General features: G+C 69.5%; 54 protein-coding genes (1 of these 54 running past the window's edge). 15 read left to right on the forward strand and 39 right to left on the reverse strand.

The window, feature by feature from the left end:
* Nucleotides 1–196 precede the first annotated feature (196 nt).
* Nucleotides 197–1237 carry an Rpn family recombination-promoting nuclease/putative transposase gene (locus BM272_RS08795; protein WP_093428422.1) on the forward strand — a complete coding sequence of 347 codons (1041 nt, stop codon included), beginning with the start codon at nucleotides 197–199 and terminating at the stop codon, nucleotides 1235–1237.
* Nucleotides 1238–1330: 93 nt separating this feature from the next.
* Here BM272_RS08795 and BM272_RS08800 read toward each other — a convergent pair whose 3' ends face one another.
* The 6 genes from BM272_RS08800 to BM272_RS08825 all read right to left on the reverse strand — a co-directional run bounded on the left by BM272_RS08800 (nucleotide 1331) and on the right by BM272_RS08825 (nucleotide 4986).
* Entirely contained in the window at nucleotides 1331–1669 is a 339-nt protein-coding gene (locus BM272_RS08800; RefSeq protein ID WP_093428423.1) for a thioredoxin family protein, read from the reverse strand.
* Complete coding sequence (locus BM272_RS08805) at nucleotides 1666–2553, reverse strand: cobalamin-binding protein (protein WP_205407786.1); 888 nt, start codon at nucleotides 2551–2553, stop codon at nucleotides 1666–1668. Before BM272_RS08805 ends, BM272_RS08800 begins: the two co-directional genes overlap by 4 nt.
* The gene (cobD, locus tag BM272_RS08810; protein ID WP_205407787.1) at nucleotides 2550–3551 is read right to left on the reverse strand and encodes a threonine-phosphate decarboxylase CobD; all 1002 of its coding nucleotides are present in this window, start codon (nucleotides 3549–3551) and stop codon (nucleotides 2550–2552) included. The genes BM272_RS08805 and cobD overlap by 4 nt, the downstream gene beginning before the upstream one ends.
* Nucleotides 3548–4462: an adenosylcobinamide-phosphate synthase CbiB gene (cbiB, locus tag BM272_RS08815; RefSeq protein ID WP_399349380.1), complete on the reverse strand. Its 915-nt coding sequence runs from the start codon at nucleotides 4460–4462 to the stop codon at nucleotides 3548–3550. Before cbiB ends, cobD begins: the two co-directional genes overlap by 4 nt.
* A 61-nt stretch (nucleotides 4463–4523) precedes the next feature.
* Nucleotides 4524–4787, reverse strand: coding sequence for a DUF2442 domain-containing protein (locus BM272_RS08820; protein WP_093428424.1), 264 nt, complete (start codon nucleotides 4785–4787; stop codon nucleotides 4524–4526).
* On the reverse strand, nucleotides 4747–4986 hold the full coding sequence (locus tag BM272_RS08825) for a DUF4160 domain-containing protein (RefSeq protein ID WP_093428619.1): 240 nt from the start codon (nucleotides 4984–4986) through the stop codon (nucleotides 4747–4749). The genes BM272_RS08820 and BM272_RS08825 overlap by 41 nt, the downstream gene beginning before the upstream one ends.
* A gap of 100 nt (nucleotides 4987–5086) precedes the next feature.
* On the opposite strand from BM272_RS08825, the gene BM272_RS08830 reads away from it, so the two are divergent.
* The 3 genes from BM272_RS08830 (at nucleotide 5087) to BM272_RS08840 (ending at nucleotide 7169) form a co-directional block, all read left to right on the forward strand.
* Nucleotides 5087–6535, forward strand: coding sequence for a cobyric acid synthase (locus tag BM272_RS08830; protein WP_093428425.1), 1449 nt, complete (start codon nucleotides 5087–5089; stop codon nucleotides 6533–6535).
* Nucleotides 6536–6611: 76 nt separating this feature from the next.
* Entirely contained in the window at nucleotides 6612–6893 is a 282-nt protein-coding gene (locus BM272_RS08835; protein ID WP_093428426.1) for a type II toxin-antitoxin system RelE/ParE family toxin, read from the forward strand.
* A gap of 12 nt (nucleotides 6894–6905) precedes the next feature.
* On the forward strand, nucleotides 6906–7169 hold the full coding sequence (locus BM272_RS08840) for a HigA family addiction module antitoxin (protein WP_093428427.1): 264 nt from the start codon (nucleotides 6906–6908) through the stop codon (nucleotides 7167–7169).
* Between the two features lie 150 nt (nucleotides 7170–7319).
* Here BM272_RS08840 and BM272_RS08845 read toward each other — a convergent pair whose 3' ends face one another.
* The 19 genes from BM272_RS08845 to BM272_RS08935 form a co-directional block, all read right to left on the reverse strand.
* Entirely contained in the window at nucleotides 7320–11177 is a 3858-nt protein-coding gene (locus tag BM272_RS08845; RefSeq protein ID WP_093428428.1) for a DUF3683 domain-containing protein, read from the reverse strand.
* 217 nt (nucleotides 11178–11394) lie between these two features.
* A complete protein-coding gene (locus BM272_RS08850) occupies nucleotides 11395–12567 on the reverse strand; it encodes a porin (protein ID WP_159433053.1) in 1173 nt (390 codons plus the stop codon).
* 78 nt (nucleotides 12568–12645) lie between these two features.
* Nucleotides 12646–13104, reverse strand: coding sequence for a signal peptidase II (lspA, locus tag BM272_RS08855; protein ID WP_093428620.1), 459 nt, complete (start codon nucleotides 13102–13104; stop codon nucleotides 12646–12648).
* A 26-nt stretch (nucleotides 13105–13130) separates the two neighbouring features.
* A complete protein-coding gene (ileS, locus tag BM272_RS08860; RefSeq protein ID WP_093428430.1) occupies nucleotides 13131–15980 on the reverse strand; it encodes an isoleucine--tRNA ligase in 2850 nt (949 codons plus the stop codon).
* 34 nt (nucleotides 15981–16014) lie between these two features.
* Complete coding sequence (gene ribF / locus BM272_RS08865) at nucleotides 16015–16944, reverse strand: bifunctional riboflavin kinase/FAD synthetase (RefSeq protein WP_093428431.1); 930 nt, start codon at nucleotides 16942–16944, stop codon at nucleotides 16015–16017.
* A gap of 108 nt (nucleotides 16945–17052) precedes the next feature.
* Nucleotides 17053–17316 carry a cbb3-type cytochrome oxidase assembly protein CcoS gene (gene ccoS / locus BM272_RS08870; RefSeq protein WP_093428432.1) on the reverse strand — a complete coding sequence of 88 codons (264 nt, stop codon included), beginning with the start codon at nucleotides 17314–17316 and terminating at the stop codon, nucleotides 17053–17055.
* Nucleotides 17317–17399: 83 nt separating this feature from the next.
* The gene (locus BM272_RS08875; RefSeq protein WP_093428433.1) at nucleotides 17400–19886 is read right to left on the reverse strand and encodes a heavy metal translocating P-type ATPase; all 2487 of its coding nucleotides are present in this window, start codon (nucleotides 19884–19886) and stop codon (nucleotides 17400–17402) included.
* Nucleotides 19855–20652 (reverse strand): FixH family protein, encoded by a 798-nt coding sequence (locus BM272_RS08880; protein ID WP_093428434.1) that lies wholly within the window; start codon nucleotides 20650–20652, stop codon nucleotides 19855–19857. The genes BM272_RS08875 and BM272_RS08880 overlap by 32 nt, the downstream gene beginning before the upstream one ends.
* Before the next feature lie 12 nt (nucleotides 20653–20664).
* Complete coding sequence (ccoG, locus tag BM272_RS08885; RefSeq protein WP_093428435.1) at nucleotides 20665–22077, reverse strand: cytochrome c oxidase accessory protein CcoG; 1413 nt, start codon at nucleotides 22075–22077, stop codon at nucleotides 20665–20667.
* 213 nt (nucleotides 22078–22290) lie between these two features.
* A complete protein-coding gene (gene ccoP, locus BM272_RS08890; protein WP_093428436.1) occupies nucleotides 22291–23220 on the reverse strand; it encodes a cytochrome-c oxidase, cbb3-type subunit III in 930 nt (309 codons plus the stop codon).
* Entirely contained in the window at nucleotides 23213–23416 is a 204-nt protein-coding gene (locus BM272_RS08895) for a CcoQ/FixQ family Cbb3-type cytochrome c oxidase assembly chaperone (protein ID WP_093428437.1), read from the reverse strand. The genes ccoP and BM272_RS08895 overlap by 8 nt, the downstream gene beginning before the upstream one ends.
* A 27-nt stretch (nucleotides 23417–23443) precedes the next feature.
* Nucleotides 23444–24178, reverse strand: coding sequence for a cytochrome-c oxidase, cbb3-type subunit II (gene ccoO, locus BM272_RS08900; protein ID WP_093428438.1), 735 nt, complete (start codon nucleotides 24176–24178; stop codon nucleotides 23444–23446).
* Between the two features lie 25 nt (nucleotides 24179–24203).
* Nucleotides 24204–25685, reverse strand: a complete 1482-nt coding sequence (ccoN, locus tag BM272_RS08905; RefSeq protein WP_093428439.1) for a cytochrome-c oxidase, cbb3-type subunit I — start codon at nucleotides 25683–25685, stop codon at nucleotides 24204–24206.
* A 171-nt stretch (nucleotides 25686–25856) separates the two neighbouring features.
* Nucleotides 25857–26552, reverse strand: a complete 696-nt coding sequence (bioD, locus tag BM272_RS08910; protein WP_093428440.1) for a dethiobiotin synthase — start codon at nucleotides 26550–26552, stop codon at nucleotides 25857–25859.
* Nucleotides 26549–27478 carry a malonyl-ACP O-methyltransferase BioC gene (bioC, locus tag BM272_RS08915; protein ID WP_093428441.1) on the reverse strand — a complete coding sequence of 310 codons (930 nt, stop codon included), beginning with the start codon at nucleotides 27476–27478 and terminating at the stop codon, nucleotides 26549–26551. The genes bioD and bioC overlap by 4 nt, the downstream gene beginning before the upstream one ends.
* Complete coding sequence (bioH, locus tag BM272_RS08920) at nucleotides 27471–28226, reverse strand: pimeloyl-ACP methyl ester esterase BioH (protein WP_093428442.1); 756 nt, start codon at nucleotides 28224–28226, stop codon at nucleotides 27471–27473. The genes bioC and bioH overlap by 8 nt, the downstream gene beginning before the upstream one ends.
* Nucleotides 28223–29392, reverse strand: a complete 1170-nt coding sequence (gene bioF / locus BM272_RS08925) for an 8-amino-7-oxononanoate synthase (protein WP_093428443.1) — start codon at nucleotides 29390–29392, stop codon at nucleotides 28223–28225. Before bioF ends, bioH begins: the two co-directional genes overlap by 4 nt.
* Nucleotides 29392–30393 (reverse strand): biotin synthase BioB, encoded by a 1002-nt coding sequence (bioB, locus tag BM272_RS08930; protein ID WP_093428444.1) that lies wholly within the window; start codon nucleotides 30391–30393, stop codon nucleotides 29392–29394. The genes bioF and bioB overlap by 1 nt, the downstream gene beginning before the upstream one ends.
* Before the next feature lie 12 nt (nucleotides 30394–30405).
* A complete protein-coding gene (locus BM272_RS08935) occupies nucleotides 30406–30813 on the reverse strand; it encodes a hypothetical protein (protein WP_093428445.1) in 408 nt (135 codons plus the stop codon).
* 72 nt (nucleotides 30814–30885) lie between these two features.
* Between BM272_RS08935 and BM272_RS08940 the strand changes: the two genes are divergently transcribed.
* Nucleotides 30886–31590, forward strand: a complete 705-nt coding sequence (locus BM272_RS08940) for a ComF family protein (protein WP_093428446.1) — start codon at nucleotides 30886–30888, stop codon at nucleotides 31588–31590.
* On the opposite strand, the gene BM272_RS08945 is transcribed toward BM272_RS08940, so the two are convergent.
* The gene (locus BM272_RS08945) at nucleotides 31587–32345 is read right to left on the reverse strand and encodes a TIGR04219 family outer membrane beta-barrel protein (RefSeq protein ID WP_093428447.1); all 759 of its coding nucleotides are present in this window, start codon (nucleotides 32343–32345) and stop codon (nucleotides 31587–31589) included. The two genes, BM272_RS08940 and BM272_RS08945, sit on opposite strands and share 4 nt — an antisense overlap.
* A 99-nt stretch (nucleotides 32346–32444) precedes the next feature.
* Nucleotides 32445–33011 carry a nucleoside deaminase gene (locus BM272_RS08950; RefSeq protein WP_093428448.1) on the reverse strand — a complete coding sequence of 189 codons (567 nt, stop codon included), beginning with the start codon at nucleotides 33009–33011 and terminating at the stop codon, nucleotides 32445–32447.
* A 121-nt stretch (nucleotides 33012–33132) separates the two neighbouring features.
* Here BM272_RS08950 and BM272_RS08955 point away from each other — a divergent pair, with 121 nt between their 5' ends.
* Complete coding sequence (locus BM272_RS08955; protein WP_093428449.1) at nucleotides 33133–34050, forward strand: mechanosensitive ion channel family protein; 918 nt, start codon at nucleotides 33133–33135, stop codon at nucleotides 34048–34050.
* On the opposite strand, the gene BM272_RS13845 is transcribed toward BM272_RS08955, so the two are convergent.
* Nucleotides 34037–34183, reverse strand: coding sequence for a hypothetical protein (locus BM272_RS13845; protein ID WP_162841050.1), 147 nt, complete (start codon nucleotides 34181–34183; stop codon nucleotides 34037–34039). The genes BM272_RS08955 and BM272_RS13845 overlap by 14 nt on opposite strands.
* 76 nt (nucleotides 34184–34259) lie before the next feature.
* Between BM272_RS13845 and BM272_RS08960 the strand changes: the two genes are divergently transcribed.
* On the forward strand, nucleotides 34260–35954 hold the full coding sequence (locus tag BM272_RS08960) for a potassium/proton antiporter (protein WP_093428450.1): 1695 nt from the start codon (nucleotides 34260–34262) through the stop codon (nucleotides 35952–35954).
* Here the strand turns inward: BM272_RS08960 and BM272_RS08965 are convergent.
* A complete protein-coding gene (locus BM272_RS08965; RefSeq protein WP_093428451.1) occupies nucleotides 35951–37075 on the reverse strand; it encodes a tRNA-queuosine alpha-mannosyltransferase domain-containing protein in 1125 nt (374 codons plus the stop codon). The two genes, BM272_RS08960 and BM272_RS08965, sit on opposite strands and share 4 nt — an antisense overlap.
* Before the next feature lie 118 nt (nucleotides 37076–37193).
* Between BM272_RS08965 and BM272_RS08970 the strand changes: the two genes are divergently transcribed.
* Together BM272_RS08970 and BM272_RS08975 are read left to right on the forward strand one after the other, a co-directional pair.
* The gene (locus tag BM272_RS08970) at nucleotides 37194–37421 is read left to right on the forward strand and encodes a hypothetical protein (protein ID WP_093428452.1); all 228 of its coding nucleotides are present in this window, start codon (nucleotides 37194–37196) and stop codon (nucleotides 37419–37421) included.
* The gene (locus BM272_RS08975; RefSeq protein ID WP_093428453.1) at nucleotides 37418–38368 is read left to right on the forward strand and encodes an L-lactate dehydrogenase; all 951 of its coding nucleotides are present in this window, start codon (nucleotides 37418–37420) and stop codon (nucleotides 38366–38368) included. The genes BM272_RS08970 and BM272_RS08975 overlap by 4 nt, the downstream gene beginning before the upstream one ends.
* On the opposite strand, the gene BM272_RS08980 is transcribed toward BM272_RS08975, so the two are convergent.
* Nucleotides 38358–39362 (reverse strand): TIGR00341 family protein, encoded by a 1005-nt coding sequence (locus BM272_RS08980; RefSeq protein WP_093428454.1) that lies wholly within the window; start codon nucleotides 39360–39362, stop codon nucleotides 38358–38360. The two genes, BM272_RS08975 and BM272_RS08980, sit on opposite strands and share 11 nt — an antisense overlap.
* Nucleotides 39363–39494: 132 nt before the next feature.
* Between BM272_RS08980 and BM272_RS08985 the strand changes: the two genes are divergently transcribed.
* Nucleotides 39495–40361, forward strand: a complete 867-nt coding sequence (locus BM272_RS08985; protein WP_093428455.1) for a Wzz/FepE/Etk N-terminal domain-containing protein — start codon at nucleotides 39495–39497, stop codon at nucleotides 40359–40361.
* Between the two features lie 4 nt (nucleotides 40362–40365).
* Here the strand turns inward: BM272_RS08985 and BM272_RS08990 are convergent, their stop codons facing one another.
* Nucleotides 40366–41337 carry a calcium/sodium antiporter gene (locus tag BM272_RS08990; protein WP_093428456.1) on the reverse strand — a complete coding sequence of 324 codons (972 nt, stop codon included), beginning with the start codon at nucleotides 41335–41337 and terminating at the stop codon, nucleotides 40366–40368.
* A gap of 130 nt (nucleotides 41338–41467) precedes the next feature.
* Between BM272_RS08990 and pdxH the strand changes: the two genes are divergently transcribed.
* Entirely contained in the window at nucleotides 41468–42055 is a 588-nt protein-coding gene (gene pdxH / locus BM272_RS08995; protein WP_093428457.1) for a pyridoxamine 5'-phosphate oxidase, read from the forward strand.
* A 42-nt stretch (nucleotides 42056–42097) separates the two neighbouring features.
* Here pdxH and wrbA read toward each other — a convergent pair whose 3' ends face one another.
* The 4 genes from wrbA to BM272_RS09015 all read right to left on the reverse strand — a co-directional run bounded on the left by wrbA (nucleotide 42098) and on the right by BM272_RS09015 (nucleotide 46158).
* A complete protein-coding gene (gene wrbA, locus BM272_RS09000) occupies nucleotides 42098–42700 on the reverse strand; it encodes an NAD(P)H:quinone oxidoreductase (RefSeq protein ID WP_093428458.1) in 603 nt (200 codons plus the stop codon).
* A 116-nt stretch (nucleotides 42701–42816) separates the two neighbouring features.
* The gene (locus BM272_RS09005; protein ID WP_093428459.1) at nucleotides 42817–43011 is read right to left on the reverse strand and encodes a cysteine-rich CWC family protein; all 195 of its coding nucleotides are present in this window, start codon (nucleotides 43009–43011) and stop codon (nucleotides 42817–42819) included.
* A gap of 49 nt (nucleotides 43012–43060) precedes the next feature.
* A complete protein-coding gene (locus tag BM272_RS09010; protein WP_093428460.1) occupies nucleotides 43061–43783 on the reverse strand; it encodes a TSCPD domain-containing protein in 723 nt (240 codons plus the stop codon).
* A gap of 224 nt (nucleotides 43784–44007) precedes the next feature.
* On the reverse strand, nucleotides 44008–46158 hold the full coding sequence (locus BM272_RS09015; protein WP_093428621.1) for an adenosylcobalamin-dependent ribonucleoside-diphosphate reductase: 2151 nt from the start codon (nucleotides 46156–46158) through the stop codon (nucleotides 44008–44010).
* Nucleotides 46159–46562: 404 nt separating this feature from the next.
* Between BM272_RS09015 and BM272_RS09020 the strand changes: the two genes are divergently transcribed.
* The 4 genes from BM272_RS09020 (at nucleotide 46563) to BM272_RS09035 (ending at nucleotide 49142) form a co-directional block, all read left to right on the forward strand.
* The gene (locus BM272_RS09020; RefSeq protein ID WP_093428461.1) at nucleotides 46563–47003 is read left to right on the forward strand and encodes an Hsp20/alpha crystallin family protein; all 441 of its coding nucleotides are present in this window, start codon (nucleotides 46563–46565) and stop codon (nucleotides 47001–47003) included.
* Nucleotides 47004–47083: 80 nt separating this feature from the next.
* A complete protein-coding gene (locus BM272_RS09025) occupies nucleotides 47084–48046 on the forward strand; it encodes a DnaJ C-terminal domain-containing protein (RefSeq protein ID WP_093428462.1) in 963 nt (320 codons plus the stop codon).
* Nucleotides 48047–48058: 12 nt separating this feature from the next.
* On the forward strand, nucleotides 48059–48559 hold the full coding sequence (locus BM272_RS09030; protein ID WP_093428463.1) for an Hsp20/alpha crystallin family protein: 501 nt from the start codon (nucleotides 48059–48061) through the stop codon (nucleotides 48557–48559).
* Between the two features lie 139 nt (nucleotides 48560–48698).
* Nucleotides 48699–49142, forward strand: coding sequence for a ligand-binding protein SH3 (locus tag BM272_RS09035; protein ID WP_093428464.1), 444 nt, complete (start codon nucleotides 48699–48701; stop codon nucleotides 49140–49142).
* A 128-nt stretch (nucleotides 49143–49270) separates the two neighbouring features.
* Here the strand turns inward: BM272_RS09035 and BM272_RS09040 are convergent, their stop codons facing one another.
* From BM272_RS09040 to BM272_RS09055, 4 genes are all read right to left on the reverse strand, one after another.
* Complete coding sequence (locus BM272_RS09040; protein ID WP_093428465.1) at nucleotides 49271–49624, reverse strand: TraR/DksA family transcriptional regulator; 354 nt, start codon at nucleotides 49622–49624, stop codon at nucleotides 49271–49273.
* A 102-nt stretch (nucleotides 49625–49726) separates the two neighbouring features.
* Nucleotides 49727–50665, reverse strand: a complete 939-nt coding sequence (locus tag BM272_RS09045) for a dimethyl sulfoxide reductase anchor subunit family protein (protein ID WP_093428466.1) — start codon at nucleotides 50663–50665, stop codon at nucleotides 49727–49729.
* Nucleotides 50666–50686: 21 nt separating this feature from the next.
* Entirely contained in the window at nucleotides 50687–51385 is a 699-nt protein-coding gene (locus BM272_RS09050; protein WP_093428467.1) for a 4Fe-4S dicluster domain-containing protein, read from the reverse strand.
* Nucleotides 51386–51412: 27 nt separating this feature from the next.
* A protein-coding gene (locus tag BM272_RS09055; protein WP_093428468.1) for a molybdopterin oxidoreductase family protein crosses the window boundary here: on the reverse strand, nucleotides 51413–54278 show its 3' portion. 56 nt of this gene lie beyond the right edge of the window; only the last 2866 of its 2922 coding nucleotides appear in the window; the start codon falls outside the window, past its right edge; it ends in the stop codon at nucleotides 51413–51415.

A 54278-nucleotide genomic window follows, 5' to 3' on the forward strand; every position in this document is an offset into this window, starting at 1 on the left:
CGAGGTTCCGGACTGGCGCTACCGCGCCATCCGGAACGACGATATCGGGAAGGTTTTTGGATCCCTGTGGAGCACCCCATCCCGGCCCGGGTGGAGCACCCCATCCCGGCCCGGGTAGAATATCGCCACGGTCACCAGACGCCGGCCACGGAGTGGCCACCGGACCGAATTCGTCCAGTCGCCCAGGGAGGGGCTCATGGACCACGACCACGGCTACAAACACCTGTTCAGCCACCCGGAGCTGGTGGCCGACCTGCTCACCGGCTTCGTGAACGAGCCCTGGGTGGAGGAGCTCGACCTCGCCAGCCTGGAACGAGTAAGCGGCCACTACGTCAGCGACGACCTCCGGGAGCGGGAGGATGACCTGGTCTGGCGCGTCCGCTGGGGCGAGGGCTGGTGCTACGTCTACCTCCTCCTGGAATTCCAGTCCACGGTGGACCGCTTCATGGCGGTGCGCCTGCTCACCTACCTGGGCCTGCTCTATCAGGACCTCCTCAAGGCCGGAGAGCTCGCCCCCGACGGCCGGCTGCCTCCCGTCCTGCCCCTGGTCCTCTATAATGGAGAGCGGCGCTGGACCGCCCCGGTGGAAATGGCCGAACTCATCACCCCGGTACCGGGCGGACTCGAGGCCTATCGCCCCGATTTCCGCTACCTGCTGCTGGACGAGGGCGCCTTCCGGGAGGCCGAACTCCCGGAGCGCAACCTGGCCGCCGCCGTCTTCCGGCTGGAGCACAGCCGCAAACCGGAAGATCTCCAAACCGTGGTCCATCGGCTGGTAGAGTGGTTGCAAACGCCCGCGCAGCGGTCCCTGCGCCGGGCCTTCTGCGTCTGGCTGGGACGGGTCATCCTCCCCGGCCGCTTCGGTGACACGGAGTTCCCCCCGACCAACGACCTGCGGGAGATGGAAAGCATGCTGTCCGAGCGCGTAAAGGAATGGCAGGAGCAGTGGAAACAGCAGGGGCTGCAAAAGGGCCTGGAAGAGGGCCGGGAGCAGGGCCTGGAACAAGGCCTGGAACAAGGCCTGGAGCAGGGCCTGGAGCAGGGCCTGGAGCAGGGCCGCACCCAGGGCGAGGCGGCCCTGTTGCTGCGCCAGCTGGAACGGAAGTTCGGCAAGGAGGCCATGGAGAGCTGGCGCCCCCGAGTAGAGGGCGCCGATGCCGAGACCCTGCTGCGCTGGTCCGAGCGGATCCTAACCGCGACGGAACCGGCCGAGATCTTCGACGACGGCCAGGACTAGCCCCACCTCTCTGTCGAAGGGCAGTCGGCGGCCTGTTCTCGAGGTTCCGGACTGGCGCTACCGCGCCATCCGGAACCTCGATGGTAGTGGGTGCTAGTCGTCGAAGAGCAGGCCGTAGGGTCGGGCCAGGGCCTGGCGGACGGCGTCGACGCCGAAGCTGCGGGAGAGCCGCTGGCCCTCCCGGCCCTCCAGGCAGATCACGGCGGTGGGCGCGGCGGTGACCACCCACTGACCCGCCACCTCCGGATGGGCGGCGGCGTCCACGGCGATGAGGGCCGCGCGGGGGAATTCCTCGGCCAGCAGGGCCTCCACCTTCGGCCGCAGGGCGTGGCAGACGTGGCAATCGGGGGTGGAGAACCAGACCACCGCGGCCGGGTACTCCGCCAGCCGGGCGTCCATCTCGTCCTGGCTATCCGCTGTCAGGCTGGTCATTGCGCCCGCTCCCGTGCCTGGTCCAGCACCGCGCAGAGTCGCTCGGCGCCCTCCACCAGCCGCGGGCCGGTGCGCTGCAGGATATCCGGCTTGATGAAGAAGAGATTATCGTCGGCCACCGCCGGCAACTCCGGCCACCGGCGCCAGCGCTCCAGCCACTCCGGCTGCTCCTCGCCCATGCCGCCGGCGATGATGACCTCCGGCTCGGCCGCCAGCACCGCCTCCTCGCTGATCCGCGGCGAGGCGCCCTCGGCATCCGCAAAGACGTTGACCCCGCCACAGAGCTCCATGACCTCGGTGACCGGGTGGCCGCGGCTCAGGGTCATCAGCGGCCGATCCCAGATGGCGTAGAAGACCCGCAGCGGGGCCGCCCCCTGGTGCGCCTCCCGCAGGGCGGCCACGCGCTCGGTGAAATCGTCGGCGGCCGGCTCGGCGGTCTCGCCCGTCCCGGCCAGCCGGCCCAGGGCGCGCAGCTCGGCGGGGATGTCGGCCAGGCCGCGCGGGTCGCTGACGAAGACCGGCACCCCCAGCTCCCGCAGCCGGCGCACCGGCCCGCGCGGGTTGCCCTCCGCCCAGGCGACCACCAGGTCCGGTTCGGCGGCGAGGATCGCCTCCATGTCGGGGCCGCTGTAGCCGCCGATGTCGGTGCGTTCCGCCGCCTCCGGGGGATGGTCGCTGTGGCTGGAGACGGCCACCACCCGCTCCCCGGCCCCGGCGGCGAAGAGCATCTCCGTGGCGTGGGGCGCCAGGGAGACGATGCGCTCCGCCGGCTCGGCCAGTTCCAGTTCCTCGCCCAGGCCGTCCTGCACCGTCACGGCGGCAGCGAGGCCGGGCACGAGCAGGAAGAGGGCCAGTAGCGGGGAGAGCGAGTATCGAGTCGTCATGGGGCGATCTCCTGTGGAGTGATCTCCTGAAGGGCCGTCGCCAGCCGCTGCCAGTCCGCCTCCCCGGCGGGGAGGCCGAAGCGCAGCGCCGGCGGGTGGTCGAAGCGGCGTACACGGATGGCGCGCCGGGCCAGGGCCTCTTCCACCGCGACGGCCCGCTCGGTCTCCACGTACTGAAAGAGCGGCGTGCCGCCGGTGGGCGGCAGGCCGGCCTGGTTCAATAATTCCGCCAGCCGCGCCGAGTCGGCGACCAGGCGCGCCCGCGCCTCGGCCTGCCAGGCGGTATCCGCCAGGGCGCCGGCCCCGGCCCAGCGCGCCGGCCCGGAGACCGACCAGGGGCCCATCTGCTCGGCCAGGGCCCGGCGCACCCCGGGCGGGGCCAGGGCGAAGCCCAGCCGGATCCCGGCCAGGCCGAAGAACTTGCCCACCGAGCGCAGGACCACCAGCCCGGGCGCGCCGACCTCCTCCGCCGCCGTTGGTCCCTCGCCGCTATCGGCGAAGGCGGCATCGATGACCAGCCAGCCGCCGCGGTCGGCCAGCTCCCCCCGCCAGGCGGCCAGACGCTCGGCGGGGAGGGTCGCCCCCGTGGGATTGTTGGGCTGGATCACCACCAGGGCATCCAGGCCGTGCAGGTCCGCCGGCCCCTCCGGGGGGACGGGGACGACCTCGCAGCCCGCGGCCGACCAGGCGGCGGCGTGCTCGACGTAGCCCGGGTGGGTGATGCCCACTCGCCAGCCCCGGGCGCCCAGGGCGGTCGGCAGGGCCTGGATGGCCGCCTGGGAGCCGGGGACCGCCAGGAGCTGGTCGGTGCCGTAGTAGTCGGTGGCGGCGGCCTCCAGGCGGCCGTCATCCTCGGGCAGCCGGTGCCAGACCGACTCCGGTGGTCGGGGGACCGGCCAGGGCACGGGATTGATGCCGGTGGAGAGATCCAGCCACTCCCCGGCCGGGATCCCCCAGCGCCGGGCGGCGGCGGCGATATCGCCCCCGTGGGCCGTCATGCCCATCCCCGCAGGAGCAACTCGACAACCAGCGCGACCCCCACCAGGCCGATGACGGCGCGGCCAAGGAGTTTCCCCGCGCGGTGGATATCATCGGCGGTGGCGGCCCGCCCCTCCCCCAGCGCCGGGCGGACCTCGGTGCGGCCGTGGTAGGGGGCGGGCCCACCCAGGCGGATCCCCAGCGCCCCGGCCCCGGCGGCCATCACCGGGCCGGCATTGGGGCTCTTCCACCGCCGCCCCTGGGTCCGCCAGCAGCGGATGGCCCGACTCGTATTGCCGGCCACGGCGTAGGCGGCGGCGGTGAGGCGGGCGGGGAGCCAGCCCAGCAGGTCATCGGCGCGGGCGGCGACCCGCCCGAAGCGGTCGTAGCGCTCGGTGCGGTAGCCCCACATGGCGTCCAGGGTATTGATGAGCCGGAAGGCGACCAGCCCGGCGGCCCCGGCCACCAGGTACCAGAAGAGCGCGGCGATCACCGCATCATTGCCGTTCTCCAGTACCGACTCGGTGGTCGCGGCGGCGATCCCGTCCGCCTCCAGGGCGGCCGGGTCGCGGCTCACCAGCATCGCCACCGCCGAGCGGGCGCCGGCCAGGTCGCCACGGGCCAGGGGGGCGGCCACCGCACCGGCGTGGTCGGTGAGGCTGCGCCCGCCCACGGCGAGCCAGAGCAGCGCGACCTCCAGGAACCAGCCCGCCCCGGGCAGGGCGGCCAGCCAGCCCGCCGCCAGCGCCGGTGGAACCACCAGCAGGCCCGCCAGCACGGCGCCGCGGCGGATAGTGGGCGCATACCAGCGCGCCTCCACCGCCTGGACCGCCCGCCCGAAGAGCGCCAGGGGATGGCGGCGCGGCTCACCCAGGAGGTGGTCGGCGACCAGGGCGGTGACAATGGCGGCGGTGGCCAGGGGCAGTTCCATGGGCTCCGGCGATCGGCGGGGGAGCCGGCCAGTCTAGCAGGGGCGCCGGGGTGGTGGGAGGTCAGCCGGCGCGGAGGGGGTAGTGGTCCGGCGAGCGCAGGATCTCGGTACTGAGATCGACATCCAGTTCCGGCCAGTGGAGCTGGCCCGGTACCGGCTCTTCGACCCGGAGAACCGCATCCACACGCGCCTCGCGGAACCAGGGGTATTCCTCGAACGGGAGGAACCACTCCGAGCCATCCGAGGCTCGAAGCGCGACCCCGCCTGCGGTAATGGCGGTAACCTCAGCCCCCGAAATGGGCTCGCCAGGCTCGCTGGAATGCATGGTGGTGCTCCCGGACGGTGGCATCAATGACGCGAAGCTGCCGGAGATCCAGGCCACTGGCCCGGGCCAGTTCCACCTCCGGCGACAGCCAGAATTTGGCCTCTCCCCCTCCACACTGGACGTGGACATGCATGCGCGGCTCTTCCCGGGAAAAGAAGAAGAACCGGCACCCTCCTTGCCGAAGGATGGTCGGGCTCATCCATGAACCCCTGCTCCTGTATTTGGAAAGAGCGTAGCCGAGCCCATTCCCACCGGCAAGACGCAGCGGCATCAGGGCCGGCGTGTGCGACAATACGGCCATGACGAGAACCCTCATGGTCCAGGGGACCACCTCCGACGCCGGCAAGAGCCTGCTGGTGGCCGGGCTCTGCCGGGTGCTGGCCCGGCGCGGCGTCTCCGTGGCCCCCTTCAAGCCCCAGAACATGGCGCTGAACTCGGCGGTCACCGCCGATGGCGGCGAGATCGGCCGCGCCCAGGCGCTCCAGGCCGAGGCCGCCGGGATCCCGGCGGAGGTGGACTTCAATCCCGTCCTGCTCAAGCCGGCCACCGACCGGGGAGCCCAGGTCATCGTCGGCGGGCGCTCCATCGGCACCCTGGATGCCGTGGCCTACCACGACTACAAGGCCACCGCCCGGGAGGCGGTCCTGGCCGCCCACGCCCGGCTGGCCGCGCGCTTCGAGGTCATCGTGGTGGAGGGGGCCGGCTCCCCGGCGGAGGTGAATCTCCGGGAGCACGACATCGCCAACATGGGCTTCGCCGAGGCGGTGGACTGCCCGGTGATCCTGGTGGCCGATATCGACCGCGGCGGCGTCTTCGCCCAGCTGGTGGGGACACTGGAGCTGCTCTCCGCCAGCGAGCGCGCCCGCGTGGCCGGCTGCGTCATCAATCGCTTCCGCGGCGACCCGGCGCTGCTCCAGCCGGGGCTGGACTGGTTCACCGAGTACACCGGCAAGCCGGTGCTGGGGACCCTGCCCTTCCTCCCCGGGCTGCATCTCGATGCCGAGGACCGGCTGGACGGCTCCGCCGGCTCCGGGGAGGGGGCCGACCGGCTGCGCGTGGTCGTCCCGGCGCTACCCCGGATCAGCAACCACACCGACCTCGACCCCCTGCGCGACCACCCGGGGGTGGAGCTCCTCTTTGCCGGCCCGGGGGAGACGCCGGGGGCGGACCTGGTCGTCCTCCCCGGCTCCAAGAACGTCCGCGCCGATCGGGCGTGGCTGCGCGAGCAGGGCTGGGACGCCGCGCTGGCGCGCCACCTCCGCTACGGCGGACGGGTGCTGGGGATCTGCGGCGGCTACCAGATGCTCGGCCACTGGATCCACGACCCCGAGGGCTGCGAGGGGGAGCCCGGCTCCGAGGCGGGGCTGGGCTGGCTGGATCTGGAGACCACCCTGGGCCCGGAGAAGCAGCTCCACAATGTCACCGGCCGGCTGGAGCCCGAGGGGGCAACGGTGGCCGGCTACGAGATCCACCAGGGGACCACCACCGGCTCCGATACCGCCCGCCCCGCCGCCACCCTGGACGGCCGGCCCGACGGCGCCCGCAGCGCGGACGATCGGGTTCGCGGTACCTACCTCCACGGGGTCTTCGACGAGGCGGAGGCCCGTCGCACCCTGCTGGCCTGGGCCGGCTGGAGCGGCGAGGGAGACTCCGACCACCACCGCCGCCGCGCCGACTCCCTGGAGCGGCTGGCCGATGCCGTGGAGGCCCACCTGGATCCGGCGTGGCTGGCGAGCTGGGCCGGCTGAGTCCGGTTACACTCCCTTCATTGTGGCTATAACGCCCTGCGTTATACTAAAGGGAGAGGCACCGCGAGGGACCGAGGTGATCAAGAGCTTCAGGGATCGACGAACAGCCGCCATCGCGCGCGGAACCCCCTCGCGCAAGTTGCCACGAGACATCCAGCGGACGGCGCTCAAGAAGTTGCGGCAGCTGGAAGCGGCGACCAACCTCGATGACCTGCGTATCCCGCCAGGCAACCGGCTGGAGGCGCTGCGGGGAAACCGGGAAGGGCAGCACAGCATCCGCATCAACAGCCAGTGGCGGATATGCTTTCGTTTCCATGATGGCGACGCCCATGACGTCGAGATCGTCGACTATCACTGAGGAGGGGGCGAGATGACCGAGCAGCTTCCCAACATCCATCCCGGCGAGATCCTGCTGGAGGATTTCATGGAGCCCATGGGCCTCAGCAAGAACGGCCTGGCCAAGGCCATCGGCGTCCCGGCCACCCGCATCGGGGAGCTGACCCGCGGCCGACGCCGCATCACCGGCGACACCGACCTCCGCCTCTCCCGCTACTTCGGCACCAGCGAGGGCTACTGGCTCCGGCTGCAGAACGCCTACGACCTCGAGGAGGCCCGCCGGAAGATGTCGGCCTGACGAGAACCCCGGCCCCGTCGTTCCCGATGGCACGCAGCGCCAGTCCGGAACCCCGAGAACCGGCCTGCAACGCAGATTCCGGCGTCAGCGGCTACGCTCTCGAGGTTCCCGCCTGCGCGGGAACGACGGTTCCTTTCCCGCTGTTCCTGCCTAGAGCAGGACTCGCTCGATGCCCCGGTCCTTCGCCTTCTCGATGAACTGCTTCTGCCAGCCGTCGCCCAGGAGGTGGTTGGCCATCTCCACGACGATGTAGTCGGTCTCCACGCCGGTATCGTCGGTGTAACGGGAGAGACCCTGCTGGCAGGCGGGGCAGGAGGTGAGCATCTTCACCTGGTTGTCCTGCGCCTTCTCCTCGCCGGTGTAGTACTGCACACCGCCGCGGATCTCCTCCTCCTTGCGGTAGCGCAGCTGCGTGGCGATATCCGGCCGGGAGACGGCCAGGGTACCGGCCTCGCCGCAGCAGCGGTCGGAGAGCTGGACCTCCTGCCCCATGAGCTTCTCCGCCGTGTCGGTGGGGCTGTAGGTCTTCATCGGGGTGTGGCAGGGGTCGTGGTAGAGGTACTGGACCCCCTCCACGCCCTCGACGTTCATCCCCTTCTCCAGCAGGTACTCGTGGATGTCCAGCAGGCGGCAGCCCGGGAAGATCTTCTGGAACTGGTACTTCTCCAGCTGATCCATGCAGGTGCCGCAGGAGACGATGACCGTCTTGATATCCAGGTAGTTCAGGGTGTTGGCCACCCGATGGAAGAGTACCTGGTTGTTCACCGAGATGGCGTGGCCGGTCTTGTCGTCGCCGGTGGAGCTCTGGGGATAGCCGCAGCAGAGGTAGCCCGGCGGCAGGACCGTCTTGGCCCCGGCCTCCCAGAGCATGGCGATGGTGGCCAGGCCGATCTGGGAGAAGAGCCGCTCGGAGCCGCAGCCGGGGAAGTAGAAGACCGCCTCGGAGTCGTCGTCGGTGGTCTCCGGATTGCGGATGACGGGGACGATGGAGTCGTCCTCCAGGCCCAGCTGCTGGCGGGTGGTGGTCGCCGGCATGTCGTTGGGCATGGGCTTCTTCATGAAGTGGACGACCTGCTCGGTCACCGTGGGCTGGCCGGTGGTGCTCCCCGGCGGGTTCTTGCCCGAGTCCACCGGCGTCAGCGCCCGGGTGACCTTGCTGGCCATGCGCTGGGCGCGATAGCCGAGCTGGATGACGCCGGCGCGCATGGCCTTCACCGCCCCGGGATCGGTGACGTTGAGGTAGGCCATGGAGAGCGCCGCGCCCGGGTTGAACTTCTTCTGCCCCTGCTCGCGCAGGATGTTGCGCATGCGGATGGAGACATCGCCGAAGTCGATGTCCACCGGGCAGGGATTGAGGCACTTGTGGCAGACCGTGCAGTGGTCGGCCACGTCGGTGAGCTCCTCGAAGTGGTTCACCGAGATCCCGCGCCGGGTCTGCTCCTCGTAGAGGAAGGCCTCGACGATGAGGCCGGTGGCCAGGATCTTGTTGCGCGGCGAATAGTGCAGGTTGGCCCGGGGGATGTGGGTCATGCAGACCGGCTTGCACTTGCCGCAGCGCAGGCAGTCCTTGACCTCGTGGTTGAGGTCGGAGAGCTCGCTGGCCTCCAGCAGCAGGGCTTCCTCGTCCAGCAGGCGCAGGGAGGGGGTGTAGGCGTTCTGCAGGCCGGAGCCCGGCATGAGCTTGCCGCGGTTGAAGCGCTCGTCCGGGTCCACCTCGCGCTTGTAGTCGGCGAAGGCGGCCACGGCCTCGGGCTCCATGTAGGCCATCTTGGTCAGGCCGATACCGTGCTCGCCGGAGATCACGCCCCCCAGCTCCCGGGCCAGCTCCATGACCCGATCCACGACCCGATCCGCCTCCTGCATCATGTCGTAGTCGTTGGAGTTCACCGGGATGTTGGTGTGGACGTTGCCGTCCCCGGCGTGCATGTGAGTGGCCACGAACAGGCGCGACGAGCGGATCTCCTGGTGGAGTTCATCGAAGCGCTTGCGTACCTTGGCCAGGTCCTGGCCGCCGAAGATCTCGCCCAGGGGCCGCTCCACCTCCTCGCGGTAGGAGATCCGTTCGTCCCGGCGCTGCATGACGCGGAAGAGGGTGTCCCCCGGCTCCAGCGCCTCCCGGGCGGCATCGACGAGGACCTCGGTCATCTCGGCGGCGGGCCGGTCCAGGTTGTTCATCAGGGTGGTCCAGCGCTGGCGGACGCCCGCCAGCAGCTCCCGGGCCGCGCCCTTCTTGCCCTCCAGGATGGCGTCGGCCTCCTCGGAGCGCTCGTAGTCCTTGGCCTTGCGCACCTCCGGCATGTCGGTGTCCAGGTATTCCAGGACGGAATCGATCATGCGGACCTTGTTGGCGGTGGAGAGCTCGATATTGATGCGCTCGATGCCGTCGTTGTAGTCCGCCAGCCGGTCCAGCGGGATGACCACGTCCTCGTTGATCTTGAAGGCGTTGGTGTGGGCGGCAATGGCAGCGGTGCGGGCGCGGTCCAGCCAGAAGCGGTGGCGCGCCTCGGCACTGGCGGCGATGAATCCCTCGCCACCACGGGCGTTGGCCATCTGCACCACCCTGGAGGCGGCGTCGGAGACGGCGGTCTCGTCCTCGGCGGCCAGGTCGATGAGCAGGACCATCTTGGGCAGATCCCGCCGGGGCGCCTTGGTGGAGTACTTCACCGCCCGGATGTAGCGCTCGTCCAGGTGCTCCATGCCGGCCAGGGCGACGTCATCGCGACCATCGATATAGTCCTTGGTCTCCACGATGGCCGGGACGGCGCGACGCAGGTCGGCGCCGAAGAACTCCAGGCAGACGGTGCGCTGGTGCCTGGGCATGGTGTGGAGGACGAAGCGCGCGGAGGTGATGATGCCGTCGCAGCCCTCCTTCTGGATGCCGGGCAGACCGCCCAGGAACTTGTTGGTAACGTCCTTGCCCAGGCCGACCTTGCGCAGCTCGGGGCCCGGGATGGTCAGGTCCTGGGACTCCCCCACCGGGGTGGTGAAGTCGGTGTCGTAGCGGGTGATCCGGAAGGTCGCCTCGTCCACGTCGTGGATCTTGCCGCGGTTGTGGGCCAGGCGCTCCACCACCAGCCACTGCCCCTCGGGGGTGACCATGCGCCAGTCCACCAGGTTGTCCAGGGTGGTGCCCCAGAGGACGGCCTTCTTGCCGCCGGCGTTCATGGCGACGTTGCCGCCGATGCAGGAGGCATCCTGGGAGGTGGGGTCCACGGCGAAGACGAAACCGGCCTCGCCGGCCTTCTCCGCCACCCGCTTGGTGACCACGCCGGCGCCGGCGCGGATGGTGGTGGCGCGGCCGGCGTCGCCGGGGAGTTCGCGCTCCTCCACCGCGGAGAGGTCTTCCAGCTTCTCGGTATTGATGACCGCGGTGTTGCGGCACAGCGGCACGGCGCCGCCGGTGTAGCCGGTCCCGCCGCCGCGCGGGATGATGACGAGATCTAGGTCGATGCAGGCGCGCACGAGCTCCGCCACCTCGGCCTCGGTATCCGGGTTGAGGACCACGAAGGGGTACTCCACCCGCCAGTCGGAGGCGTCGGTGACGTGGGAGACCCGGGCCAGGCCGCCGAAGTCGATATTGTCCTTGCGGGTTACCTTGTTCAGGCGCTTGAGGGCACGCTGGCGCAGGTCCTTCTCCGCGTCCAGCTCTTCCTCGAAGCGGCGCACCGCCTCCCGGGCGCGCTCCACCAGGGTCAGGACCACCTCGCGCCCCTCGGCGCGCTCGGCGATGGAATCCAGCCGCTGCTGCATGGCCTGGACCAGGGAGCGCCGCCGCTTGCGGTGCTCGATGAGGTCGTCCTGGATGTAGGGGTTGCGGGTCACCGCCCAGAGGTCGCCCAGGACCTCCAGGAGCATGCGGGCGGAGATGCCGGTGACACGCTCCGAGCGCAGGCTCTGGATGACTTCCCACATCTCCTCGCCGAGAAAGCGATTGACGATCTCGCGATCGGAGAATGAGGTGTAGTTGTACGGGATCTCGCGGATACGGGCACTGTCCTGCTGGGACATGAAGGCCGTGACCTCTTGATGCGGGCAGGATGGAGGATCATAGCACGCCCCCCGGCCGGAGGCGACGAATCCCGCTCGAACGAGCCGGGATTTCAACCAGTTAGGAGAGGTTGACGGGTGTGAGGGGTCTCACGCGGCCGGACAGGCCCCGGCGGCCTGTTCTCGAGGTCCCGGACTGGCGCTGCGTGCCATCCGGAACGACGGGGGGATAACTCCCCTAGAAGTCCTTGCGCAGGCCCAGGCTCCAGGTACGCTGCTTGAAGTCGAATTCGTCGGTGTCGCTGGTAAAGCGGTTGAAGCGGTAGCCCAGGAAGAGGCGGCTCTCCTCGGAGAAGGAGTGGATGAAGCCGGTGGCGGCGTAGATGCCGTTGACGTCATCAATATGGTCGGCGTCGTTGGAGATCCGCTGGCCGCCGAGCTGGAAGACGTAGGTATTGGGCTCGAAATCGAACTGGTAGCCGGCGAAGCCGCTCCAGCCGGTCTGGTCGCCCAGGCCGACATCGATATTCTCAGCGTCGACCACGTCGGCGGCCTCCTCTTCTCCCTCGAAGCCCTCGAACTGGAGGCTGAAGGTGTGGGCCTCGCCCTCGTACTGGCCGCCGATCTTGGCCGCCTGGAAGGAGCGGCCGATGGTTTCATAGCCCCCATCATCGTCCAGCAGGTGGACGAACTCGGCAGCACCAGGGTTGTCTTCGTCCTCCTTCACGGCCACGGCATCCCAGTCATTCATGGAGACGGCCAGAAAGCCCTCCCAGTCGCGGCCGAAGAACTTGAGCGCGGCGGAGTAGTCGCCCTCCTCGCCCCGGTCGCTGGTGGCGTCCTCCTCGTCCCGGGTCCGGTAGTTGCCCTGGTCCAGGCTGGCGTTGATGTGGAAGGCGATGTTCTCGCCGGTGACCTCGTAACCCAGGGCGTCGCTCATGTAGCCGTGCTGGCCGAAACTCGGCGTGGAGACGAACAGGGGCCGCTCGTAGCCGAGCATGCCGGCGTTGGAGCGCGCCTCCAGGGTGGTCCAGGCGAAGGGGTCGTAGGTCACGCCGCCGGTGTACTTGTAGGCGGGCTTCAGCGACCCGGCGGTGATCCGGCCGAAGGGGGCCTCCAGCCCCACGAAGGCCTCGCGCTGCTCCTCGCTCCAGGCGGCGCGGGTGGTGTTCAGCCGCAGCCGATAGCGGGCGAGGACGGCGACCTGCTGACCCAGGTCCTCCACCACGTCCACGCCGAGCTCCCCGCGCATGGCATCGGTGAAGGCGAGGCCGTTATCACCGCTGGCGCCGGTATCGCGGTAGTTGGCGATCTCCGCCTGGGCGGAGCCGGAGACCTCCACCTCGGTGGCCGCGGCCGGGGTGGCGGCCACGGCGGCCGCCGCGGCGAGGAGGGGAAGACGCTTGGCCATGATCGAGAATCCCTTGCCGATTGAATAAGGGTGCATTATCCGGGAGAGCGGCGGCCCGAAACAAGGTGGGCCGGCGCCCTAGTGCCGGCCCGGCCGGAACGCATCCCAGAGCAGGAGGACGGCGCCGATGGTGATGGCGCTGTCGGCGATATTGAAGGCGGGCCAGTGCCACCCGGCGGCGTGGACGTCGATGAAGTCGATGACGTAGCCCAGACTCAGTCGGTCCACCAGGTTGCCCACTGCCCCGCCGATGATGAGCGCCAGGGCGGCCCCCAGACGGTGCTCGCCCCGGGACAGGCGCGCCAGCCAGACCACCAGGGCCACCGCCACGCCGATGGCCAGGGCGGCGAAGAGCCAGCGCTGCCAGCCGCCGGCATCCGCCAGCAGGGAGAAGGCGGCGCCGGTGTTGTAGGCCAGCCGCAGGTCCAGGAAGGGCAGCACACTGATCATCCCCTCGCGCAGGGCCGTCTCCGCCCACCCCTTGGTGAGGTAGTCCAGAATCAGCACGACGGCGGCCAGCCAGAGCCAGCGCAGCATGGGGCGGCGCTGCAGGGCGGTCGCCATCAGATGAACTCCCGCGCCTCGCCGTCCCCGGCGATATTGGTCACGCAGCGCCCGCAGAGGTCGGGGTGGTCGGCGTGCTCGCCCACGTCGGGGCGGTGGTGCCAGCAGCGGCCGCAGCGCGCATGCCCGGTGGCGGCCACCGCGATCCAGACCTCGTCACCGGTGGAGAGCTCCACGTGGTGGCCCTCCGCCGGGGCATCCGTGGCCCAGTGCACCCGGACGGCGGAGGTGAGGAAGAGGAAGCGCAGCTCGTCCCCCATGGGCTCCAGGGCCTGGCGCAGCTCGCTGCCGCAGTAGAGGTCCACCTCCGCCTCCAGGGCGCCGCCGATGCCGCCAGCGGTACGGAGCTGCTCCAGCTCGCGGCTTACCGCCTCGCGCACCTCCAGGGCCCGGCTCCAGAGACCGTCGCCGGTCCCCTCCTCCGCCGGCAGGGCCGGGAACTCATGCCAGGTGGTGAGGAAGACGGAGTCGGTGGAGCGCCCCGGCAGGTGGTCCCAGACATCCTCGGCGGTGAAGCTGAGGATGGGGGCCATCCAGCGCACCAGGGCGGCGATGATGTGCCAGACCGCGGTCTGGGCCGAGCGCCGGCCGGCGCTGGCCGCCGGCATGGTGTACTGGCGGTCCTTGATGACGTCCAGGTAGATCGAGCCCAGCTCCACGGCGCAGAAGTTGTGCAGCCGCTGGTAGACGTGGTGGTACTCGTGGCGGTCATAGGCGGCCAGGATGGCCTCCTGGGTCTCCACCGCCCGGCGCAGGATCCAGCGGTCGAAGGGGAGCATGTCGGCGGGGGCCAGGGCCTGCTCCGCCGGGTCGAAGTCGGCCAGGTTGCCCAGCAGGAAGCGGGCGGTGTTGCGCACCCGCCGGTAGGCGTCGGCCATCTGCTTGAGGATGCGGTCGGAGACGGCCATCTCCGCGCGGTAGTCGGCGGAGGCGACCCACAGCCGCAACAGGTCGGCGCCCAGCTCGTCCACCACCTTCTGCGGGGCGACCACGTTGCCCTGGGACTTGGACATCTTCCGCCCGCCCTCGTCCACGGTGAAGCCGTGGGTGAGTACCCCCTTGTAGGGGGCGACCCCGCGCAGGGCCACGGAGGTGAGCAGGGAGGACTGGAACCAGCCGCGATGCTGGTCGGAGCCCTCCAGGTAGAGATCGGCGGCGGGGAACTCGGTGAGGCCGGCGCGCTGCTCCAGCACGGTGTAGTGGGTCACGCCGGAGTCCAGCCAGACGTCCAGGGTGTCGGTGATCTTGCGGTACTGCGCCGCCTCGTCGCCCAGCAGCTCCGCCGGGTCCAGCTCGAACCAGGCGTCCATGCCGCCGGCCTCCACCCGCTGGGCGACGGCCTCGAGGAGCTCGTCGGTGCGCGGGTGGAGTTCGCCGCTGTCGCGGTGGACGAAGAAGGGCAGCGGGGTGCCCCACGTCCGCTGGCGGGAGATACACCAGTCGGGCCGGTTCTCCACCATGGAGCGGATGCGCGCCTCGCCCCACTCCGGGGTCCAGTCGGTAGTGCCGATGGCCGCCAGGGCCTTGTCCCGCAGGCCGCCGTGGTCCATGCCGATGAACCACTGGGGCGTGGCGCGGAAGAGGATGGGGGTCTTGTGGCGCCAGCAGTGGGGGTAGCTGTGGTGCAGCGCCTGGTCGTGGACCAGGGTGGCGGTGGCACGCAGCTGCTCGATGACCTTCGGGTTCGCCTCCCGGGCGTGGAGGCCGCCGAAGAACTTCAGGTCCTCGATGAAGGTGCCGTCGTCGCGCACGGGGTTGTCCACCGGCAGGCCGTAGCGCTGGCCGACGACGTAGTCCTCCTGGCCGTGGCCGGGGGCGGTGTGGACGCAGCCGGTGCCCGCCTCGGTGGTGACGTGGTCGCCGAGGATCACCGGCACCTCGCGCTCGTAGAAGGGGTGGGCGAGCTTGAGCCCCTCCAGGTCGGTGCCGCGGCAGTAGCCCACCACGCGGTAGTCGGTCTCCCAGCGCTCGAAGACGGTCTCCAGCAGCTCCTGGGCGACGATGAGCCGCTCCGGCGGGTGGTCGCCCACGCCGGGGCACTCCGCCACGGCGTAGTCCAGCTCGGGGTGGACGGCCACGCCCTGGCTGGCCGGCAGGGTCCAGGGGGTAGTGGTCCAGATCACGAGACTGATATCGCCGTGGGCCTCGTGGTCGTGGCCCTCCGGGTAGTGGCAGCGGGCATAGAGGGCCGCCGGGTCCAGCACCCGGTAGCGGACATCGATGGCCGGGGAGGCGATCTCGTGGTACTCCACCTCCGCCTCGGCCAGCGCCGAGCCGCAGTCGGTGCACCAGTGGACCGGCTTGTAGCCGGTGTGGATGTGGCCCTCCGCCCGGATCCGGCCCACGGCGCGGATGGTATCCGCCTCCATCTGCGGGTCCATGGTGAGGTAGGGGTTATCCCAGTCGCCCAGGATCCCCAGCCGGATGAAGTCGGCCTTCTGGTTCTCCACCTGCTCGGCGGCGTAGTCACGGCAGGCGTTGCGGAACTCGGCGTGGCTCACCGCCACTCCGGCCTTGCCCACGGTGCGTTCCACCTGTAGCTCGATGGGTAGGCCGTGGCAGTCCCACCCGGGGATGTAGGGGGCATCCATCCCGCCCAGTGTCCGGGACTTGATGACGAAGTCCTTGAGGACCTTGTTCACGGCGTGGCCGATGTGGATATCGCCGTTGGCGTAGGGGGGGCCGTCGTGAAGCCAGTAGGTCGGTGCCCCGGCGCGCTCCTCGCGGATCCGCTCATAGAGGCCGTTCTCGGCCCAGCGGGCGAGGAAGTCCGGCTCCCGCTTGGGCAGGTTGCCGCGCATGGGGAAGTCGGTGTGGGGCAGGTTCAGGGTGTGCTTGTAGTCGGCCACGGCGGGCGTTCCTCCAGTGCGTTGTCTCGCGGCGTCATTCCACGCCCAGGCGGCGGCGGGCGGCAGCGGCGTCGGCATCGATCTGCGCGGTGAGCTCCTCCAGGGAGCCGAAACGCTGCTCTTCCCGGATCTTCTCCACGAACTCCACGCTCACCGGGCGGCCGTAGAGGTCGCCGGCGAAGTCGAAGACGTGGACCTCCAGCACCGGCTCGGTGCCGTCCACGGTGGGCCGGGTCCCCACGTTGGCCACCGCCGGCCGCGACGGACCGCCGTCAACGGTGAGCCAGACGGCGAAGACCCCCGACAGCGGCCGCTTGCGCCGGTAGAGGGGGATGTTGGCCGTGGGGAAGCCGATGGTGCGGCCCCGCTGGTCGCCGTGGACGACCCGGCCGCAGAGGCGATAGGGCCGCCCCAGCAGCTCGGCGGCGGTCTCCAGCTCGCCGGCGGTGAGCGCGTTGCGCACCCGGGTGCTGCTGACGCGCTCGCCGTCCAGGCTGTAGGTCCGGGTCCGTTCCACGGCGAAGCCGTGCTCGGCCCCGGCGGCCTCCAGGGTCTCGAAGGTCCCGGCGCGCCGGTTCCCGAAGCGGAAGTCATCGCCCACCACCAGGTACTCGGTCCCCAGCCCGTCCACCAGAACGCGCTGGATGAATTCCTCCGGCGCCATGGCCGCCAGGCGGGCGTCGAACTTCAGGCAGAGCACCCGTTCCACCGGCTGGGCCCGCAGGGCATCCACCTTCTCGCGCAGTCGCGTGATGCGGGCATCGGCCCGCTCCGGGGCGAAGTACTCCAGCGGGTGGGGCTCGAAGGTGATGAGCGTCGCCGGCAGGCCGCGCGCGCGGGCCCCGGCCTCGAGCTGTCCCAGCACGGCCTGGTGGCCCCGGTGGATGCCGTCGAAGTTGCCGATGGTCACGGCGGAGCCGCGATGCGCGGGGCGCAGATTGTGCAGGCCGCGGATGACCTCCATGGGGCGACTTCTCCCGGGCGCATGCGGGCCTCTACCCGGCGCCGTGGCGTTTCGTGGCCGGGCAGTATACGACAGCCCCCCTGCCCGTGCCCACGCCGGGCGCGGGCCCTAGCGAGGACCTCCTCCGTCGGGGTCCTCGCCCTCGGTGTCCGTCCCCGATGCCGGGTCGCGCGCCCGGGACCGATCCTCGGGTTTATCCTCGGGGGGCGGCTGACGCACCGGGATCTTCGGGTCGTCGTCGTCCATGAGGATGCGGTAGGCCGGCCCCTCCAGGTCATCGAACTGGCCGCTGCGAATGGCCCACAGGAAGCCGGCGGCGGCGATCCCCAGCAGGAGGATGGCCAGGGGGATGAGGAAGTAGAGTGTCTCCAAGTTCTCGCCTCTCGACGGCGCCGATCACCCGCCCATCCTACGACCGGGCCGGCCTCGGGACCACCCCGTACGGTTGTGAGCACCTACTCCCGGCCGCGCGCGGCCAGCCGCAGGGCGTTGGTCACCACGATGAGCGAGGAGAGCGACATGCCCAGGGCGGCGAGCCAGGGGGTCAGCCAGCCGGCCGCCGCTACCGGCAGGGCGACGAGGTTGTACCCCAGGGCCCAGGCGATGTTCTGGCGGATCACCCGATGGGTAGCGCGGGCGCGATCCACCGCCTCGGCCAGGGCAGGCAGGCGATCGCCCTGGAGGATGAGGTCGGCACTGGCGTGGGCGAGCTCGGTGGCCCGGGCCATGGCCACCGAGACATCGGCCCCCGCCAGGACCGGGGCGTCGTTGACGCCGTCCCCCACCACCGCAACCCGCTCGCCGCGGGACTGATATTCCTGCACCACCGCGAGCTTGCCCGCCGGGTCCAGGCCGCCGCGGTACTCCTCGATCCCCAGCTGCCCGGCCACCGCCGCCACGGTGGCCGGCCGATCCCCGGAGAGGATGGCCACGCTCAGGCCGCGCCGGCGGAGGTCGGCGATGGTCCCGGCGGCATCCTCACGCAGAGTATCGGCGAGCAGAAAGAGGGCCCGGATGCCTTCAGCATCGGCGAGGGCCACCGGGGTGGCGGCCGGATGGGCGGCCACGGTGGACTCCATGGCGTCGCGATGGGCGGTGCCGGGGCACTCGGCGCGGATGAAGTCGGGGCTGCCCAGCCAGTACTCGACCCCGTCGACCCGGCCGGTGACGCCGAGCCCCGGGCGGTTGGTGAGCGCCTCCACCGCGGGGGGCGTACCGGGGCCGGCGGCCACCAGGGCACGACCCAGCGGGTGGCTGGTCCCCGCCTCCAGGGCGGCAGCGATGGCCAGCGCCTCGTCGCCCTCCCCGCGCAGAGAAACCGTCTCGGTAAGCGAGGGCTCACCTCGAGTCAGGGTCCCGGTCTTGTCGAAGAGGATCCGGTGGACCCCGGCCAGCCCGTCCAGGGCGTGGCCCCGGGTGGTGAGCAGCCCCAGGCGAGTGAGTGCTCCCACGCTGGCGGTAACCGCCACCGGCGTCGCCAGGGCCAGGGCGCAGGGGCAGCTGGCCACCAGCACGGCCACGGCGACCCAGAAGCCGGTGGCGGCATCCACTGCCCAGGTCCAGGCGCCGCCGGCCACTGCCGCGAGGATCAGGACGCCGAGGACGAAGACGCCGGTGCCGCGTTCGGCCATGCGGGCGATGGCCGGCTTCTCGCTCTGGGCGCGATCGAGCAGGCGCTGGATCCCGGCGACCACGGTATCCGGCCCCACCCGACGGACAGTGACCTCCAGGGGGCTGTCGCGGTTGACGCTGCCGCCGACCACCTCGTCGCCCTCCCCCCGCGGCACCGGCAGGGATTCCCCGGTAAGCAGGGACTCGTCGGTGGCGGAGTGGCCGTTCACCACCTCGCCATCCGCCGGCACGGGGTCGCCGGGCCGCACCCGGACCCGATCGCCGGGGGCGAGGTCGCTCACCGGCACCGTCTCCTCGCCCCCGTCGGCGGTGATCCGGGTGGCCGTCGCCGGCAGGAGCCGCCCGACGGCCTCCACCGCCTGGCCGGCGCGGTGGCGCACCCCCATCTCCAGGAAGCGGGACGTAAGCAGGAAGAAGACGAACATGGTCGCCGATTCGAAGTAGACCTCCCCGCTACCGGTCACCGTGGCCCAGGCGGAGGCGCCCCAAGTGGAGGCGACGGCCAGGCTCACGGGGACGTCCATGCCGGCGCTGCCGCTCTTGAGATCGCGCCAGGCGGAGGTAAAGAAAGGCCAGCCGGCGTAGAAGACCACCGGCGTGGCCAGCAGGAGGCTGACCCAGCGCAGGAACTGCTGCATCTGCGCATCGATGCCGTACTGGTGGCCGGCGTAGAGGGCGACGGCGAGCATCATGACCTGCATGGTACCCAGGCCGGCCACGGCCAGGCGGCGCAGGGCGGCGCCGCGCTCGCGCTTGTAGAGCGACTCCTGCTGGCCCGGGTCGAAGGGGTGGGCGCGGTAGCCGATGGCGGCGATGGCCCGGAGGATGTCGGAGAGCGCGATCCGGGAGGAATCCCAGCGGACCCGAGCCCGGTGGGTGGCGTAGTTTACCTGGAAATCCAGGACGCCCTCGAGGCCGCGGACATGGCGCTCGGAGAGCCAGACGCAGGCGGCGCAGGTGATCCCCTCCAGGATCAGCGACGCCTCGCGGACGTCGTCCTCGTCCACGGCGACGAAGCTGCGCTGGATGGACTCGCGATCATAGAGGTCGAGTTCCGCCAGGGCCTCCGGGATCAGCTCACCGGCGTTGCGCGCCTTCTCCGTGCGATGGCGGTAGTAGTCGGTGAGACCGGCGTCCACGATGGCGCTGGCCACCGCCTGGCAGCCGGGGCAGCACATGGGCTGCTCCGCGCCATCGATAGTAACGCGGTAGTCAGCGCCGGCCGGGACCGGCAGGCCGCAGTGGAAGCACTCGCAGGCGGCGGGCTCCGCCCCTTCCTCAGGAGTCGTCGTTGATGCGGGTTCGGGCATGGACCTCGTGGGTGGCGCCGGCGCGCTCGATGGTCATGGCGAGGTCCCAGCGGCCGGGGGCCGGCAGCCGGAGGTCGCTGCGGTAGAGGCCGGGCCCGACCTGCTGGAGCTCGAAGGAGACGTCGAGATCCTTGTTGGCGGGCCGGAGGAACTTGCCGCTCACGGTCGCCCCGTCCAGGGGCTCCCCCTTCCGGGTGGTCACCTTAACCTGGAAGGCCTCCCGCTGACCGGCCACCGGCGGGTCCAGGAAGCCCTGGGTGACCTGCCAGCCCCGCTCGCGCTGCTCCTCGACGCGCTCCAGGTAGCGATTGTAGAGCTCTTCCTTCTCCTGGTAGTCCCGGGCCACGGTGCCGGGAAAGTGGGACTGGACCTCGGCGCCGCTGTCCGGCTCGGGCAGGAGCCACGCGGTGGCCTCCGGTCCGAGGCCGCCATTGGCCAGGGTCAGGAAGACGGCGTTAACGCTGATCACGACACCGAAGAAGGCGACGATGAGGGCCGGACCCCAGTGGAACCGGAACCGGCCCTTGCGCTGCTGCAGGCCGATGATGGCCAGGGCGTAGGCGGTAACGAAGTAGACCGCCAGGTGCATGGCATAGACGTCCATCCCCGGCCAGTCGGTGGCAGCCCATACGGTATAGGCTGCCACTACCGGGAAGGCGGCGGCGAGCGCCCCCACCTTGGGGTCCCCGCCGCGCAGCCGCAGCAGGAGGAAGACCAGGACGATGGCGATGGCGCCACCGACGAGGGTCAGGAGCATGGTCTGCATCAGGTTGTTACCTCAATCGGGCCCATGGAAGGTCGCCTCCGCTTTCAGGGGCTGGTAGGCGTCATTCACCGGGTCCATTACGAAGCGGAAGTGGGTCTGTTCCCCGGTGAGGAGGTCGGGTTCCACCCGGACCTTGGCCTGCACTCGGCTCGACCGTTCGGCCTCCACGGTGATGGTCTCGTAGCCGCCGAGATCCATGGAGGCACCTTGCAGCCCCTCCAGCCGGATCCGGTAATCGATGGGTTCAGTGGTCTTGTTGGACACCTTCAGATTGTACCGGTTCTGGATCCGGCCATCCGAGAGGGTCACCGACAACGGTTGACGCACCTGGGCGGCAAAGAACTCCATCGGCGCCCGGGTCGCGATGCTGTAGATGAGCGCCCCGGACGCCACCAGTATCGCCGCGGCGTACCCGAAGTTCTTGGGCTTGAGGAAGTGGGTCTTGCCCCCCTCCAGTTCCCGCTCGGAGGTGTAACGCACCAGGCCGCGCGGGTAACCCATCTGGTCCATGATGTTATCGCAGGCGTCGATGCACAGAGCGCAGGAGATGCACTGGTACTGCAGGCCGTTGCGGATGTCGATCCCGACCGGGCAGACCTGGACGCAATAGCCGCAGTCAATGCAGTCGCCGTAGCCCTTCTCGCGCCGCTCCTCCGGCGTCTTCAGCCCCTTGGCCACCTTGTGCCGCCCCTGCTCGCGCTCCCCCCGGTTGGTGTCGTAGCTGACGATGAGGGTGTCCATGTTGAACATGGCGCTCTGGAAGCGGGCGTAGGGGCACATGTAGGTGCAGACCTGCTCCCGGGCGTGGCCGGCCATGATGTAGGTGGTCAGCGTCAGGAAGCCGGTGGTGAAGTAGGCCGGATAGGGCGCCTGCCCCGTGAAGAACTGCTGGACCAGTGTGGGGGCATCGGTCCAGTACATGGTGAAGGTCAGCCCGGTGAGGAAGGCCATGGCCAGCCACAGGATGTGCGTAATCCCGTACTTGGTGATCTTCTCGCTGTTCCACGGCCCCTTGGACAGGCGCAGCCGTTTGGGCCGCTCGCCCTGAACCAGTCGCTCGATGAGGATGTAGACGTCGGTCCACAGGGTCTGGAAGCAGAAATAGCCGCAGAAGACGCGCCCGGCGATGCCGGTGACAAAGAACAGCAGCCAGGCGCCGATGATGAGCAGCCCCGCCAGCCAGAAGATATCCTGGGCGAAGACCGTCAGATCGAAGAGATAGAACTGGCGTCCCGGAATGTCGAACTGCACCGCCTGACTGGGGCCGGTGGTCCGGTCCCAGCGCAGCCACGGCAGGAGGAAGTAGACGCCGTAGGCAAGGATCAGGATCCCCCACTTGAGGTTCCTGAACCGACCCTTGACCGAGCGAGGGTGGATGGGGATGCGCGCCTGGTAGGCGCCCTCCTGAGCGGTTTCCGTTGCCATGGACTTCCCTCCAGCAATTCAAGCGGTCCACCCGGATCGAACGAGATCCGGGTGCCGATTCCGGGCCTGCCCGGCACTACCCTTCCTCCTGTCGACGTTTCCGGGTGCCGGAAACGACAACGGGAGGCGCAACCGCTGGTCACGACCTCCCGTGGCTCTTTTTATGGTTGGTCACGAACCCATGTTCGCGACCTTTATCGCGCTTGTCGAGGCCTACTGCCCGCCGCCCAGCTCGTGGACGTAGAGCGTCAGCAACCGGATCTCGTCCTCGGAGAGGCGGTCACCGAACTTCGGCATACGACGCTGGATGCCGTCGTGGATGACCTCCTTCACGGCCGCCATCTTGGCATCGATGCCGTCGGCGCCCGGGACATCCGCAACCGTCCAGATGGAGTCGGTGAGATTGGCGGCACCCACGGACTCACGGCCGGTACCCTCGGTGGTGTGGCAGTAGTAGCAGCCACCGGTGTCGCCGTTGAAGATCGCCTCACCCTGCGAGGCGAGCTGCCGATCCACGTCGTGGCCGGAGAGGCTCAGGGCGTAGGCCGCCACCGAGTTCAACTGCTCCTCGGTGAAGGTCTCCTGAAACGGGGGCATGTAGCCCAGCCGACCCTGGTGGAGCGTCTCGTTGATATCGGCGAAGTCCCCGCCCCAGAGCCAGGCGTCGTCCACCAGGTTGGGATAGGCGCCCATGACGCCACCCCCGCCCTGCTGATGGCAGGCGGCGCAGTTGTCGCCGAACAGGCCCCGGGCGTAGGAGCGGGTGAAGGCCATGAGGTCCGGATCGTTCTGGATGGCCTCGTAGCTGAGATCCGCCACCTGGTCGAGGTACTCCTGCTGACGCACCGCCGCGGGGCTCTCCTTCATCTCCTTGAGGAAGAGGGCCCGGGTGTTCCAGTGGGTCGTCTTCTCCTCACCGGACTCGGTCTCGTAGGTGATGGTGTTCATCAGCCCCTTGGTATAGGTATCCCCCACGGGCCAGGCCGGGTAGAGGATCCAGTAGACCACCGCGAAGATGACCGAGGCGTAGAAGGTCCACAGCCACCAGCGCGGCAGGGGATTGTTGTACTCCTGGAGGTCACCGTCCCAGGCGTGGCCAGTGGTCTCCACCTCACCCTGGTTCTGGTTGTTGTGCTCACTCATCTTTGTTGTCCTCACGCTTCGGGGCATCATCGTGCCCTTCGTTGAGCGGCATGAACCGGTAGGATTCCAGGCGCTCGGTGCGCCGCCGCCCGGTATACACGTAGAGGAGGATGCCTACGTAGGTGGTAAAGAAAAGCACCAGCGCAAACATCTTGCTGTTGTCCAGTTCCGTGAACCAGAGAAAGAAATCCTGCATACGTATCACCGGGTCGGTTGAATCGGGTTACCGATACTCGACGAACTCACCCTCGTCGTACTTGCTGAAGTCGACCATGGTGCCGAGCACCTGCAGGTACGCCACGATGGCATCCATCTCCGTGATGTCGGAGTTGTCGCCGTCGTAGTTGCCCTGCTGGGCCTCGTCCACCAGGTTCTGGTCGGCCTTCGGGATGTGGAGCTTGTCCGCCACATCCTTGCCGAACTTCTCGACGTTGGCCTGGTACTCCTGCTGGGTCTCGGAGTAGGGAACGCCCACGGCCTTCAGGGCCCGCATGCGGTCCTCGATCTGCGAGTAATCCAGCTTGTTCTCCACCAGCCAGGGATAGTCCGGCATGATGGACTCCGGCACCACCGAGCGCGGGGCCTTCAGGTGCTGGACGTGCCACTCATTGGAGTACTTGCCGCCCACGCGGGCCAGGTCGGGGCCCGTGCGCTTGGAGCCCCACTGGAAGGGGTGGTCGTACTTGGACTCCGCGGCCAGGGAGTAGTGGCCGTACCGCAGCTCCTCGTCGCGGAAGGGCCGGATCATCTGGGAGTGGCAGGTATAGCAGCCCTCGCGCAGATACATGTCCCGGCCCCGCAGCTCCAGCGGGGTGTAGGGGCGGACCCCGTCCACATCCTCGACCGTCTCGTCGATGTAGTAGAGCGGGACGATCTCCACCAGGCCCCCGATGCTGATCACGAGCAGCGTCAGGATGATGAGCCAGCCCGCGTTGGTCTCGATTGTTTCGTGTTTCATGACTCTCTCCAGCCCTCGCGGGTTCTTAGTGGGCCGCCGGCGCCGGAATGGAGGCATCGGCGGTAGCGTTCTCGCGCTTGGCCTGGCGGATGGTCATCCAGGCGTTGTAGGCGAGCAGCAGCATACCGGCCACGAAGAACATGCCACCGATGGCGCGGACCGCGTAGGGCATGTGCAGGAACTCCACCGTCTCGATGAAGGTGTAGGCGAGGTTGCCGTACTCATCGAAGGCGCGGAGCAGCAGGCCCTGCCCGATACCGGCCACCCACATGGCGCTGATGTAAAGCACGATGCCGATGGTCGCCAGGAAGAAGTGGGCATAGACCAGCTTCTGGCTGAACAGGCGCGTGCCGTACAGGCGCGGCAGGAGGTGGTAGAAGGAGCCGATGGTGATCATCGCCACCCAGCCCAGGGCACCGGAGTGGACGTGACCCACGGTCCAGTCGGTGTAGTGGGAGAGGGCGTTCACGCTCTTCAGCGACATCAGCGGACCCTCGAAGGTCGACATGCCGTAGAAGGAGAGCGAGGTGATCAAAAAGAGCATGATCGGGTCGGTCCGCAGCTTCTCCCATGCCCCGGACAGGGTCATGATGCCGTTGATCATGCCGCCCCAGGAGGGCATCAGCAGCAGGATGGAGAAGGTCGCCGCCAGGGTGGAGGTCCAGTCCGGCAGGGCGGTCCAGTGGAGGTGGTGCGCACCCACCCACATGTACAGGAAGATCAGCGCCCAGAAGTGGACGATGGACAGCCGGTAGGAGTAGACCGGCCGCTCCGCCTGCTTGGGCACGAAGTAGTACATCATGCCGAGGAAGGCCGCGGTCAGGAAGAAGCCCACCGCGTTGTGGCCGTACCACCACTGGGTCATGGCGTCCTGAACCCCGGCGTGGAGGCTGTAGGACTCCCAGCTGAACAGGGAGACCGGCATCGCCATGTTATTGAAGATGTGCAGCAGCGCGGTGGCCAGGATGAAGGCCATGTAGAACCAGTTGGCCACGTAGATGTGGGGCTGGCTCCGGCGCCGCAGGGTCTGGGTATAGATCCAGAAGTAGACCACCCAGATCACGGCGATGAGGATGTCCACCGGCCAGGTCATCTCCGCGTACTCGCGCGACTGGGTGTAACCCGAGACGTAGTTGAGCGCCGAGATCACGATGGCGACCTGCCACCCCCAGAAGGTGAAGTTGGCCAGGGTATCGCTGTACAGCCGGGTCTGGCAGGTACGCTGCACCACATAGTAGGAGGTGGCGAACAGCGCACTGCCGCCGAAACCGAAGATCACCGCGGAGGTATGCACCGGCCGCAGACGGCCGAAGCTGATCTCGGGGATGCCGAAGTTGAGGAAGGGCCAGGCCAGCTCCGAGGCGATGTACACCCCGGTGGTCATGCCGAGCACACCCCAGATGATGGCCATGATCGTAAATTTGCGGACGATATCGTAGTTGTACTGGTCCGCTGCCGAGACGGCACCCTCCCGGGTGCCCGTGCTGTCAGCGATTGTCTGTGTCATTTGACGCCTCGCTATATCAAACCGAACGGATTCCGGAACGGAGCCCCGGGGCCTGGGCCCCTCAAGGTAATTGTGAATAGTAATCGACCGGCGATCGACGAAGCAAGCGCAGGGGCCGCCGGAGGCACGGTCCAGAGTGACCCATTCCGGCCCGACGGAAATTGATCCGGATCAGGCCAGCACCTCGCGACCAAGGCGGGAGACGGCGCCATGCAGCGATTCCACCACCTCGGCCGGTGTGGCATCCGGCACATGAGTCAACTCGGCCAGCAGGGGCGCGGACAGCCGCTCCGCCAGCGTATCCCGGTTGGCGGCAGCCGCGGTCATGTCGGGCTCGATGTGGTTGGCGACCCACCCGGCCAGGGGCAGGCCGCGGGCGGCGATGGACTCCGCAGTGAGCAGGGCGTGGTTGAGGCAGCCCAGGCGCAGGCCCACCACCATCACCACCGGCAGACCCAGGGCCTCGGCGAGGTCGGCCAGGGTCTCCCCCGGTGCGGTGGGCACCAGCCAGCCGCCGGCGCCCTCCACTACCGCGGTCACGCCCTCGGGTACGGCCGCCTCCAGGCGCCGGGCCAGGGGAGCGGTAGCCAGGTCCACGCCGGCCTCGGCGGCCGCCAGGTGGGGCGCCATGGGCGGCTCCAGGCAGACGGGATTAACCTGCTCGTAAGGGAGTTCCACCGAGGCGGCGGCGCGCAGGGCCTCGGCATCCTCGTTGCGCAGCCCCGCCGGAGTCGCCTCCGCCCCGGCGGCCACGGGCTTGAGACCGCAGACCGCCTCTCCGGTGGCGGCCCAGGCGGCCACCAGGCCGGCGGCCACCCGGGTTTTGCCTACATCGGTGTCGGTGCCGGTGACGAAGATCCCCCTCATGACCGGCGCACCGAACTCCGCAGGGAGTCCAGGCTCACCGTGGTGGCACCATCCTCGGACCGCTGCTGCGCCGGCGTGGTCTCCGGGGCCCAGGCGTGGCCGTGGACCACCTCCCAGGTGGTCGGCAGAACGCCCTCGGCGGTCCGGAAGGGCTCGTAGGCGGCCTCCAGGCCGGCCAGGGTCCGGCGCCCCATGAGGCCCTCCCGGCGACCGCCGGTGACGGTCTGGGCGCCGATGGTCTTGAGATCCCGCATGAGGCCGCGGACGTCCGGATAGGTCAGGGTGAAGTACTCCATGTCCATGACCGGGTCGGCCAGGCCGGCATGGACCAGTTCGTCGCCCAGGTCGTGCATGTCCACGAAGGTGTTCACGTGGGCCTCCCCGTCCACCGTGGCCCAGGCCGCGCGCAGTTCATGCAGGGTATCCGGGCCGAAGGTGGTGAAGAGGAAGAGGCCACCGGGGCGCAGGACCCGGCGTACCTCGGCGAAGGCCGTGGCCGGGTCGCACCACTGCAGGGTGAGGTTGGAGAAGACCAGGTCGAAGCTGGCCGCCGGGAAGGGCAGCGCCTCCAGGTCGGCGGAGGTGAAGTGGCGCCGACCGCGCCAGGGGACCTTCGCCCCCCGCCACCAGCCGCCGACGCGGCGGCGGGCGCGGGCCACCATGGCCGGGGCCAGGTCGGCGGCGATCACCTCGGCTCTTGGATAGCGCTGCACCAGCCGCTCGGCCCCCCGGCCGGTCCCGGTGCCGATATCCAGCACCCGCTCCGGCTGCATGAGTATCAGGTCCAGCCGCTCGTCCATGTGCGCCCCCACCTGGTGCTGGAGGACGGCGGCGGCATCGTAGTCCTCGGCGGCCCGGTCGAAGGCGGCCCGGATCTGCTGCCGGACCCGCTGCCTGTCGCCCCGTTGGTCGTCGAACTCAGCCATCCAGCGCCTCCCGGAAGGCCTCGGGGTGGGAGAGGAAGGGGGCATGGCCGGCCCCCTCCAGGATGGTCGTTCGCCCCTCCGGGGCCAGGTCGGCGGCGGCCTCCAGGGCGGCCGCCGGGACCAGGTTGTCCCGCTGGCCGCCGATGAAGTGGACCGGGACCGCCAGCCCCGCCAGCTCGGAGCGGAGATCGCTACCGGCCAGCCACTCCAGCCCCCGGGCCAGGGCGTCATGGTCGGGCTCGCCGTGCTCGAAGACCCGCTCGCGCAGGCGGCGGACATCCTCCCGGGCCGTGGCCGAACCGCGGGCCTGGAGGGCGAGGAAGCGCAGCAGGGTGCCGCGATAGTCCCGGGCCAGGTCAGCGGCGAAGTCGTGGAGGACGCCGGGCGGCGTGGCGTGGGGCCAGTCGGCCCCGGTGACGAAGCGGGGCGTGGCCGCCACCAGCTTCAGGGCGGCCACCCGCTCCGGGAAGTCCAGCGCCAGCCGCAGGGCGACCAGGCCGCCCAGGGACCAGCCCACCAGCGTCGTCCGCTCCGGCAGCACCTCCGCCACCTCGGCGGCGGCCCCGGCCAGGGTCGAGGGAACCGGACCGCGGCTGGCGCCGTGGCCCGGGAGATCCACGATGGTCACCCGGCGGTCCCCGGCCAGCGCGTCGGCGGTCTCGGTCCAGACGCCGCCATGCAGCCCCCAGCCGTGGATCAGGGCCCAGTCGGGGCCACTACCCCGCACCGTGGTCGCCAGGTCGCTCATGCCGGAACCTCCGCCGGCCGGGTCGCGGCCAGGGCCGCCACCAGCTCGTCGATCTCGGCCTCGGTGTGGTCGGCGGTGAGGCTCACCCGCAGCCGCGCCGTCCCCGGCGGGACCGTGGGCGGGCGCACGGCCGCCACCCGGAAGCCGCGCTTGCCCAGGGCATCGGCCCAGGCGGAGGCGGTCTCCGCCTCCCCCGCCGGCAGGGGCTGGATGGGGGTGGGCGACTCCATGAGCGCCAGCCCGGCCTCGGCCGCCCCGGCCCGGAAACGCCGGATGAGGGCGTCCAGGTGGGCCCGGCGGCGCTCGCCCTCCTCGCCCTGGATGAGGGCGAGGCTGGCCCGGGTGGCCTCGGCCACGGCGGGCGGGAGGGCCGTGGTATAGATGAAGGTCCGCGCGGTATTCACCATCGCCTCGATGAGGGCCTCGTCGCCGGCGACGAAGGCGCCGAAGGTGCCGAAGGCCTTGCCCAGGGTCCCCACCAGCACCGGCACCTCGGCGGTCCCCAGCCCGGCGGCGGCGACGCTGCCCCGTCCGCCGGGGCCCACCACGCCCAGGCCGTGGGCATCGTCCACCATGAGCCAGCTCTTCCCCGCCGCCTCCGCCAGCTCGGTCAGGGGGGCAAGGTCGCCGTCCATGCTGAAAACGCCGTCGGTGGCCACCAGGGCGGTATCGTCGCCCCGGCGGCGTGCCAGGTCGGCGGGGTCGGCGTGGGCGTAGCGGCGCAGGCGCGCCCCAGCCAGCCGGGCGCCGTCGATGAGGGAGGCGTGGTTGAGCCGATCCTCCCAGACGGTATCCCGACGGCCGGCCAGCGCCTCGATGACCCCGAGGTTGGCCATGTAGCCGGTGGAGAAGACCAGGGCCCGCTCGCGGCCGACGAACGCGGCCAGCTCCGCCTCCAGGGCCTGGTGGGGCCCGGCGTGCCCCCCCAGCAGGTGGGCGGCCCCGGCCCCGGCGCCCCAGCTCCGCGCCCCCCCCGCCAGGGCGGCGGCGGGCTCCGGATGGGCCGCCAGCCCCAGGTAGTCGTTGCTGGCGAAGTTGCGGTACTCGACGCCGTCCAGGACCACCCGGGCCCCGGGGGCCGATTCCAGCAGGGGGCGACGCCGGTAGAGGCCCTCGGCCTCCCGCCGGGCCAGCAACGGACCCAGACGCTGTGCGGCGTCGGCCATCACGCCCCGGCGGCGGCCGCGGCCTCCACCGCGGCCCAGTCGCCCCCCTCGGGCCGCAGGCCCAGGCGCTCGAACAGCGCCCGGTCGCGCTCCACGTCGGCGTTGCCGGTGGTCAGGAGCTTCTCGCCGTAGAAGATGGAGTTGGCCCCGGCGGAGATGCACAGCGCCTGGAGGGCGTCGTCCATGTCCTCGCGCCCGGCAGAGAGCCGGACGTGGGAGGCCGGCATGGCGATGCGGGCGGCGGCGATGGTGCGCACGAACTCGATGGGGTCGAGCTCCTCGATGCCGTGGAGCGGCGTCCCCTCCACCTGGATGAGCAGGTTGATGGGCACGCTCTCCGGGTGGGGATCCAGGGTGGCGAGCTGCTGGAGCAGGCCGGCGCGCTCGTTGCGACTCTCGCCCATGCCGAGGATCCCGCCGGCGCAGACCTTCATCCCCGCCTCGCGAACCCGGCTCAGGGTATCCAGCCGCTCCTGGTAGGTGCGGGTGGTCACCACGGTGCCGTAGAACTCCGGCGAGGTATCCAGGTTGTGGTTGTAGTAGTCCAGGCCCGCCTCGCGCAGCCGGGTGGTCTGCTCGTCGCTGAGCATGCCGGCGGTGAGGCAGGTCTCCATGCCGAGGTCGCGGACCCGGCGGACCATCTCGGCCACGGTATCCAGGTCCTTGTCCCGGGGGCTGCGCCAGGCCGCGCCCATGCAGAAGCGGCTGGCCCCGGCATCCCGCGCCTGGCGCGCGGCATCCTCCACCTCCTCGATCTGCATCAGGCGATCGCGCTCCAGCCCGGTATCGTAGCGCGCCGACTGCGGACAGTAGGCGCAGTCCTCGGGGCAGGCGCCGGTCTTGATGGAGAGCAGGGTGGAGAGCTGCACCTCGGCGGGGTCGAAGTGGGCCCGGTGGGCGGCCTGCGCCCGGTACATGAGCTCCGGGAAGGGCAGCTCCACGAGCTCGCGGATCTCGGCGCGGCTCCAGTCGTGGCGCGGGGCCGTGGGAATCTCGATCATGCTCCTCGTTCCTTATTTCTTGTCATGTTCGGCGGGAATGGGCGTGTCGTGCCATTCCTCGCGCTGGATCTGCACCAGCTGGTAGATGGACCAGGGGATGATGATCACCGCGCAGAAGATCCAGAGGACCACCCACGGCATCAGCCCCCGGGAGAAGAAGGTGGCCACGACCACCACCAGGCCGACGGCGCCGTAGAGCGGTGTGGCCCCGGTCTGGGTGTAGTGGCCCACCCGCGGGTTGGGATTGTGGCGGTTCATGGCGTAGACCAGCATGGAGGCTCCCAGCCAGAAGATCCCCAGCGGCAGCGGCACGAGCATCGCCGCGATGTTGCCGTAGTGGAAGATCTTGGCGGCGAAGCGGGCACTCGCGGCGGTCACCACGCGCGGGCCTTTGCCCTCCGCGTTCTCGGTCTCGGTCATGGGAGCTCCTGGGTCGGTTAGGGGGACCATGCTAATCTGGCCCGGGACGCTGTCAACCGGCAGGGAGGCCGGATGGTTGACGAGAACCGACGGGAACGGACGCCCCGGGACCGCCCCCTGGGGCCGCGCTGCCGCCTCTGCCGTGGGCCGGCGGACGGCCCCCTCTGTCCCGGCTGTCGGGGCGACCTCCCCCGGATCCCCGACCCCTGCCCCGAGTGCGGCGAGCCCGGGCACGGCCCGGAGCCCTGCCCGGCCTGCCGTCGGCAACCACCCGCCACCCCCCTCCTCGCGGCCTGCCGGTACGCCTGGCCGGTGGACCGGCTGATCCACGCCATGAAGTTCCACGGCGATCTGGTGGCTGCCCGGGGACTGGGCGAGGTGCTCGCGGAGGCGGTTGCCGGGGAGTCCGTGGATGCCCTGGTCCCGGTCCCCCTGCACCGGCGGCGGCTGGCCGAGCGGGGATTCAACCAGGCCCTGGAAATGGCCCGCCCGGTGGCCCGGACCACGGATGCGCGCCTCTGGCCGCACCACGCCGTCCGGCAGCGGGCCACAGCGGCCCAGTCGGGGCTGGATGCCCGCGCCCGACAGACCAACATTCAAGGCGCCTTCCGGATCCGCCGGCCGGTGGCCGGGGCCCGTATCGCCATCGTGGACGACGTGGTCACCACCGGCGGCACCACCCGGGAGCTGGCCCGGGCCCTGCTGGAGGCCGGGGCCGCGGCGGTGACGGTCTGGGCCGTCGCCCACGCCGATCCCCCGGCAGAGGACGGGGACTAGAAGATGTAGTGGACCCCGGCGTAGGTGCCGCTGAAGTCGGTATCCACGGTGACGTCACCCACATCCTCCAGGTCCAGGGACTGGGAGCGGACGCCGACCCGGACACCCAGCCCGAAGGCCGAGGTCCAGGAGACGTCGGCAGCGGTATCGGTTAAGCTGTTGTCCCCCGCCGAGATCCGGGCGGTACGGGCGTTCACCGCCAGGCCGGTGCCGGGGATGTGGACGCCGGCGGCCAGGTAGCCCAGCGGGATCCAGCCGTCCAGGTCCTCGTTCAGGGTCTCACTACCTCCGCCACCGGGCGCATCACCGGACAGGTAGAGGTTGCCGGAGACTCGCTTGACGTCCAGACCGAAGTCCAGCTCGAAGAGATTGTCCAGGGGCGACCAGTAGAGGATGAAGTCGGTCTGGTCCAGCTCCAGATCGGTCTGCACGTCGGTGGCATCAACGTCGAACCCGCCGAAGGTTGCCACCGGCACTTCACCATTGCTCCCGCTGGAAGCAATGCTGGTCCGCTCGATGCGGACGTTGGGAATGAGGGGGACCGGGTGCTCGGCGTAGACCCAGCCCTGGAACTCCCCGGAGTCATCGAGCTTGAGGTCGTCCTGAAGATCGACATCGCCGCCGTTGTAGGCGGTGGAGCCGTCGGGCTCGGCATTCCAGTAGTCGACGCCCACCCCGACCCCGAAGCCGAGGAGGTCGGCGCTGGCGGTGGCGGGGGCAACGGCCAGGGCCGCGGCGATGGCGAGCTTGCGCATGGTTCTTCCCTCCCTGTCGATTAGGGGCGGAAGCTACCACGAAGATCGGGGCAGGGCCATGAAGTAGCTCACACCCCACCCCTCCGCCGCCCCGGCGATTCAGTAGATCGGACCACCGGCCGCCGCGTAGTCGCTGAGGACCCGCGCCGCCTCCGCCCGTCGAACGTCGCGCCGGACCTCGATGCCGCGCCGGCCCAGGGACTCGAGGCCGGCCGCCGGCTTGTCCCCCTCATCGAAACCGGCGGCGGCGATATCGGCCTCCCGGGCACCGGCCACCACCCGGCTCACCCCCGACCAGGGGATGGCCCCGAGGCACATGGCGCAGGGCTCGCCGGCGGTCACCAGGGTCAGGGGGGCGCCGGGGGCCGTGGCCAGGTCGTGGGTCCCCGATTGCCGCTGGGCAATGGCCAGGGCGATCATCTCGGCGTGGGCCCAGGACTGGCCACTGGCCAGGACCCGGTTCATCCCCGGCGCCACCAGATTCCCGGCGGCATCCACCACCACGGCGCCGAAGGGCCCCCCTTCGCCCCGTTCCATGACCCCTCGCGCCAGGGCGATGGCGAGACCCATGGCGGCGGCATCATCCAGCGGCCCGGGATGGGCCCGGACGACCTCGTCCACCCAGGATGGTAGTTCGATCCGGATTGCCGGCCACTCGGTAGTCATGTTCTTTCTCGACGGTTGCCGCGGTTGTGATTACGCTTTGGCGATATCCTGCCTCGAGGCAGTATGGCCATTAACCCCGCTTCCGGCGAACGCGAAGACGTGCCCCAAGGAGCCCGGAACCATGGACCCCAAGACCCTCCTCTCCAGCATCCCGTGGCAGACCCTGATCACGACGGGCCTGCGGGTAGTGCTCATCCTCGTCGTCGCCTGGGTGGCCATGCGCCTGGTCCGGGCCGCCCTCGCCCGCATGGAGCGCCGCCTGGTGGAGCGCGCCGCCGGCGACCAGGAGAGCGGCCCCGAGGCCGCCAAGCGCGCTGAGACGCTCACCCGCCTGCTACGCCAGGGGGCCGGCATCGCCATCGGGGTGATAGTGGCCATGGTGATACTCCGCGAGCTGGGGGTGGATATCGCGCCGCTGCTCGCCGGCGCCGGCGTCCTCGGACTGGCGGTGGGATTCGGCGCGCAGAACCTGGTGCGCGACGTCATCACCGGCTTCTTCTTCATCCTCGAGAACCAGATCCGGGTGGGCGATGTGGCCATCATCAACGGCACCGCCGGCGTGGTGGAGCGGCTGAACTTCCGCACCGTGGTCCTGCGCGACCTGGCGGGGACGGTCCACGTGCTCCCCAACGGCGCCATCACCTCGGTCTCCAACATGACCAAGGACTGGTCCGCCTATGTCATGGATATCGGCGTCTCCTACAACTCGGAGCCGGACCAGGTCATCGGCATCATGCAGCGGGTAGGGGATGAACTCCGGGCCGACGACTACTTCGGCCCGCTCATCTCGCAGCCGGTGGAGATCTTCGGCGTCAATGAGTTCGCCGACTCCGCCATCGTCATCAAGGGGCGTATTATCACCCGCCCCGGCCACCAGTGGGAGTGCGGCCGGGAGTACCTCAAGCGGCTCAAGACCGCCTTCGGCGAGGCCGGCGTGGAGATCCCCTACCCCCATCGCTCCATCGAGGTCAGCGATGCCCAGGGGCCGCTCACCGAGCGACTGCTGGAGGCCGAAAGGGCCGGCACTAGCGGCGCATGAGCTGGAGCGCCCCGGCCACCACCGCCAGCACGCCCATGATGAGGTCGTCGTGAAGGAATCGCAGGTGGGCCAGGTCGATGAGGCCGGTGAGGATGAGCCAGGCGGCCAGGGCAACGTTGGCGAGGTACGGCATGGGTTTCCTCCAGAGGGATGGTCGAGGGGCCTCATCGTGACCCCCGACCGTTCCGGCGACAAGACGGGCTAGGCCCATGGACTTCACCCAGCAGCTCCTGCTCCTGGGCAGCGCCCTGGTCCTGCTCAGCATCGTGGCCAGCCCCCTCTCCCACCGGCTCGGCCTGCCCATCCTCGCGGTCTTCCTCGCCCTGGGCATGGTCGCCGGCAGCGACGGCCTGGGGATCGAATACCACGACCCGCTCTCGGCCTTCCTCATCGGCAACCTGGCGCTGGCCATCATCCTCTTCGACGGCGGCCTGCGCACGGATACCGCAACCTTCCGCGTGGGCCTGCGACCGGCCCTCTCCCTGGCCACGGTAGGGGTGGTGATCACCGCCGGCATTACCGGCGCCGCCGCCGCCTGGATCCTGGAGCTGGATCCCGTCTCCGGCCTGCTACTGGGGGCCATCGTCGGCTCCACCGACGCCGCGGCCGTCTTCGGGCTGCTGGGCGCCCGGGGCCTGACCCTCAAGCAGCGGGTGGGAGCCACCCTGGAGATCGAGTCCGGGCTCAATGACCCCATGGCGGTCTTCCTCACCCTCCTCTTCCTGGAGTGGGCGCGTACCGGCAGCGACCCCGGCGGGCTGGGCGTCGCGCTGCAGCTGGTCTGGCAGATGGGAGCGGGGGCGGCCCTGGGGCTCGGCGGTGGCTGGCTCCTGGCGCGGCTCATCAACGCCCTGGACCTTACCGAGGGGCTCTACCCCCTGGCGGCGCTGGCCGGCGGCATCGGCCTCTTCGCCAGTGCCAACAGCCTCGGCGGCAGCGGCTTCCTGGCCGTCTACCTGGCCGGGCTGGTCGTCGGCGACCGGCCGCTGCAGGCCGGCCACCACATCCGCCGCTTCAACGACGGCCTGGCCTGGCTGGCCCAGATCGGGATGTTCCTCATCCTCGGCCTGCTGGTGAACCCCTCCGAGATCTGGGCCGTGGCCCCTCAGGGGCTGGCCGTGGCAGCGGTTCTCATGCTGCTTGCCCGGCCGGTGGCGGTCTTCCTGGGCCTCGCCCCCTTCGGCCTGGACTGGCGGGAGCAGCTCTTCCTGAGCTGGGTGGGACTGCGCGGCGCCGTGCCCATCGTCCTGGCCCTCTTCCCGCTACTGGCCGGACTGCCGGATGCGTCGACCTACTTCAATATCGCCTTCTTCGTGGTCCTGGTCTCGCTCCTGGTCCAGGGGGCCACCATCGCCCCGGTGGCACGCCGGCTGGGGCTGGACATGCCGCCGCAACCGCAGGTGATGCAGCGCTTCGAACTGGATATCCCGGCGCAGTACGACTACGAGTTCATCGGCTACCGCCTGGAGCCGGACAGCCCCGCCGCCGGTCGCGATCCCCAGGCCATCGGCCTGCCCGACCACGCGCGGGTGGTGGCCGCCCTGCGCGAGGGCCGCCCGCTGGAGCCCGATGACGACTGCCTCTGCCCGGGGGACTACATCTACGTCCTCGCCACGCCGCCGGACCTCCCCCTGCTGGACCGCCTCTTCGGCCCGGCGCGCCCGGAGGAGGCCGCCTTCTTCGGCGAGTTCCTCTTGAACGGCGACGCCCGGCTCCTGGATGTCGCCGCCATCTACGGCCTGGAGATCACGGTGGACGACCCCGGCGAGACCCTCCACGACCGCCTGAGCCACTACTTCAAGGGCCGCCAGGTGGTGGGTGACAGCCTGGCCATCGCCGGTGTGCGCCTGACCATCCGCGAGATGGAGGGGCCGACCATTACCCGGGTAGGGCTGAAGTTCTAGGCCACGCCAAGCGCCTCCGCCCAGGCCGGCCGCTGCTCGGGCCACGCGAGCCAGGCGAGATCGGGGGCCGGGGACAGTTCGCCCCGGCCGTGGGCGGCGGCCAGCGCCTCGAGCCGATCGGCCAGGGCCGTGGCCTCGGCCTCCGGGTTGTCGAGGTCGTCGGGATAGCGCCACTCGGCAGGGATGAAGTCGCGATAGGCGAGCCGGTCCGGGACCACCGGCCGGCAGCCGGCGGCCACTGCCTCCTGCACCGCCAGCCCCTGGAAGTCGTGGAGGGCGGTGGAGACGACGACATGGGAGGCCTGCAGCAGGGCGCGGAAGGCGTCGTCGCCGGCCACCGGCCCCACCTCGCCCACTCGCTCCCCCAGCCGCTCGGCCAGGGCGGCCACGTCCACCGGCGAGCCCCGGAACTGCTGCCCCAGGAGGTGGACCCGGAAGTCGACGCCGCGCGCGACCAATTGCTCCAGGGCGGCGACGAAGCGCTCCGGCGCCTTGTCGTGCTCCCAGCGGTGGGGCCAGACCAGGGTCAACGGGCCCTCGGCGGGGGCGGTATCCGGCCGGAACCAGGCCACGTCCAGGGGCACCGACAGGACCGAACCCAGGGCACCCAGCTCCGCATCCAGCGCGCCGGGCACGGCATCGGGCATCCGCGCCAGCAGGGCCCGCGCCCCGGCACGGAAGGTGTCGCGATTGAAGGCGGAGTTGAAGCGCACCACCTCCGCGGCCAGGGCGGTGTAGAGATTCACCACCCGGTGCTCGTTGCTCGGGTGGGCGTGGGGACTCTCGGGGTAGGCGAACTGGTTCTCGTGGAAGTAGGCCAGCGCCGGCGTCGCCGCCAGGGCCGGAACCAGGCCGCGCAGGCCGGCGAGATCGACCATGGAGGTGGCGATCACGAGGTCATACCCGGCCTCCAGGGTCGCGCGCTGCTCGAAGGCCCAGGTCAGGCTGTTGCCGCGGATGCGCCAGCGGAAGTGGCGCGGCGGGAGGGTCAGCACGGTCCACGCCGCCTCCGGGAAGGCGGCCACCAGCCCCTCCCGCCAGCGGCGATGGCTGACGGCGTCGTAGGCCGACAGCAGGAGGATCCGGCGACCTTCGCCCCCGCCGTTATCCGCATGTCCCATGGCGGCTCCCCCTACCGAAAAGTGGCCACTCACATCGGACCATGGTACTACGGGCTTGAAAAGCGCCGACAGGGGACGGAAGCTGGGACGGTACGATGAGCCAGCCGACGGAGGCACCGTGGACAACACCCAGCGCATGAATCTCCACATCGACGAGGATATCGACCTGGAACGGCGTCAGGAGATCGTCGCCCTGCTGGAGTGGGAGCCGGGCGTCTCCCAGGCCTGGTTCGAACACGATGACCCGCACCACCTCGTCGTGGTCTGCGACCCCGCCTACTTCAGTGCCGCTACCCTGGTGGACTTCGTCGACCGCCACGGCGTCCACGCCCGGGTGGCCGCATGAGCGGACGGGTCGCCATCGTCGGCACCGGCAATGTCGGCGTGGCGGCCGCCTACGCCCTCTTCCAGCAGCGCGTGGCGCGGGAGCTGCTGCTGGTGGACCGCGACCGGGAACGCGCCGAGGGCGAGGCCATGGACCTGGCCCACGGCCAGGCCCTGGTGGGCTCCTGCCCGGTGCGCGCCGCCGACTGGGCCGACCTGGCCGGCTGCGACGTGGTGGTCCTGGCCGCCGGCGTGGGGCAGCAACCGGGGGAGGACCGCCTGAGCCTGCTGCAGCGCAACGCCGAGGTCCTCGCCGGGATCGCCGCCGAGCTGGACCATCACGCCCCGGAGGCGGTGGTCATCGTCGCCAGCAATCCGGTGGACCTGCTCACCCGCATCCTCCAGCGCCTCTCCCGGCGCCCCGCCGAGCGCATCCTGGGCACCGGGACCATGCTGGACACCTCCCGCTTCCGGGCGCTGCTGGGCTACCACTACGGCATCAACCCGCGCTCGGTCCACGCCTACATCCTGGGCGAGCACGGCGATTCCGAGGTGCCCCTGTGGAGCGACGCCACCATCGGCGGCCAGAACCTGCGCGGGGCGACCATCAATGGCCGCCCCTGGGACCCGGAGGCGCTCCACGGCCTGTTTACCGAGGTCCGCGACGCCGCCTACGCGATCATCCAGCGCAAGGGCTACACCAACACCGCCATCGGCCTGGTCATCGCCTACCTGACCCGGGTCATCCTCGATGACCAGAAGAGCGTGGTCCCGGTGAGCGCGGCGGTGGACGGGGAGTTCGGCCTGTCCGACCTCTGCCTCTCCCTGCCCCGCGTGGTGGGGGCCGGCGGTGTGGAGGGCTCCGTCCTCCCCGAGCCGGACGAGGACGAGCGCGCCGCCCTCACCGCCAGCGGCGAGACCCTGGCCGGCCACCTGGCAGGGCTCGATCTCGACGGCCTCAGGGCGTAAGGCCCAGTCCCGGGAGGTCGGGCAGCGGCAGCTCCGAGTGGAGGGGGATGGCCAGCAGGAGGAAGAGCAGGGTCACCACCCAGAAGGTGACGGCCAGTTGCACCGACTGGCGGGCCTTGCGCTTCTCCAGCCAGGTGCGCGGCCGCACGCCCTTGATGAGGAAGACCACCTTGGCGGCCAGATTGATGCTGACCACGTTCACCGCCAGCAGCAGGCCGGCGCTGGCTGCGACATCCAGCCGCCCGGTTCCCAGGAACATCCCCATGGCCATGACCGGCGGCATCAGCGCCACCGCCACCATCACGCCTACCAGGGCCGAGGGCAGCCCCGTGGTCAGGGAGACCACCGCCGCCGCCCCCGAGGCTAGGGCGATGATGACGCTGTCGTAGCCCACCACGGTACGGGAGATGAGCTCCGCGCTGCCGTACTCCATGGGCACCACCACCCCGATGGCGACGGCCAGGACGAAGGCCGAGGCCATCCCCGCCATCCCCGTCCCCAACGCCTGGCGGATAAGGTCCCGGTCGCCCAGGGCGGTGCCCAGGGCGAAGGCGAGGTGCGGGCCCAGTAGCGGCGCGATGACCATGGCGCCGACCACGATGGCGACGCTGTCGGCCAGCAGCCCGGCCGCCGCCACCAGCCCGGAGAGCAGGACCAGCGCCAGGTGATCGCCGGTAAGCCGCGCACCGCGGGCGATCTGGTTGTAGAGCTCCTCCCGGGAGGTCCCGCCGCTACCGGCCTGCTCCCCCTCCGGCCGCGGCAGCACCGCCTCCACCGGCAGGATCAGGATCCGGCCCTCGGGGGCATCCCCCACCACCGCCTGCAACCGGTCCAGGAGCTCCTGGTGCTCCCCCGCCGGGACCACCATGCGCACGCTGCGCCGTTCCTGCTCGTCCACCGCCCCGCACCAGACGTCCAGGGCGCCGTTCTCCCGCCCCAGCCGCTCCAGCGTCTCGGTATAGCTCGCCGGTGCCACCACCTCGATGATCCGCATCCCTTTCCCCCGGTCTTTATTACACGATAGACGGGCCACGCCGACGCCGATAACACCAGTTTGTATCCGAGTCCGCGGACGGGCTAGTATCGAACGATTGTTACATCCGTATTAACCGTTTCGAGGACTCGCATGGCCACCCAACAACCACCGCACGATACCCCCTATGCCGATGACGAGATCAGCCTTATCGACCTCTGGCGAGTCCTCGCCCGCCGTCGGTTCTGGATCCTGGCGACGTTCGTGCTCGTGATGGTACTGGCCGGCGCCTGGCTCGCCCTTAAAACACCGGTTTATGAGGCCAGTGCCAGCATTGAGATTGGCACTGTCGCGGCCCACCCTGATAAAACGAAAGAAGTCTACGTCCTCGACTCACCCCAAAAAGAAGATTCACCCAAGCCCCGAAGTTCCTTAGAACTTCTGGAAGATCCTGCCGCCGTTACAAATCGCCTCAATTCTTCCCTACAGTCAGGGACCGCGGAGGTCCAGTCAGGACGGATCATCCAGCTAACGACCCGTTCCGAAGACCCCGAGCAGGCAACCCGGCAACTGCGCGGCGTCCTGGAGGAATTGCGGAACCGCCACGCCGGGTATCTCGAGACCTTCCGCTCAAATATCCGCGAGCGTGCCGAAGAGGTAAATCAGCGGATTGGCTTCATCGAGGACCAGCAGGCTCAGTTCGAGGCCAAGCTGGGAGAGCTGGATGCCAACACCTCAGCGGCCATAGGTGCCCTGCTCACACTGGAGCAACGCCTGTTTAACAGGCTCCCCCAGCTGGAAGAACAGCGCAGAGAGCTGCTGAATCAACTATCGGAGCGCCTGACCCAGCCGACGCGGATCATCGCCGAACCAACAGCGACGTCGAACCCGGTGGAGCCGAAGAACCGCCTGGTCCTGGCGCTGGCGGCGGTCCTGGGTCTGATGCTCGGGGTCTTCGTGGCCTTCTTCCGGGAGTTCCTGACCCGGGTAGCGGAGGCCGGGGAGGAGGAAACGGAATAACCCCCTACGGCCAGACCGCCATGGCGGCCACCCAGGCCAGCCAGGCGGCCAGGAGGGCCGCCCCCTCACGCCGGCCCAGCCGGTGGCCGGTGTAGAGGAAGAGGACCAGGGCCGCGGCGGCGGCGAGCATCACCCACTGGTCCACGGCCAGCAGCCGAGGGGCCGCCTGGAGGGGGGCGACCAGCGCCGCCGCGCCCAGCACCCCCAGGGCGTTGAAGAGGTTGCTGCCGAGGATGTTGCCCACGGCCACGTCGCCACTGCCGCGCAGGGCGGCCGTGAGGGAGACGGCCAGCTCCGGCAGGGAGGTCCCCACCGCCACCACGGTGAGGCCGATGACCGCCGGCGGGATCCCGGCCGCTTCCGCCAGGCCGCTCGCCCCTTCCACCAGCAGCCGCGCCCCGGCCACCAGCAGCGCCAGCCCCGCGACCACCAGGACCACGCCGGTGGCCATCCGCCTGGCCGGGGTGACCGCCGCCGCCTCCGCGGCGTGGAGGGCCCCCTCCGGCGTGGCGGCCCGGGACTCGCTCCGCCACGCCACGACCAGGTAGCCCGCCAGGGCGGCCAGGAGGAGGCCGCCCTCCCAGGGCATTAGGCCGCCACCGAGGAGGGCCAGCAGCAGCCCGGTGGCGCCGAGCATGGCCCAGCCGTCCCGGCGCAGGGCCAGGGGCGTCACGGTGAGCGGGGTGATCACGGCGCAGAGCCCGAGGATGAGCAGGATGTTGCCGGCGTTGGAGCCCACCACGTTGGCCAGGGCGAGGTCGTCGGCGCCGCGCGCGGCAGCGTCCAGGGAGACGGCGAGCTCCGGGGTGGAGGTGCCGAAGCCGACGATGACCAGCCCCGCGAGCAGGGGCGAGAGGCCCAGCCGTCGGCCCACCGCCAGGGCACCGCGGACCAGGAGCTCGCCGCCGCCGGCGAGGAGGGTGAGACCAACGGCCAGCGCCGCCAGCAGCAGGAAGGGATGGGTCTCCGCGGACATGGGCACGCCCCCTTGATGGCCACCGGCCCCCATTGAGCCCCGGGCGGCGCCCCCTGTCCAGAGGAGCGGTTCCAGAGGGGCGGGACCCCGGCCCTCTGCGCTAGAATGAAGAGCCGTTCCAGGAGGACCCATGACCCAGCCCTTCGATGAGCCCTTCGACCACTTCCGCGCCTGGCTGGCCGAGGCCGAGGCCTCGGAGCCGAACAATCCCACCGCCATGAGCCTGGCCACGGCCGATGCCCAAGGTCGGCCCTCCTGCCGGATGGTGCTGCTCAAGGGGGTCGAGGGCGGCGGCTTCGTCTTCTACACCAACACCGAGAGCCACAAGGGCCGGGACCTGGCCGCCAACCCCCGCGCGGCGCTCTGCTTCCACTGGAAGTCCCTGGATCGCCAGGTCCGGGTGGAGGGGACGGTGGAACCGGTAACCGCGACGGAGGCGGACGCCTACTTCGCCAGCCGTGCCCGGGGCAGCCGCATCGGCGCCTGGGCGTCCCAGCAGTCGCGCCCCCTGGCCGACCGCCGCACCCTCAAGCGGGCGGTGGCCCACTACGGCTTCCGCTTCGGCGTGGGCGAGATCCCGCGCCCCCCGCACTGGTCCGGCTACCGGGTTCTGCCGGAGCGTATCGAGTTCTGGACCGACCGCGCCTTCCGCCTCCACGACCGCTTCCTCTACACCCGGGAGGGGGAGGGCTGGGCCGTGGAGCGGCTCTACCCGTAGATTCGCGACCCCGGATTCCGGGCCCGAACGCCGAACGGGCCTTCAGTCGGCGAGCTTCGCCGCCACCCGGGCAACGTGGGCGCCCTGGAAGCGGGCGATGGTCAGCTCGTTCGCCGAGGGCTGGCGGCTGCCGTCCCCATCCGAGAGGGTGGTGGCGCCGTAGGGGGTGCCGCCGCTGATCTCGGCCATGTTGAGCAGCTCCTGGCAGGCGTAGGGGACGCCCACCACGACCATGCCCTGGTGGAAGAGGGTGGTGTGGAAGGAGGTGATGGTCGTCTCCTGGCCGCCGTGCTGGGTGGCGGTGGAGGCGAAGACGCTGCCCACCTTGCCCACCAGGCGGCCGTTGAACCAGTGGCCCCCGGTCTGGTCCAGGAAGTTGCGCATCTGTCCGCACATGTTGCCGAAGCGGGTGGGGGTGCCGAAGAGGATGGCGTCGTACTCCGGGAGTTCCTCCACGGTGGCCACCGGGGCGGGCTGGTCGAGCTTGGCCCCGGCCTGGCGGGCCACCTCCTCCGGCATGGTCTCGGGGACGCGCTTGACCGTCACCTCGGCCCCCTCGACCTCGCGGGCACCCTCGGCCACGGCGTTGGCCATGGTCTCCACGTGGCCGTGCATGCTGTAGTAGAGCACCAGTACTCGCGCCATTGCTGCCTCCTTCTCGTGCGTTCCGGTAGAACCCGAAGGCTAGCACGCACGGACGGCCCCACCAGGGGTCGTGCACGGCATGGACCGTTGCGGAACACGCAACGATAACCGGCCGATCAGGCCTCGGCGGTCTCGCTGACCAGCTCCTTCAGGCAATCCGCGCAGAGGCAGTCGCCGTACTCCGTCTGCAGCTCATCGGCAACCTCCTCGGGGATGGTGACTACCTGGCACTGGCAGCGCTCGATGTTGCCCACCCGGCACTCGAAGGCGGTGCCGCAGCGGGGGCAGTTCTTGGGCTCGTGGGCGGGCATGGCTCCCTCCTCGGTCGTCTCCGTTCCGCCGGTGTTCAGCGACGCGGCCTCAGCCGCATTTGCTCTCGCCGCAGGCCAGGCAGGTCATGCAGCCGTCCATGAGGACCATGGCCTTGGTATGGCACTTGTTGCACAGCTCGGCGCCGGGGGGATAGTCGCCCTCTTCCTCCTCGGCGGCCTCCTGACCGGAGCCCTGGCGCTGCTCGTACTCGGCGCGCTTGGCCTCCACCAGCGCCTTCTGGTGCTCGTCCAGCCCCGCCTCCTGGATCATGCCGATCTTGCGCAGGTGCTGATCGATGACCTCCCCGATCTCCGCCACCAGGGAGGGCATGTACTTGCCGCCCTTCTTGAAGTAGCCGCCGCGCGGGTCGAAGACCGAGTGGAGCTCCTCCACCAGGAAGGTGACGTCGCCGCCCTTGCGGAAGACGGCGGAGATGATCCGCGTGAGCGCCACGATCCACTGGAAGTGGTCCATGTTCTTGGAGTTGACGAAGATCTCGAAGGGCCGCCGGTGCTCGTGGCGGGTCCCCTCGTTGAGCACGATATCGTTGATGGTCAGGTAGATGGCGTGCTCGGACAGCGGCGTGGCGATCTTGTAGGTAGAGCCCTCCAGCCGCTCGGGGCGCTCCAGGCGCTCGTGCATCTGGATGACGTTCTCCGCCTCGTAGCCGCCGGCCTCCGGTTCGGCCACCGCCGCCGGCGCCTCGGCCTCCTCCTTCTCGGGGCTGGCGATGCCGTAGTCGACGATGGGCTCCTCGATCTTGATGCTCATGTTCTTCTCCCGCTGTTCGTTGTCTTCAGCCGTGGGGTCCTCGGGACCGGACCGCGCCGCAGGCGTGGCTCCGGGGGCTCCTTCCCGGGAACCTCGGCGGCAGGGATGCCGCCGTGGAGGCTCCAGGGATGGATTCACGCCGTTTCCCGGGAAGGAACCCCCGGAGGCGCGCCCCCTCTAGCTCCGACTGCCTCCCCGGAGCCTACCGAGTCACTCTCCCCTTATCAGAACCGCCCGTAGTAGCCCTCCTTGAGGGCGTCGTAGAGGTTGGCGGCGGTGTGCATCTCGCCGTCGTACTCGATCTCGTCGTTGCCCCGGGCCTCGATCACGGTCCCGTCGGCCAGGGTGAAGCGATAGGTGGTGTTCTCCAGGTCCTTGTCGGTGACCAGCACTCCCTGGAAGGCCTCGGGGTTGAACCGGAAGGTGGTGCAGCCCTTGAGGTCGTGGCTGTAGGCGTAGTGGTAGATGTCCTTGAAGTCCTCGTAGGGGTACTCCGTGGGGACGTTGGCCGTCTTGGAGATGGAGGAGTCCACCCACCGCTGCGCCGCGGCCTGCACGTCCACGTGCTCCTTGGGCGTGATGTCCTCGGCGGTGATGAAGTAGTCCGGCAGCCGCTCCTCCTCCACCTCGGAGTAGGGCATGGCGCGCGGGTTCACCAGCTCGCGGTAGGCCAGCAGCTCGAAGGAGTAGACCGGCACCTTCTCCTTGGTCTTGCGCCCCTCCCGGATGATGTTCCGGTTGTAGTGGTGGGCGAAGGAGGGCTCGATGCCGTTACTGGCGTTGTTGGCCAGGGACAGCGAGATGGTCCCGGTAGGCGCGATGGAGCTGTGGTGGGTGAAACGGCTGCCCTCCTCGGCCAGGGTATCCACCAGCTCCGGCTCGGCCTCGGCCACGCGCTGCATGTAGCGGCTGTAGCGGGCGTGCAGGACCCGGCCGGGCACGCGATCGCCCACCTGGTAGCCGTCGCGCTTCATCTCCGGGCGCTTGCGCAGCATCTCGCCGGTGATCTCGTACTCCTGCTCCATGACCGGAGCCGGCCCCTTCTCCCGCGCCAGCTCCAGGCCGGTGCGCCAGCCGGCCAGGGCGAGCTGCTTCGAGGCCTCCTCGGTGAAGGCCAGGGAGTCGGGGTCGCCGTACTTCATCTGCAGCATGGTCACGGTGGAGCCGACCCCCAGGAAGCCCATGCCGTGGCGGCGCTTGCCGAAGATCTCGGCGCGCTGCTGCTCCAGCGGCAGGCCGTTGATCTCCACCACGTTGTCCAGCATGCGGGTGAAGATGGAGACCACCTCCCGGTACTCCTCCCAGTCGAAATACGCGCGCTCGGTAAAGGGCTCGCGGACGAACTTGGTGAGGTTCACCGAGCCCAGCAGGCAGGAACCGTAGGGGGGCAACGGCTGCTCGCCGCACGGGTTGGTGGCCCGGATCTCCTCGCAGAACCAGTTGTTGTTCATCTCGTTGACCTTGTCGATGAGGATGAATCCCGGCTCGGCGTAGTCGTAGGTGGAGGTCATGATCATGTCCCACAGGCGGCGCGCCTTGAGGGTCCGGTAGACCCGGCAGGCCACGAGCCCCTCGTCGTCGACGATGTAGCCGTCCTTCTGGGGCCAGTCGCGCCAGATCACCTGCTCCGGATCGTGGAGGTCCAGGCCGTCCACCTCGGCCTCCGCCTCGGTGACCGGGAAGGCCAGGTTCCACCAGTCGTTGTTCTGCACCGCCTCCATGAACTCCCGGGTGATGAGCAGGGAGAGATTGAACTGGCGCAGGCGGCCGTCCTCGCGCTTGGCGCGGATGAAGTCCATGACATCGGGGTGGCCGATGTCGAAGGTCCCCATCTGGGCGCCGCGCCGCCCCCCGGCGGAGCTCACCGTGAAGCACATGCGGTCGTAGATATCCATGAAGGAGAGCGGCCCGGAGGTGTAGGCGCCGGCGCCCGCCACGAAGGCCCCTCGGGGGCGCAGGGTGGAGAACTCGTAGCCGATGCCGCAGCCCGCCTTCAGGGTCAGCCCCGCCTCGTGGACCTTCTCCAGGATGTCGTCCATGGAGTCGCGGATGGTCCCGGAGACGGTGCAGTTGATGGTGGAAGTGGAGGGCTTGTAGGCCCAGGCGCCGGCGTTGGAGGTGATGCGGCCGGCGGGGATGGCCCCGCGGCGCAGCGCCCAGAGGAACTGCTCGTACCAGTGCTCCTGCTTGTCCGTCTCCTCCACCTCGGCCAGGGCCCGCGCCACCCGCTTCCAGGTGTCGTCCACGGCCTCGTCCAGCACCTGGCCGTCCTTGGTCTTGAGGCGGTACTTCTTGTCCCAGATATCCTCGGAGGCCGGCTGGATCGGGATCTCCCGGACGTCCGCGGGGGTGGACTGGGGGCGCGGTCGGCTCATGGTGCTCTCCTTGACGAAACGGGCCACATCCGCTCCTCTCGGCAGGAGGAGCCGGCACAAGATATTGGGTCGAGATGTCGGCATTAAACCGATGAGGTGGGCCGGGTGTCAATGCCGTCGTCGAGGCGTGGGCAATCTCCCACCACCATCATTAGATATTCCTTATTACTCCAATATATCAGATAGTTACACACAATCCGGGCACGCCTTCTGTCCGCAAGCCACTGTCTGTGCTGGCTTTTATGAGTTGACCGCGGGCGCCATTCACGGCCGTTCACCGGACTCCGGAAAGGTACAAGATGTTGGGTTTGTTGTTGCGGTCAAACCCGGACGCTTGAAAGGGGCTGGCGGCGCCCCTATTCAGGGGGTGTAGGCAACAAAGACCGAATCTGGAGGTAAATGTCATGAACATGGTTCGTTATCGCCCCTGGAACAGCCTGGAGCAGATGCGTCAGGAGATGGACCGACTCTTCGAGGACATGAACGAGCGGGAGGAGAGCGGCGGCCTGGTCGCCTCGGACTGGGTCCCCGCCGTGGACATCCGCGACGAGGCCAACCAGTGGCTCATCCACGCCGATATCCCTGGGGTGAAGCCCGAGGATATCGAGGTGGGCATGGAGAACGGCGTGCTCACCATCAAGGGTGAACGCAAGGAGGAGAAGACCGAGGGCGAAGGCGAGTACAAGCGCACCGAGCGCATCCGCGGCTCCTTCTTCCGCCGCTTCACCCTGCCGGATACCGCCGACGCGGAGAACATCCGGGCGCGCTGCGACAATGGCGTCCTGGAGGTGAACATCCCCAAGCAGGCGAAGAGCCAGCCGCGCCGGATCACCGTCGAGAGCTGATCGCCGGCCTTCCGGCGACCTCCCCGGGCGGGCCCGGCAAGACGGGGTCCGCCCTTTTTGTCCATCGATGACGGTGTGCCATGGAATACAAGGACTATTACGAGATCCTGGGCGTCTCGCGAGACGCCACCCAGGACGACATCAAGAAGGCCTACCGCAAGCTGGCGCGGAAGTACCACCCCGACGTCAGTGAGGCCGCGGATGCCGAGGAGCGCTTCAAGGAGGTGGGCGAGGCCTACGAGGTCCTCTCCGATGCCGAGAAGCGCGCCGCCTACGACCAGCTCGGCAGTAACTGGCAGCAGGGCCAGGACTTCCGGCCGCCGCCGGACTGGGATACCGGCTTCGAGTTCCGGGGCGGTGGCTTCGCCGGCGAGGGCTTCTCGGACTTCTTCGAGTTCGTCTTCGGCGGTGGCAGCCCCTTCGGCCCCGATATGGCCGGAGGGGGCCGGGGTCGCGGCGGTGGCGGCGGGTTCCGCAGCCAGGGCGAGGACCACCACGCCAAGGTCGCCATCGACCTGGAAGACAGCTACCAGGGGGGCACCCGCACCATCACCCTGCAGGTCCCCGAGTACGACCAGCAGGGCCGACTGGTGCGCCGCCAGCGCCAGATCGACGTGCGCATCCCCAAGGGGATCACCAGCGGGCAGCGGATCCGGCTCTCCGGTCAGGGGGCACCGGGCATGGGCGGCGGCCCGGCCGGGGACCTCTACCTGGAGGTGGAGTTCCGGCCCCACCGCCTGTTCCAGGTGGACGGCCACGACCTGACTCTGGAGCTGCCCATCACCCCCTGGGAGGCGGCCCTCGGGTCGAAGGTCTCGGTGCCGACGCTGGGCGGCTCGGTGGAGCTGAAGATCCCCGAGGGGGCCCGCAGCGGCCAGCGCCTGCGGCTCAAGGGGCGCGGACTGCCGGGGAATCCTGCGGGCAACCAGTACGTGCGGCTGCGGGTCGATGTCCCCCCCGCCCGGACCGAGGAGCAGCGCCGGCTCTACGAGCAGATGCGCGAGGGGTTCGACTTCGACCCGCGCGCCGATCTCAACCGTTAAGGAGGTACCAGCATGGATACAACAGCCATTCGCCAGCGCATGCATCGCGCCATGGACTCCCTCGCCGAGGGCTGGAGCCATCTGGCCCAGCGGGCGGGCCAGGCCCTCACCCGTTTCCATCCCGTCCGCCACCGTACGGAGGGGGTGGATACCCCCCGGGAACGCCACGAACGGGCCGGGGCCACCTGGGGGCTCCTGGCGGCCGAGGTGAGCGACCACGCCGACGAGGTAGTGGTGGAGCTGGAGGCCCCGGGCATGGACCCCGAGGACTTCGACCTCCACGTGGCGGACGACACCCTGGTCGTCCGCGGCGAGAAACGGGTGGAGGAAGAGCGCGACGAGGGGCGCTTCCACATCATGGAGCGCGCCTTCGGGACCTTCGAACGGGCCATCCCGCTGCCGGCCCCGGTGGACGAGGCCGCGGCGAAGGCGCGCTATCGCAAGGGCGTGCTCCGGGTAAGCCTGCCCAAGAGCGCCCAGGCCCGGCAGCGCCGGATCGCCGTGGAGTCGTGACGGGCCGGCATCGTGACGAACAGGGGCCTCGAAGGGGGAGGTCGCTAATACTTGACTAATACACTCGGGATTACTAGATTAGGCAGTGACGAACATCAGCGTTCGCTAATCCAAGCGCCACGGGCGCAGGAGGTCGACCATGAGTCTGATCAACAACTTCCCCCATGATGGCGTCGTCACGGTGAATCGCGTGATCCTCAAGCCCGAGTACAGCGTCGAGGATCTGGAGGAGCGGGTCGCCATGCTCTGCGAGAACGTCAAGACCTATCACTCCGATACCGGGTTCGTGGGCGGCTTCGTGGCCCTGAACAGCGGCAACATCTCCAACGAGGGCTCCGCGGCCGGGCAGGCGGTGGAGTCCGATCTCAAGGACCGGGAGGCCCTGATCATCACCTTCTGGCGGAGCTTCGAGGAGCACGAGGAGTCCCACAAGAGCGAGACCTTCCAGCCCCTCTTCCAGGACGTGCTGGCGCTCTGCGAGAACGGGAACGAGGAGATTGCCTACGAGATGCTCTGGTCCGGGGCCGCCTATTCCCCGGAAGAGGCCGAACAGGCGCGCGCCGCCAAGGAGCGGGCCGCCTGACCCAACCGCATTGACCATGCATCCGCGAAGCTGAAGGGAGCCCCTCCCTGTCGACCGGTACGCCGGTCCTTTCGCCCCGCCCTCCTTCCCCTCGGGCGGGGCGCCTTTTTGTCCGGTTCCCGGCCGAGCTAGGCCTCGCGCCGGGCGGCGCAGTCGATGCACAGGGCGGCGGCCGGATCGGCTGCCAGCCGCGCCGGGGCGATGGGTTCGTCGCACTCGCGGCAGAGCCCGTACTCCCCCTCCTCGATCCGGACCAGCGCGGCATCGATGAGGCGCAGGCGCTGCTGGGCCCGCTCGGCGCTGGCCTTCGCCATGGCCTGGCCCTGGAGGGCATCCATGCGGGAGAGGCGACCCTGGCGCTGCTGGTCCAGCTCCACGGTGGCCTCCGCGTCCCGGCGCTCGGCCTGATCCGCCACCAGCTCCGCCCGCTCCCGCTCCAGGTCGGCCCGGCGGGCCTCGACGTCCACGCCTTGTTCACCCATCGCCTGCCTCCAGTGGTGGTCAGGGCCCCGACGAGAAATGGCGGCCCGGAGGCCGCCATTCCATCACGCCGGTGGGTCCCCTGCCAGGGGCCCGCTACGCCATCAGGTCCGCTGGGCACCGTGGTAGAGGTTCACCACGTGGCGGGCCTCGGCGAAGAAGAGCCAGCGTTCCGTGGCGATGCCCAGGAAGGCGCTCACCAGGGCGGCCCAGGCGAGGATCGCATCCCCGCCCGCCTGCAGGCCCATGCCCAGCAGGATGGCCGGCAGAATGAAGCCGAGGCCGTAGACCACGCCCCGCAGCAGCCGCACCCGGCCCGGGGCCACCTCGTAGCCGAACTCGTCGGTGAGGAAGGTCCCGGCACTGTGGCCCACGTCCAGCAGGCGCACCGTGGCCCGGGTAAAGCCGGTGGCGGTGTTGATGGTCACGCCGGTGGGCTTGCCGATCCAGAAGTAGTAGATGGCCTTGAGCACCAGCGCCACGGCGATGGCGGCCACCGCCATCTGGGCGGTGAAGACCGCGGCGGCCCCGTCGGCGGTGAAGCCGGCGAGGATCACCGAACCCAGCATGACCCCCAGGGCCAGGTAGTTGGCCGGAGTCAGGGCGGTATTCCACTGGCGGATGGTCTTCAGGCAGGCGTAGATCATGCCGGTGGAGAAGATCGTGATGATGGCCAGGGCCAGCGCGATCCAGCCCAGGACCATGGTCAGGCCGTTGTGCTCGCCCCCGAGCAGCCACAGGCCACCCAGGTAGCCGATGGCAAAGGGGTAGTAGACCACCGCGAAGACCCCCTCCCGGGAGAGCCAGGAGGTCTTGAAGCGGAAGAAGGCGCGCCAGGCGTTCTTCGGGTTGGCCAGGTGGCCGGTGGAGAGCATGAGCCCCACCGTGGTAAGCACCAGGGAGGTGATCCCGGCGGTGTAGAGGGTCTCGGGACGCAGACCGCCGCCCAGGCCCAGCAGGTCCATGAGCACCAGCAGGATCATGAGGCCGAAGCCGGCCCCCGAGGTGACGGTGAAGAGGATGACCGATAGTGCGGGATGCATGTCGTGCCTCGCTGGAAGTCGTTAGCGCGGGATGGCCTGGTTGACCCACTCGTTGATGCGGTCCTTCAGGCTGGGCCGATCGTCCACATCTTCAGTGGGCACCTGCTTCACCGGCCGCGGCGGCAGATACTGGTTGGTGGGGTTGTACCCCAGCTCCGGCATGAGGCCGTAGCCGCCCCGCTCGCGCACCAGGGTGGAGACGTCGGAGTCCGGGTCCCCGAGGTCACCGAAATAGCGGGCGTGGGCCGGGCAGGTGAGCACGCAGGCGGGCTGGCGCTCCTCCTGGGGGAGGTTCTCGTCGTAGATCCGATCCACGCAGAGGGTGCACTTCTTCATGGTGCCGGACTCGCGATCCAGTTCCCGGGCGCCGTAGGGGCAGGCCCAGGAGCAGTAGTTGCAGCCCATGCACTTGTCCTGGTCCACCAGGACGATACCGTCCTCCTGCCGTTTCCAGGAGGCGCCGGTGGGGCAGACCGTCACGCAATCCGCGTCCTCGCAGTGCATGCAGGACATGGGGAAGTTGATGGTCTTGTTGTTGGGATAGTCCCCCACCTCGTAGTGGCGGATGCGGTTGAACCACACCCCCGACGGATCCTGGCCGTAGGGCTTGTAGTCCGAGAGGGGGCCGGTGGTCCCCGAGGTGTTCCACTGCTTGCAGGCCACCGCGCAGGCGTGGCAGCCCACGCAGGTGTCCAGGTCGATTACCAGTCCGAGTTTCATGGTCGGCTCTCCGCGCTGGACGCTCGATTATTTCTCGCCGCGGCTGATGACGTCGGCCATGGACCGACGCAGATTCACCGCATCGTGGGTGTGGTAGCGCAGGGTCTCGCTGGCGGGCTTCTGCCCCGGCAGCGGCTTGACCCGGTCGAACTCGGGCCAGATCCCCTCTTCGCCGGGGCCGGCGGGGTAGATACGGACCTTGAGGTCGTACCAGGCCGCCTGTCCGGTCACCGGATCGGAGTTGGTGATCCGCTTCTCGTCCCCCTTGGGCGGCAGCAGTTCGCTGATGAGGTGGTTCATGAGGAAGCCCCTCTGGCTCTCGTTGGCATCCTCGCTGAGCCCCCAGGCGCCCTTCTGCTTGCCGATGGCGTTCCACGTCCAGACGGTGTTCTCGTTGACACCCTCCATGAGCTTCACCTGGACGCGGATCTTGCCGTTGTGGGACTCCACCCAGGCCCAGCCCTCATCCTCGATCCCCAGCTTCTCGCCCACCTGGCGATTCATGTAGAGGAAGTTGTGGGCCAGGATCTGGCGCAGCCAGGCGTTCTGGCTGTCCCAGGAGTGGTACATCATCATCGGCCGCTGATTGATGGCGTGGAAGGGATAGGCGTCGTTGTCGACGCGCTGCTCCTCCAGCGGGACGTAGTGGTCCGGCAGCGGATCGAAGTAGTTCACCAGCCGCTCGCGGATGGCCGGGTCCTTGGGCTGCGGCCCGTCATAGAGGCCCTGCCCCGCCAGCCGGAACTTCTGCAGCGGCTCGGAGTAGAGCTCCATGACGATGGGGTCCGAGGAGCCGTTCCAGCCGGACTCCTTGGAGAGCTCCAGGTAGTCCTTGTTGGCGAACTTGTAGAACCGGGTATTCTCCGGCAGGTGGTACTCGTAGAAGGCGCCGTTCTCGATGTAGCGGTCCCACTGGTTCGGGTTGGGCTCGCCCTTGAGATCCTTGTCGCCATTCTCGCCCCGCCAGCCGGCCAGGAAGCCGATGCCCGGGGACTTCTCGAAATTGATGATGAAGTCCTTGTAGTCCTGGAACTTGCGGCTGCCGTCCTCGTTGGTGAAGGCGGGCAGCCCCAGCCGGCCCGCCATCTCCACCAGGACCTCCTGCCAGGGGCGGACATCCCGGTCCGGCTCGATGACCGGCTGACGGATGGAGTCCGCCGCCGAGTCCGGCTCCGAGATGGGCCGATCCAGCATGGAGATGGTGTCGAACCGCTCCAGGTAGGTGGTATCCGGCAGCACCAGGTCGGCGAAGTTGACCATCTCCGAGTGGAAGGCGTCGGAGACCACCAGGTGCGGGATCTTGTACTCCCCGTCGGCGCGCTTCTCGCGCAGCATGTCCATCACGTCCTTGGTGTTCATGGTGGAGTTCCAGGACATGTTGGCCATGAAGAAGATCAGCGTATCGATGGGATACGGATCCTCGTTGACGGCGTTGGTCACCACCATGTGCATCAGGCCGTGGGCCGAGACCGGCGCCTCCCAGGAGTAGGCGTGGTCGATGCGCAGCGGATTGCCGTCGTCATCGATGGCCAGGTCCTCCGGGGCCTTGGGGAAGCCCAGCGGCGGGCCGGAGAGCGGCGTATTGGGCGCCGCGCTCTTGGCCGGCTTGATGCCCGGCGGGATGTGCTTGGGATAGGGCGGCTTGGCGCGGAAGCCGCCGGGGCAGTCGATGGTCCCCAGCAGGGTCTGCAGCAGGTGGATCGCCCGGGCGGCCTGGAAGCCGTTGGAGTGGGCGGAGATCCCGCGCATGGCGTGCATGGAGACCGGCCGACCGATGAAGCGGTCGTGCTTGCGGCCGGCCCAGTCGGTCCACTCCACGTCCACGGTGATGGTCTCGCGGAAGGCGACATGGGCGATCTCCAGGGCCAGCCGCTCGATGTCCTCGGCGCTGATCCCGCAGATCCGGGCGGCGTTCTCCGGGCTGTACCGGTTGTCCAGGTACTTCTCCATCATCATCCGGAAAACGGTCTTCACCGGGCGGCCGTCGGGGGCGGTGTACTCGCCCACCAGCGCCGGCTTCACCTCCGGATCCAGGCCGTTGACCCAGGCCTCCTGCTCCAGGTCCCAGACCAGCGGGTTGCCGTCGTCGTCCCGCAGGATCAGGCCGTCGCCCTGCTCCCCAGGGGTATTCACCACCAGGAAGGGCGAATTGGTGTAGCGGACGAGGAATTCCTGGTCGATGAGGCCGCGGTCCATGAGCACGTGGATCATGGAGAGCGCCAGCATGGCGTCGGTACCGGGGCGGATACCCACCCACTCGTCGGCGATGGCCTGGTAGCCGGTGCGCACCGGGTTCACGGCCACGAACTTGGCGCCGTTACGCTTGAGCTTCTCCAGGCCGATCTTGATGGGGTTGGAGGCGTGGTCCTCGGCGACCCCCCAGAGCACGAAATACTTGGTGCGGTCCCAGTCGGGGTCGCCGAACTCCCAGAAGGCGTGGCCGATGGAGTAGAGGCCGGCGGCGGCCATGTTCACCGAGCAGAAACCGCCGTGGGCGGCCCAGTTGTAGGTGCCGAACTGGGTGGCCCACAGGCCGGTGAGCGCCTGCATCTGGTCGCGACCGGTAAAGAAGGCCAGCTTGGTCGGGTCCGTCTCGCGAATGTGCTGGAGCCGCTCGCTGAGGGTATCCAGCGCCTCGTCCCAGGAGATGGGCTCGAACTCGCCGGCGCCGCGCTCGGTCCCGGGCTTGCGCCGCAGGGGCTGCTGCAGCTTGGCCGGCGAGTTCTGCTTCATGATCCCGGCGTTGCCCTTGGCGCAGAGCACCCCCTTGTTGATGGGGTGGTTGCGGTTGCCGCGGATGAAGCGGACGTTGTTGTCCTCGACGGTCACCTCGATGCCGCAGCGGCAGGCACACATGTAGCAGGTGGTGTACTTCTGCTCCTGCCGGTCATGG

It is taken from the genome of Thiohalospira halophila DSM 15071, assembly GCF_900112605.1.
Classification (GTDB): Bacteria; Pseudomonadota; Gammaproteobacteria; order Thiohalospirales; family Thiohalospiraceae; genus Thiohalospira; species Thiohalospira halophila.

Excerpts from the sequence above, each read along its gene's own strand:
- BM272_RS08795 (WP_093428422.1), top strand. The coding sequence starts at position 197 with ATGGACCACGACCACGGCTACAAACACCTGTTCAGCCACCCGGAGCTG.
- BM272_RS08800 (WP_093428423.1), bottom strand. The coding sequence starts at position 1,669 with ATGACCAGCCTGACAGCGGATAGCCAGGACGAGATGGACGCCCGGCTG.
- BM272_RS08805 (WP_205407786.1), bottom strand. The coding sequence starts at position 2,553 with ATGACGACTCGATACTCGCTCTCCCCGCTACTGGCCCTCTTCCTGCTC.
- cobD (WP_205407787.1), bottom strand. The coding sequence starts at position 3,551 with ATGACGGCCCACGGGGGCGATATCGCCGCCGCCGCCCGGCGCTGGGGG.
- cbiB (WP_399349380.1), bottom strand. The coding sequence starts at position 4,462 with ATGGAACTGCCCCTGGCCACCGCCGCCATTGTCACCGCCCTGGTCGCC.
- BM272_RS08820 (WP_093428424.1), bottom strand. The coding sequence starts at position 4,787 with ATGCATTCCAGCGAGCCTGGCGAGCCCATTTCGGGGGCTGAGGTTACC.
- BM272_RS08825 (WP_093428619.1), bottom strand. The coding sequence starts at position 4,986 with ATGAGCCCGACCATCCTTCGGCAAGGAGGGTGCCGGTTCTTCTTCTTT.
- BM272_RS08830 (WP_093428425.1), top strand. The coding sequence starts at position 5,087 with ATGACGAGAACCCTCATGGTCCAGGGGACCACCTCCGACGCCGGCAAG.
- BM272_RS08840 (WP_093428427.1), top strand. The coding sequence starts at position 6,906 with ATGACCGAGCAGCTTCCCAACATCCATCCCGGCGAGATCCTGCTGGAG.
- BM272_RS08845 (WP_093428428.1), bottom strand. The coding sequence starts at position 11,177 with ATGTCCCAGCAGGACAGTGCCCGTATCCGCGAGATCCCGTACAACTAC.
- BM272_RS08850 (WP_159433053.1), bottom strand. The coding sequence starts at position 12,567 with ATGGCCAAGCGTCTTCCCCTCCTCGCCGCGGCGGCCGCCGTGGCCGCC.
- lspA (WP_093428620.1), bottom strand. The coding sequence starts at position 13,104 with ATGCTGCGCTGGCTCTGGCTGGCCGCCGTCGTGCTGATTCTGGACTAC.
- ribF (WP_093428431.1), bottom strand. The coding sequence starts at position 16,944 with ATGGAGGTCATCCGCGGCCTGCACAATCTGCGCCCCGCGCATCGCGGC.
- BM272_RS08875 (WP_093428433.1), bottom strand. The coding sequence starts at position 19,886 with ATGCCCGAACCCGCATCAACGACGACTCCTGAGGAAGGGGCGGAGCCC.
- BM272_RS08880 (WP_093428434.1), bottom strand. The coding sequence starts at position 20,652 with ATGCAGACCATGCTCCTGACCCTCGTCGGTGGCGCCATCGCCATCGTC.
- ccoG (WP_093428435.1), bottom strand. The coding sequence starts at position 22,077 with ATGGCAACGGAAACCGCTCAGGAGGGCGCCTACCAGGCGCGCATCCCC.
- ccoP (WP_093428436.1), bottom strand. The coding sequence starts at position 23,220 with ATGAGTGAGCACAACAACCAGAACCAGGGTGAGGTGGAGACCACTGGC.
- BM272_RS08895 (WP_093428437.1), bottom strand. The coding sequence starts at position 23,416 with ATGCAGGATTTCTTTCTCTGGTTCACGGAACTGGACAACAGCAAGATG.
- ccoO (WP_093428438.1), bottom strand. The coding sequence starts at position 24,178 with ATGAAACACGAAACAATCGAGACCAACGCGGGCTGGCTCATCATCCTG.
- ccoN (WP_093428439.1), bottom strand. The coding sequence starts at position 25,685 with ATGACACAGACAATCGCTGACAGCACGGGCACCCGGGAGGGTGCCGTC.
- bioD (WP_093428440.1), bottom strand. The coding sequence starts at position 26,552 with ATGAGGGGGATCTTCGTCACCGGCACCGACACCGATGTAGGCAAAACC.
- bioC (WP_093428441.1), bottom strand. The coding sequence starts at position 27,478 with ATGGCTGAGTTCGACGACCAACGGGGCGACAGGCAGCGGGTCCGGCAG.
- bioH (WP_093428442.1), bottom strand. The coding sequence starts at position 28,226 with ATGAGCGACCTGGCGACCACGGTGCGGGGTAGTGGCCCCGACTGGGCC.
- bioF (WP_093428443.1), bottom strand. The coding sequence starts at position 29,392 with ATGGCCGACGCCGCACAGCGTCTGGGTCCGTTGCTGGCCCGGCGGGAG.
- bioB (WP_093428444.1), bottom strand. The coding sequence starts at position 30,393 with ATGATCGAGATTCCCACGGCCCCGCGCCACGACTGGAGCCGCGCCGAG.
- BM272_RS08935 (WP_093428445.1), bottom strand. The coding sequence starts at position 30,813 with ATGACCGAGACCGAGAACGCGGAGGGCAAAGGCCCGCGCGTGGTGACC.
- BM272_RS08940 (WP_093428446.1), top strand. The coding sequence starts at position 30,886 with ATGGTTGACGAGAACCGACGGGAACGGACGCCCCGGGACCGCCCCCTG.
- BM272_RS08945 (WP_093428447.1), bottom strand. The coding sequence starts at position 32,345 with ATGCGCAAGCTCGCCATCGCCGCGGCCCTGGCCGTTGCCCCCGCCACC.
- BM272_RS08950 (WP_093428448.1), bottom strand. The coding sequence starts at position 33,011 with ATGACTACCGAGTGGCCGGCAATCCGGATCGAACTACCATCCTGGGTG.
- BM272_RS08955 (WP_093428449.1), top strand. The coding sequence starts at position 33,133 with ATGGACCCCAAGACCCTCCTCTCCAGCATCCCGTGGCAGACCCTGATC.
- BM272_RS13845 (WP_162841050.1), bottom strand. The coding sequence starts at position 34,183 with ATGCCGTACCTCGCCAACGTTGCCCTGGCCGCCTGGCTCATCCTCACC.
- BM272_RS08960 (WP_093428450.1), top strand. The coding sequence starts at position 34,260 with ATGGACTTCACCCAGCAGCTCCTGCTCCTGGGCAGCGCCCTGGTCCTG.
- BM272_RS08965 (WP_093428451.1), bottom strand. The coding sequence starts at position 37,075 with ATGGGACATGCGGATAACGGCGGGGGCGAAGGTCGCCGGATCCTCCTG.
- BM272_RS08975 (WP_093428453.1), top strand. The coding sequence starts at position 37,418 with ATGAGCGGACGGGTCGCCATCGTCGGCACCGGCAATGTCGGCGTGGCG.
- BM272_RS08980 (WP_093428454.1), bottom strand. The coding sequence starts at position 39,362 with ATGCGGATCATCGAGGTGGTGGCACCGGCGAGCTATACCGAGACGCTG.
- BM272_RS08985 (WP_093428455.1), top strand. The coding sequence starts at position 39,495 with ATGGCCACCCAACAACCACCGCACGATACCCCCTATGCCGATGACGAG.
- BM272_RS08990 (WP_093428456.1), bottom strand. The coding sequence starts at position 41,337 with ATGTCCGCGGAGACCCATCCCTTCCTGCTGCTGGCGGCGCTGGCCGTT.
- pdxH (WP_093428457.1), top strand. The coding sequence starts at position 41,468 with ATGACCCAGCCCTTCGATGAGCCCTTCGACCACTTCCGCGCCTGGCTG.
- wrbA (WP_093428458.1), bottom strand. The coding sequence starts at position 42,700 with ATGGCGCGAGTACTGGTGCTCTACTACAGCATGCACGGCCACGTGGAG.
- BM272_RS09005 (WP_093428459.1), bottom strand. The coding sequence starts at position 43,011 with ATGCCCGCCCACGAGCCCAAGAACTGCCCCCGCTGCGGCACCGCCTTC.
- BM272_RS09010 (WP_093428460.1), bottom strand. The coding sequence starts at position 43,783 with ATGAGCATCAAGATCGAGGAGCCCATCGTCGACTACGGCATCGCCAGC.
- BM272_RS09015 (WP_093428621.1), bottom strand. The coding sequence starts at position 46,158 with ATGAGCCGACCGCGCCCCCAGTCCACCCCCGCGGACGTCCGGGAGATC.
- BM272_RS09020 (WP_093428461.1), top strand. The coding sequence starts at position 46,563 with ATGAACATGGTTCGTTATCGCCCCTGGAACAGCCTGGAGCAGATGCGT.
- BM272_RS09025 (WP_093428462.1), top strand. The coding sequence starts at position 47,084 with ATGGAATACAAGGACTATTACGAGATCCTGGGCGTCTCGCGAGACGCC.
- BM272_RS09030 (WP_093428463.1), top strand. The coding sequence starts at position 48,059 with ATGGATACAACAGCCATTCGCCAGCGCATGCATCGCGCCATGGACTCC.
- BM272_RS09035 (WP_093428464.1), top strand. The coding sequence starts at position 48,699 with ATGAGTCTGATCAACAACTTCCCCCATGATGGCGTCGTCACGGTGAAT.
- BM272_RS09040 (WP_093428465.1), bottom strand. The coding sequence starts at position 49,624 with ATGGGTGAACAAGGCGTGGACGTCGAGGCCCGCCGGGCCGACCTGGAG.
- BM272_RS09045 (WP_093428466.1), bottom strand. The coding sequence starts at position 50,665 with ATGCATCCCGCACTATCGGTCATCCTCTTCACCGTCACCTCGGGGGCC.
- BM272_RS09050 (WP_093428467.1), bottom strand. The coding sequence starts at position 51,385 with ATGAAACTCGGACTGGTAATCGACCTGGACACCTGCGTGGGCTGCCAC.